At 69.5% G+C, this 57,671-nt stretch carries 53 protein-coding genes and 1 pseudogene (2 of these 54 running past the window's edge); 34 read left to right on the forward strand and 20 right to left on the reverse strand.

Translation table 11 applies throughout. From position 1 onward, the window contains the following. The 5 genes in view from AU194_RS01055 to AU194_RS01075 are tightly spaced (at most 31 nt apart) and all read left to right on the forward strand, a layout consistent with a single transcriptional unit that may run on beyond the window. A protein-coding gene (locus tag AU194_RS01055; protein ID WP_059087510.1) for an RND family transporter crosses the window boundary here: on the forward strand, window positions 1-2,412 show its 3' portion. 765 nt of this gene lie to the left of the window's left edge; the window shows 2,412 of its 3,177 coding nt (coding positions 766-3,177); its start codon lies off the left edge, out of view; its stop codon occupies window positions 2,410-2,412. 31 nt (window positions 2,413-2,443) lie between these two features. Next, window positions 2,444-3,511: a nitroreductase family protein gene (locus AU194_RS01060; RefSeq protein WP_059087357.1), complete on the forward strand. Its 1,068-nt coding sequence runs from the start codon at window positions 2,444-2,446 to the stop codon at window positions 3,509-3,511. Beyond that, on the forward strand, window positions 3,508-4,611 hold the full coding sequence (locus tag AU194_RS01065) for a polysaccharide pyruvyl transferase family protein (RefSeq protein ID WP_059087358.1): 1,104 nt from the start codon (window positions 3,508-3,510) through the stop codon (window positions 4,609-4,611). Before AU194_RS01060 ends, AU194_RS01065 begins: the two co-directional genes overlap by 4 nt. Then, window positions 4,608-5,936: a UDP-glucose/GDP-mannose dehydrogenase family protein gene (locus AU194_RS01070; RefSeq protein WP_059087359.1), complete on the forward strand. Its 1,329-nt coding sequence runs from the start codon at window positions 4,608-4,610 to the stop codon at window positions 5,934-5,936. Before AU194_RS01065 ends, AU194_RS01070 begins: the two co-directional genes overlap by 4 nt. Window positions 5,937-5,948: 12 nt before the next feature. Further along, window positions 5,949-6,842 (forward strand): glycosyltransferase family 2 protein, encoded by an 894-nt coding sequence (locus AU194_RS01075; protein ID WP_059087360.1) that lies wholly within the window; start codon window positions 5,949-5,951, stop codon window positions 6,840-6,842. Between the two features lie 4 nt (window positions 6,843-6,846). On the opposite strand, the gene AU194_RS32095 is transcribed toward AU194_RS01075, so the two are convergent. The 3 genes from AU194_RS32095 to AU194_RS01090 are packed head-to-tail and all read right to left on the reverse strand — an operon-like array spanning window position 6,847 to window position 9,295. After that, window positions 6,847-7,626, reverse strand: coding sequence for an ABC transporter permease (locus AU194_RS32095; RefSeq protein WP_059087361.1), 780 nt, complete (start codon window positions 7,624-7,626; stop codon window positions 6,847-6,849). Beyond that, entirely contained in the window at window positions 7,623-8,366 is a 744-nt protein-coding gene (locus AU194_RS32100) for an ABC transporter permease (RefSeq protein ID WP_059087362.1), read from the reverse strand. The genes AU194_RS32095 and AU194_RS32100 overlap by 4 nt, the downstream gene beginning before the upstream one ends. Beyond that, a complete protein-coding gene (locus AU194_RS01090) occupies window positions 8,363-9,295 on the reverse strand; it encodes a daunorubicin/doxorubicin resistance ABC transporter ATP-binding protein DrrA (RefSeq protein ID WP_059087363.1) in 933 nt (310 codons plus the stop codon). Before AU194_RS01090 ends, AU194_RS32100 begins: the two co-directional genes overlap by 4 nt. Window positions 9,296-9,593: 298 nt before the next feature. Here AU194_RS01090 and AU194_RS01095 point away from each other — a divergent pair, with 298 nt between their 5' ends. Further along, on the forward strand, window positions 9,594-10,430 hold the full coding sequence (locus tag AU194_RS01095) for a glycosyltransferase family 2 protein (RefSeq protein ID WP_231743102.1): 837 nt from the start codon (window positions 9,594-9,596) through the stop codon (window positions 10,428-10,430). A 3-nt stretch (window positions 10,431-10,433) separates the two neighbouring features. Here AU194_RS01095 and AU194_RS01100 read toward each other — a convergent pair whose 3' ends face one another. The 3 genes from AU194_RS01100 to AU194_RS01110 form a co-directional block, all read right to left on the reverse strand. Continuing rightward, window positions 10,434-12,167 (reverse strand): AMP-binding protein, encoded by a 1,734-nt coding sequence (locus AU194_RS01100; RefSeq protein WP_059087364.1) that lies wholly within the window; start codon window positions 12,165-12,167, stop codon window positions 10,434-10,436. Between the two features lie 177 nt (window positions 12,168-12,344). Further along, window positions 12,345-13,079 carry a hypothetical protein gene (locus tag AU194_RS01105; RefSeq protein WP_059087365.1) on the reverse strand — a complete coding sequence of 245 codons (735 nt, stop codon included), beginning with the start codon at window positions 13,077-13,079 and terminating at the stop codon, window positions 12,345-12,347. 45 nt (window positions 13,080-13,124) lie between these two features. After that, on the reverse strand, window positions 13,125-13,493 hold the full coding sequence (locus AU194_RS01110) for a hypothetical protein (RefSeq protein ID WP_059087366.1): 369 nt from the start codon (window positions 13,491-13,493) through the stop codon (window positions 13,125-13,127). A 135-nt stretch (window positions 13,494-13,628) separates the two neighbouring features. On the opposite strand from AU194_RS01110, the gene AU194_RS32390 reads away from it, so the two are divergent. The 3 genes from AU194_RS32390 (at window position 13,629) to ileS (ending at window position 17,645) form a co-directional block, all read left to right on the forward strand. Continuing rightward, window positions 13,629-13,778, forward strand: coding sequence for a hypothetical protein (locus tag AU194_RS32390; RefSeq protein WP_231743103.1), 150 nt, complete (start codon window positions 13,629-13,631; stop codon window positions 13,776-13,778). Further along, the gene (locus tag AU194_RS01115; protein WP_231743104.1) at window positions 13,772-14,275 is read left to right on the forward strand and encodes a hypothetical protein; all 504 of its coding nucleotides are present in this window, start codon (window positions 13,772-13,774) and stop codon (window positions 14,273-14,275) included. Before AU194_RS32390 ends, AU194_RS01115 begins: the two co-directional genes overlap by 7 nt. 235 nt (window positions 14,276-14,510) lie before the next feature. Then, window positions 14,511-17,645, forward strand: a complete 3,135-nt coding sequence (gene ileS, locus AU194_RS01120; RefSeq protein ID WP_059087367.1) for an isoleucine--tRNA ligase — start codon at window positions 14,511-14,513, stop codon at window positions 17,643-17,645. On the opposite strand, the pseudogene AU194_RS01125 reads toward ileS, so the two are convergent. After that, window positions 17,646-18,862: pseudogene (locus AU194_RS01125) on the reverse strand (acetyl-CoA acetyltransferase). A gap of 53 nt (window positions 18,863-18,915) precedes the next feature. Between AU194_RS01125 and AU194_RS01130 the strand changes: the two are divergent. Together AU194_RS01130 and AU194_RS01135 are read left to right on the forward strand one after the other, a co-directional pair. After that, window positions 18,916-20,406, forward strand: a complete 1,491-nt coding sequence (locus AU194_RS01130; RefSeq protein ID WP_059087368.1) for a carotenoid oxygenase family protein — start codon at window positions 18,916-18,918, stop codon at window positions 20,404-20,406. A 32-nt stretch (window positions 20,407-20,438) separates the two neighbouring features. Further along, window positions 20,439-21,338 carry a winged helix-turn-helix transcriptional regulator gene (locus AU194_RS01135; RefSeq protein ID WP_059087512.1) on the forward strand — a complete coding sequence of 300 codons (900 nt, stop codon included), beginning with the start codon at window positions 20,439-20,441 and terminating at the stop codon, window positions 21,336-21,338. Here AU194_RS01135 and AU194_RS01140 read toward each other — a convergent pair. Beyond that, window positions 21,325-21,543 (reverse strand): RNA-binding S4 domain-containing protein, encoded by a 219-nt coding sequence (locus AU194_RS01140; RefSeq protein ID WP_059087369.1) that lies wholly within the window; start codon window positions 21,541-21,543, stop codon window positions 21,325-21,327. The genes AU194_RS01135 and AU194_RS01140 overlap by 14 nt on opposite strands. A gap of 63 nt (window positions 21,544-21,606) precedes the next feature. Between AU194_RS01140 and AU194_RS01145 the strand changes: the two genes are divergently transcribed. Then, window positions 21,607-22,944 (forward strand): DNA polymerase IV, encoded by a 1,338-nt coding sequence (locus tag AU194_RS01145; protein ID WP_231743117.1) that lies wholly within the window; start codon window positions 21,607-21,609, stop codon window positions 22,942-22,944. 7 nt (window positions 22,945-22,951) lie between these two features. On the opposite strand, the gene AU194_RS01150 is transcribed toward AU194_RS01145, so the two are convergent. Further along, entirely contained in the window at window positions 22,952-23,878 is a 927-nt protein-coding gene (locus AU194_RS01150; RefSeq protein WP_059087370.1) for an asparaginase, read from the reverse strand. Between the two features lie 42 nt (window positions 23,879-23,920). Here AU194_RS01150 and lspA point away from each other — a divergent pair, with 42 nt between their 5' ends. From lspA to AU194_RS01180, 6 genes are all read left to right on the forward strand, one after another. Beyond that, window positions 23,921-24,502 carry a signal peptidase II gene (lspA, locus tag AU194_RS01155; RefSeq protein WP_059087514.1) on the forward strand — a complete coding sequence of 194 codons (582 nt, stop codon included), beginning with the start codon at window positions 23,921-23,923 and terminating at the stop codon, window positions 24,500-24,502. After that, window positions 24,502-25,431 (forward strand): RluA family pseudouridine synthase, encoded by a 930-nt coding sequence (locus AU194_RS01160; RefSeq protein WP_059087371.1) that lies wholly within the window; start codon window positions 24,502-24,504, stop codon window positions 25,429-25,431. The genes lspA and AU194_RS01160 overlap by 1 nt, the downstream gene beginning before the upstream one ends. Before the next feature lie 17 nt (window positions 25,432-25,448). Continuing rightward, window positions 25,449-26,348, forward strand: coding sequence for an EamA family transporter RarD (rarD, locus tag AU194_RS01165; RefSeq protein WP_059087515.1), 900 nt, complete (start codon window positions 25,449-25,451; stop codon window positions 26,346-26,348). A 171-nt stretch (window positions 26,349-26,519) separates the two neighbouring features. Then, on the forward strand, window positions 26,520-27,164 hold the full coding sequence (locus tag AU194_RS01170; protein ID WP_231743105.1) for a TetR/AcrR family transcriptional regulator: 645 nt from the start codon (window positions 26,520-26,522) through the stop codon (window positions 27,162-27,164). Window positions 27,165-27,176: 12 nt separating this feature from the next. Further along, window positions 27,177-30,737: a DNA polymerase III subunit alpha gene (gene dnaE / locus AU194_RS01175; RefSeq protein WP_059087373.1), complete on the forward strand. Its 3,561-nt coding sequence runs from the start codon at window positions 27,177-27,179 to the stop codon at window positions 30,735-30,737. A 63-nt stretch (window positions 30,738-30,800) separates the two neighbouring features. Beyond that, the gene (locus AU194_RS01180; protein ID WP_059087374.1) at window positions 30,801-31,553 is read left to right on the forward strand and encodes a hypothetical protein; all 753 of its coding nucleotides are present in this window, start codon (window positions 30,801-30,803) and stop codon (window positions 31,551-31,553) included. Here AU194_RS01180 and AU194_RS01185 read toward each other — a convergent pair. Next, entirely contained in the window at window positions 31,550-31,987 is a 438-nt protein-coding gene (locus AU194_RS01185) for a PPOX class F420-dependent oxidoreductase (protein WP_059087375.1), read from the reverse strand. The genes AU194_RS01180 and AU194_RS01185 overlap by 4 nt on opposite strands. 57 nt (window positions 31,988-32,044) lie before the next feature. On the opposite strand from AU194_RS01185, the gene AU194_RS01190 reads away from it, so the two are divergent. Together AU194_RS01190 and AU194_RS01195 are read left to right on the forward strand one after the other, a co-directional pair. Beyond that, window positions 32,045-32,446, forward strand: coding sequence for a MerR family transcriptional regulator (locus tag AU194_RS01190; protein WP_059087376.1), 402 nt, complete (start codon window positions 32,045-32,047; stop codon window positions 32,444-32,446). Beyond that, complete coding sequence (locus AU194_RS01195; protein WP_059087516.1) at window positions 32,446-32,859, forward strand: SRPBCC family protein; 414 nt, start codon at window positions 32,446-32,448, stop codon at window positions 32,857-32,859. The genes AU194_RS01190 and AU194_RS01195 overlap by 1 nt, the downstream gene beginning before the upstream one ends. Here AU194_RS01195 and AU194_RS01200 read toward each other — a convergent pair. Next, window positions 32,856-33,086, reverse strand: coding sequence for a hypothetical protein (locus AU194_RS01200; protein WP_059087377.1), 231 nt, complete (start codon window positions 33,084-33,086; stop codon window positions 32,856-32,858). The genes AU194_RS01195 and AU194_RS01200 overlap by 4 nt on opposite strands. Window positions 33,087-33,173: 87 nt before the next feature. On the opposite strand from AU194_RS01200, the gene AU194_RS01205 reads away from it, so the two are divergent. Next, window positions 33,174-33,611: a nitroreductase family deazaflavin-dependent oxidoreductase gene (locus tag AU194_RS01205; RefSeq protein ID WP_059087378.1), complete on the forward strand. Its 438-nt coding sequence runs from the start codon at window positions 33,174-33,176 to the stop codon at window positions 33,609-33,611. A 40-nt stretch (window positions 33,612-33,651) separates the two neighbouring features. Next, complete coding sequence (ilvA, locus tag AU194_RS01210) at window positions 33,652-34,932, forward strand: threonine ammonia-lyase IlvA (RefSeq protein ID WP_059087379.1); 1,281 nt, start codon at window positions 33,652-33,654, stop codon at window positions 34,930-34,932. Here ilvA and treZ read toward each other — a convergent pair. Genes treZ through AU194_RS01230 form a run of 4 tightly spaced genes read right to left on the reverse strand, consistent with a single transcriptional unit; the run spans window position 34,929 to window position 43,238 of the window. After that, entirely contained in the window at window positions 34,929-36,668 is a 1,740-nt protein-coding gene (gene treZ, locus AU194_RS01215; protein WP_059087517.1) for a malto-oligosyltrehalose trehalohydrolase, read from the reverse strand. The genes ilvA and treZ overlap by 4 nt on opposite strands. Further along, complete coding sequence (gene treY / locus AU194_RS01220) at window positions 36,661-38,952, reverse strand: malto-oligosyltrehalose synthase (RefSeq protein ID WP_059087380.1); 2,292 nt, start codon at window positions 38,950-38,952, stop codon at window positions 36,661-36,663. The genes treZ and treY overlap by 8 nt, the downstream gene beginning before the upstream one ends. Next, window positions 38,952-41,084, reverse strand: coding sequence for a glycogen debranching protein GlgX (gene glgX, locus AU194_RS01225; RefSeq protein WP_059087381.1), 2,133 nt, complete (start codon window positions 41,082-41,084; stop codon window positions 38,952-38,954). The genes treY and glgX overlap by 1 nt, the downstream gene beginning before the upstream one ends. 3 nt (window positions 41,085-41,087) lie before the next feature. Beyond that, a complete protein-coding gene (locus tag AU194_RS01230) occupies window positions 41,088-43,238 on the reverse strand; it encodes an acyltransferase family protein (RefSeq protein WP_059087382.1) in 2,151 nt (716 codons plus the stop codon). A gap of 92 nt (window positions 43,239-43,330) precedes the next feature. Between AU194_RS01230 and AU194_RS01235 the strand changes: the two genes are divergently transcribed. The 5 genes from AU194_RS01235 to AU194_RS01255 are packed head-to-tail and all read left to right on the forward strand — an operon-like array spanning window position 43,331 to window position 47,826. Beyond that, complete coding sequence (locus AU194_RS01235) at window positions 43,331-44,629, forward strand: adenosylmethionine--8-amino-7-oxononanoate transaminase (RefSeq protein ID WP_157575843.1); 1,299 nt, start codon at window positions 43,331-43,333, stop codon at window positions 44,627-44,629. 53 nt (window positions 44,630-44,682) lie between these two features. Beyond that, window positions 44,683-45,831: an 8-amino-7-oxononanoate synthase gene (locus tag AU194_RS01240; protein ID WP_059087384.1), complete on the forward strand. Its 1,149-nt coding sequence runs from the start codon at window positions 44,683-44,685 to the stop codon at window positions 45,829-45,831. Beyond that, a complete protein-coding gene (gene bioD, locus AU194_RS01245; protein ID WP_059087385.1) occupies window positions 45,828-46,505 on the forward strand; it encodes a dethiobiotin synthase in 678 nt (225 codons plus the stop codon). Before AU194_RS01240 ends, bioD begins: the two co-directional genes overlap by 4 nt. Continuing rightward, entirely contained in the window at window positions 46,506-47,027 is a 522-nt protein-coding gene (locus AU194_RS01250) for a 2'-5' RNA ligase family protein (RefSeq protein WP_059087386.1), read from the forward strand. A 34-nt stretch (window positions 47,028-47,061) separates the two neighbouring features. Further along, the gene (locus tag AU194_RS01255) at window positions 47,062-47,826 is read left to right on the forward strand and encodes a hypothetical protein (protein WP_059087387.1); all 765 of its coding nucleotides are present in this window, start codon (window positions 47,062-47,064) and stop codon (window positions 47,824-47,826) included. Here AU194_RS01255 and AU194_RS01260 read toward each other — a convergent pair. After that, on the reverse strand, window positions 47,811-48,398 hold the full coding sequence (locus AU194_RS01260) for a TetR/AcrR family transcriptional regulator (RefSeq protein ID WP_059087388.1): 588 nt from the start codon (window positions 48,396-48,398) through the stop codon (window positions 47,811-47,813). The two genes, AU194_RS01255 and AU194_RS01260, sit on opposite strands and share 16 nt — an antisense overlap. A gap of 89 nt (window positions 48,399-48,487) precedes the next feature. Here AU194_RS01260 and bioB point away from each other — a divergent pair, with 89 nt between their 5' ends. Genes bioB through AU194_RS01275 form a run of 3 tightly spaced genes read left to right on the forward strand, consistent with a single transcriptional unit; the run spans window position 48,488 to window position 50,330 of the window. Further along, window positions 48,488-49,483, forward strand: a complete 996-nt coding sequence (gene bioB, locus AU194_RS01265) for a biotin synthase BioB (RefSeq protein ID WP_059087518.1) — start codon at window positions 48,488-48,490, stop codon at window positions 49,481-49,483. Then, window positions 49,483-49,683, forward strand: a complete 201-nt coding sequence (locus tag AU194_RS01270; RefSeq protein ID WP_059087519.1) for a hypothetical protein — start codon at window positions 49,483-49,485, stop codon at window positions 49,681-49,683. The genes bioB and AU194_RS01270 overlap by 1 nt, the downstream gene beginning before the upstream one ends. Continuing rightward, on the forward strand, window positions 49,680-50,330 hold the full coding sequence (locus AU194_RS01275) for a DUF2567 domain-containing protein (RefSeq protein WP_059087389.1): 651 nt from the start codon (window positions 49,680-49,682) through the stop codon (window positions 50,328-50,330). The genes AU194_RS01270 and AU194_RS01275 overlap by 4 nt, the downstream gene beginning before the upstream one ends. Here the strand turns inward: AU194_RS01275 and AU194_RS01280 are convergent. Further along, on the reverse strand, window positions 50,266-51,618 hold the full coding sequence (locus tag AU194_RS01280) for a lipase family protein (protein ID WP_059087390.1): 1,353 nt from the start codon (window positions 51,616-51,618) through the stop codon (window positions 50,266-50,268). The genes AU194_RS01275 and AU194_RS01280 overlap by 65 nt on opposite strands. A 43-nt stretch (window positions 51,619-51,661) precedes the next feature. Next, window positions 51,662-52,360: an NUDIX domain-containing protein gene (locus tag AU194_RS01285; protein WP_059087391.1), complete on the reverse strand. Its 699-nt coding sequence runs from the start codon at window positions 52,358-52,360 to the stop codon at window positions 51,662-51,664. Window positions 52,361-52,413: 53 nt separating this feature from the next. On the opposite strand from AU194_RS01285, the gene nadA reads away from it, so the two are divergent. The 3 genes from nadA to nadC are packed head-to-tail and all read left to right on the forward strand — an operon-like array spanning window position 52,414 to window position 55,867. Then, complete coding sequence (gene nadA, locus AU194_RS01290; protein ID WP_059087520.1) at window positions 52,414-53,421, forward strand: quinolinate synthase NadA; 1,008 nt, start codon at window positions 52,414-52,416, stop codon at window positions 53,419-53,421. Further along, window positions 53,418-55,007, forward strand: coding sequence for an L-aspartate oxidase (locus AU194_RS01295; protein ID WP_059087392.1), 1,590 nt, complete (start codon window positions 53,418-53,420; stop codon window positions 55,005-55,007). Before nadA ends, AU194_RS01295 begins: the two co-directional genes overlap by 4 nt. Next, complete coding sequence (gene nadC / locus AU194_RS01300; RefSeq protein WP_059087393.1) at window positions 55,001-55,867, forward strand: carboxylating nicotinate-nucleotide diphosphorylase; 867 nt, start codon at window positions 55,001-55,003, stop codon at window positions 55,865-55,867. The genes AU194_RS01295 and nadC overlap by 7 nt, the downstream gene beginning before the upstream one ends. On the opposite strand, the gene AU194_RS01305 is transcribed toward nadC, so the two are convergent. Continuing rightward, complete coding sequence (locus AU194_RS01305) at window positions 55,864-56,502, reverse strand: LysE family transporter (RefSeq protein WP_059087394.1); 639 nt, start codon at window positions 56,500-56,502, stop codon at window positions 55,864-55,866. The genes nadC and AU194_RS01305 overlap by 4 nt on opposite strands. 12 nt (window positions 56,503-56,514) lie before the next feature. Further along, on the reverse strand, window positions 56,515-56,898 hold the full coding sequence (locus AU194_RS01310) for a nitroreductase family deazaflavin-dependent oxidoreductase (RefSeq protein WP_059087395.1): 384 nt from the start codon (window positions 56,896-56,898) through the stop codon (window positions 56,515-56,517). A gap of 65 nt (window positions 56,899-56,963) precedes the next feature. Between AU194_RS01310 and hisD the strand changes: the two genes are divergently transcribed. Continuing rightward, window positions 56,964-57,671, forward strand: partial view of a histidinol dehydrogenase gene (gene hisD / locus AU194_RS01315; protein ID WP_197417484.1) — the 5' portion only. The gene runs 615 nt beyond the window's last position; the window shows 708 of its 1,323 coding nt (coding positions 1-708); the start codon lies at window positions 56,964-56,966; its stop codon lies off the right edge, out of view.

Raw genomic sequence — 57,671 nt, forward strand, 5'->3', positions numbered from 1 at the left:
GGCCCGCAGACCATCGTGTTGATGACCGGCATGCTGATGGGCGCGGGCACCGACTTCTCCATCTTCTTCTTCAGCCGATATCACGAACTGGTGCGCGAAGGCCTGGAGTCCGACGACGCGATGATCGGTGCGCTGGTCACGATCGGCAAGGTGGTCGCGGGGTCCGCGGCGACGACGGCGATCGCGTTCCTCGGCCTGGCGTTCACCACCCTTGGTGTGTTCGCCACCGTGGGGCCCGCGCTGTCGGTGACCATCGCGATCGGCTTCCTGGCGTCGATCACGCTGCTGCCCTCGCTGATCGTGCTCGCCGGGCGGCGCGGCTGGGTCAACCCCCGCAAGGACCTCACCGGGCGGTTCTGGCGTCGCTCGGGTATCCACATCGTCCGCAGGCCGGTCGTCCACCTCGTCGGCAGCCTCGCCGTGCTCATCGCGCTGGCCGGCTGCGCGGCGTTCATCCAGTTCAACTACGACGATCGCAAGGCGCTGCCCGCGGACTCGGAGAGCAACCGCGGCTACGAGGCGATGGACGACCACTTCCCGATCAGCACGACGATGCAGCAGTTCGTCGTGATCCACGCGCCCGATCAGGACCTGCGGTCCCCCCGCTCGTTGGCCGACATGGAGGAGATGGCGCAGCGGATCGCCGCGCTGCCCGACATCGACATGGTGCGCGGCATCACCCGGCCGACGGGGGAGATGCTCGAACAGGCCAAGGCGACCTACCAGGCCGGTGAGGTGGGCGGAAAGCTCGACGAGGCGTCCACCCTCATCGCCGACAACGACACCAACCTCAACACCCTCAGCGGCGGCGCCCACCAGCTCGCCGACGTCCTCGACCAGATCCGCGACGGTGTGATGGGCGCGGTCGGCAGCGTGCGCGGGCTGGCCGGGGCGCTCGACGAGATGTCGAACAAGTACGGCGGCGCCAAGACCCTCGACGAGATCGACCGCACGGCGCGGCTCGTCACCAACATGCGCGACCTGGGCAACGCGATCGGCGTCGACGTCAACCGGATGACCGACGTCTATGCCTGGGCCGACCCGGTGCTGCGGTCCCTGGACACCAGCCCCACCTGTGACGCGGACCCCGAGTGTGTGCAGTCCCGCGAGGACATGCGCCGGATCGTCAGCACCCGCGAGAGCCCGTACCTCAACGCGATCTCCGACCTGGGCAGCCAGCTGCAGGACACCGAGGGTTACCAGACCCTCGACGAGACGATCCAGGGGCTGAGCAAGAACCTCAAGATCGCGACCTCCGCGGCGCGCGAACTCGGTCTCGATGAGCCGAACGGCGTGCAGAACAAGATCAAAGAGGTCACCCAGGGCGCCAACACGCTGGCCGATTCCAGCAGGCAGCTCGCCGAGGGCGTGCAGCTGCTGGTCGACCAGACCAAGAACATCGGCGGCGGCCTCGATCAGGCGTCGGACTTCCTGTTGGCGATGAAGCGCGACGCCGCCGACCCCAACCAGTCGGGTTTCTACATCCCGCCGCAGATCCTCACCCAGCCGGAGTTCAAGAAGGCCGCGAACCTGTTCGTCGCCAAGGACGGGCACACCGCGCGTTACCTGGTGCAGACCGCGCTGGACCCGTTCGGCACCGAGGCGATGGACCAGGTCGCCGACATCATCGCCGCCGCCGAGAGCGCTCGGCCGAACACCACGCTGGCCAACGCCGAGGTCACAATGGTGGGCTTCTCACCGGTGCAGGACAACCTGCGGGAGTACTACAACGGCGACATCCGGTTCATCATCATCGTCACCCTGCTGGTGGTGTTCGTGGTGCTGGTGATATTGCTGCGGGCGATCGTGGCGCCGATCTACCTGGTGGCCTCGGTGGTCCTGTCGTACGTGTCCGCGATCGGCATCGGCGTGCTGTTCTTCCAATTCATCCTCGGCCAGGAGTTGGCCTGGACGGTGCCCGGCATGGCTTTCCTGGTGCTGGTGGCCGTCGGCGCCGACTACAACCTGCTGCTGATCGCGCGAATACGCGAGGAGTCCCGCGACGGGATCCGCACCGGCATCATCCGTACCGTGGGAGCCACCGGCGGCGTGATCACCTCTGCCGGACTGATCTTCGCGGCGTCGATGCTGTCGCTGACGGTCAGCAGCATCGGCACGGTCATCCAACTCGGGTTCGTCATCGGCGTCGGCCTGCTACTCGACACGTTCATCGTCCGCACCGTCACCGTGCCTGCGGCCGCGGTGCTGATCGGCAAGGCGAACTGGTGGCCGTCGAAACCGAAGTTCGAGGAACGTCCACCGCGGGCCGAGGTGGGCGAAGACGAAGGCGACACCGAACCGCTGGCGGTCCCGCTGCGCGGTCGGGCGCGCGTGCGGCAGAGTCTGCTGGAGGCCACGGCCTCGCACCGGCGCTCCCGCAGTGGTGGGCGAGTACTCAGTGGCGGACAATAGTCCGGCGTCACCGTGGGGGGAAGGGGAAGCTGTGACCGTCGATAACGACTCCGAGGTCGCGCGGGCGGGGGTGCCTGCGCCGCCGGAGCCGAGGATGACCGCCGCCGAGGTGAAGACATTGGCGGTCGCGGAGATCCACCGCTGGTGGCACAAGCTCTCGGGCACCGCGCTCGGTCGTGAGCGCCGCTACGTCAAACGGGGGATCCGGGAGTACAGGCGCAGCACCGGGGCCGGCACCGCCGTGCACCTGCTACGGCGCAACGTGCACCGCGTCGAGAAGGGGCTGACGATGCGGCCGGCGCGAACCCAGTTCGCGACCGACTACATCGGCGAGACCGTCACCGCGTTCCGCGCGGCACTCGACTCCGGAGCCCTGCGGCCGCAGCTCCCGGAATTCACCTGGATGTACTCGGTGCTCGAACGCTATTTCGAGGTCACCGCACCCTCGACGCACAAGTCGATCGTCAACGCGCGCAAGGTGTTCGCTGACACCGTCGGCGCCATCGAACCCGTCGCCGTCGAGGCGGGCCCGCATCTGGCCGTCCCGCTGGTGCCGACGGTGAAGATCGATGATCTGGAGGCGCTGGCCGAGGGACGGCGCTCGGTGCGTTGGTTCACTCCCGAGCCGGTCTCGCGCGATCTCGTCGACCGAGCCGTCGCGATCGCGGCCGAGTCGCCCACGGCGTGCAACCGGCAGCCGTACCGCTTCGAGATCTTCGACGATCCCATCAGCACCGCCAAGGTCGCCGCCGTCCCCATGGGCACCGACGGCTACGAACACCAGATCCCCGGCCTGATCGTGATCGTCGGCAATCTCGGCGCGTTCTTCGACCGGCGCGACCGCCACCTGATCTACATCGACAGCTGCCTGGCGGCCATGGGCCTGATCTACGGACTCGAGGCCCAGGGCGTCAACAGCTGCTGCATCAACTGGCCCGATATCCCGGAGCGCGAGGCGCAGATCCGCAAACTGCTCGACCTTGCGCCCTACGAGCGGGTCGTGATGCTGATCGCCTACGGATACGCCGATCCTGAAGCGTTGGTGCCGTTCTCGGCGAAACGTCCTGTCGAGGACGTCCGGAGGTACCGGAGCCTATGATCGTCGAGATCCGGGGCACCAACACCGTCAACAAGGGTGCCCAGCTGATGCTGCAGGCAATCTGCGCGCGGCTCGACGGACGCTACGAACTGAGTGTGCCGCCCCTGATGACCGACTACGCGGTGCGGTCGCATCTCGGGCTGCGCCAGACCCTGGCCGATCCGATGGTGCCCCGGATGACGGCGGCGCTCGGCAACGCGGTGCCGCGCCCGGTCAAGAAGGGGCTCGGACTGACCGGCGACCGCGAGATCGGCGGGGTGCTCGATGCGTCCGGGTTCCACTTCTCCGACCAGTTCCCGGTGGCCTTCGCGAGGCGCAGTGCCATGGCCGGCCGGTCGTGGGCGCGCAGGAGCGTCCCGAAGGTCGTTCTGCCCCAGGCCTTCGGGCCCTTCGAGAAGCGCGGGACGCGGCGCTGGACCCGCGAGGCACTCGACCAGGCCGATCTCGTGTTCGTCCGCGACGGGATCAGCGAAGGCCATGTGCGCGGGCTAGGGCTCGGCGTGCGGATCGTGCGCAGCCCCGACTTCACCATCGGGTTGCACCCCGCCGGCGTCGCACCGGTGTCGGATCGGCCGTTCCTGGCGATCGTGCCGAACACCAAGATGATCACCAGCGGCAGGCTCGGCCGCGCGGCCTACGTCGACGCACTCGCCGGATTCCACCGCGCCGCGGACGCCCACGGGTTGGAGTCGGTGATCGTCGTCCACGAGGCGACCGACCGTGACGTCGCCGACGAGCTCGCACGCCGCACCGGCGCCCGGGTCTTCGCCGACGAGGACCCGCTGGTACTCAAAGCCGTTCTCGGACAAGCGTCCGCCGCGGTCGCCAGCCGGTTCCACGCCGTCGTTGGTTGCGTGTCCCAGTCGGTTCCGACCCTCGCTTTCGGGTGGTCGCACAAATACCGTGAACTGCTCGACGACTTCGGGGTGGCCGACCGGCTCGTGACACCGGAGACCGACCCGGCCGCGGCGATCGACCGGCTGCTGACAGACACCGCCGGTGACGCCCGGCAGAAGGACCGGTTACCAGCGCTGCTCGAGAAAATCGAGCAGATGTGGGATCAGACCATCGAGACACTCGACGAAAGGACCGCGCCGTGAGGATCAGTGTCTTCGGAACCGGCTATCTGGGCGCGGTGCACGCGGCCTGTATGGCGAAGCTGGGCCACGACGTCGTCGCATTCGACACCGACGCCGCGAAGGTCGCCGGGCTGGCGCGCGGCGAATCCCCGTTCTACGAGCCGGGCCTCGACGAACTGCTGACCGAGGTGCTGGCCACGGGGCGGCTGACGTTCACCGATTCCGCCAGCGAGGCGGCAGCGGGGGCGTCGGTGCACTTCGTGTGCGTGGGCACGCCGCAGCTGCCGGATTCCGACGCCGCCGACATCCGCTACGTCGACAGCGCCGTGAAGATGATCGCGGCCAATGCCGACTGCGACGGCATCATCGTCGGCAAGTCGACGGTGCCCGTGGGCACCGCCAAACGGCTCAGCGACGAGGTCGCCGCACTGAACCCGGACCACCGGCTCGAGGTGGCCTGGAATCCGGAGTTCCTGCGCGAGGGCAAGGCCATCGAGGACACGCTGCGGCCCGACCGTCTCGTGTTCGGTGTCACCTCCGAACACGCCGAGAAGACGCTGCAGGAGGTGTACAGCGCGCTGCTCGGCGACGGTGTACCCCACCTGACCATGGACCTCGCGACCGCCGAGATGGTCAAGGTCGCGGCGAATTCCTTCCTGGCGACCAAGATCTCGTTCATCAACGCGATGGCCGAGATCTGCGAGGCGGTCGACGCCGACGTGGTCGCGCTCAGCGAGGCACTCGGCTACGACGACCGGATCGGGCGGCGCTTCCTCAACGCGGGCCTCGGCTTCGGCGGCGGGTGTCTGCCCAAGGACATCCGGGCGTTCAGCGCCAGGGCCGGTGAGCTCGGCGCCTCGGCGGCGCTGACCTTCCTGCACGAGGTCGACAAGATCAACTTCCGCCGCCGCGACAAGGCCGTCTCCGTCGCGGGCACGCTGGTGGGCGGGGAATTCCTCGGCCGCAACATCGCAGTGCTGGGTGCGGCGTTCAAACCCGACAGCGACGACGTCCGCGACTCACCGGCACTCAACGTGGCCGCGGCGATGCACCTCAAGGGTGCCAACGTCCGCGTCCACGACCCCAAGGCGATCGCCAACGCACGGGCCCGGTTCCCCACGCTGAACTACTGCGAGGACCTCGAAGACGCCTGCCGCAACGTCGATCTCATCGTGCTCGCCACCGAATGGGACCTCTACCGGGCCATGGATCCGGTGGCGTTCCGCTCGGTGGTGCGGGCACCGCGTCTGCTGGACACCCGCAACGCCGTCGACCACGACTACTGGGCCGGCGCCGGCTGGCAGGTGTACGCGCTGGGGCGCGGCACCCTCAACAGCATCCGATAGGAGACACATCCGATGGCGGGCACTTCGATCGAGGTCATCATCCCGGTCCGCAACATGGCGTCGCATCTGACCAAACTGCTGCCGCCGTTGATGGAGCAGCTCAGCGGTGGTGATGTGGTCACGGTCATCAACGACGCCTCGACCGACGACACCGAGAAGGTGGCGCGATCGGAGGGGGCGGACGTGGTGACGCTGGCCGGCAGCCGCGGCCCGTACTACGCCCGCCAGATCGTGGCCTCCCGGTCGACCGCCGACATCCTGCTGTTCGTCGACGGGCGGTGCCGTCCGCTGCCCGGTCTGCTCGACGCGCACCGGCAGCTGCAGGCGCAGCCCGGCGTGGCGCTGTCGTGCACAGACGTGCTCACGCTGTCCGGTCCGACGGTGGCCGCGCGGATCGCGGCGCTGGTGCAGCCGTTCCGGGTGCCCACCCGCGGTGCGGTGCCGGGCAAGCCGCCGTACTACCCGACGTCCAACCTCGGGGTGGACAAGGCGGCCTTCGACGCGGTCGGCGGGTTCCGGGCCATGCGCAGCGGTGGGGACTCCGACATCTGCTGGCGCATCCAGGAGCAGGGGCACGGCAGGCTGGCGGTGGATCCGCGGGTGTTGATGCACTGGGAACCGCGGCAGTCGCTGAGCGAGTTGGCCAGCCAGTGGAAGCGCTACGGCCGGGGCACCGCATACCTGCGGTGGGCCTACCGGATGGAGGACGGGCCGCGCCCGACGCTGCGGCAGCGCGCGGTCGCGGCGGCCAAACCGGATCTGACGGATCTGCGTGCACAGCTGGGCAAGTCGCCGGCGCAGCTGCTCGCGGGCGCCGCGGTGAACGTGATGTTCCAATACGGGTACCACGCGGAGAAGCGCAAGACCGCGGAGTTCACGATGCCCGTGACCTACGACCTGCCGTGAGCGATCAGGTCTCGCTGCCCGCAGCGCGGCGGTAGCCGCGCACCGCGAGCGGTCCGAACACCGCCGCGAAGACGACGAACCAGGCCAGCGCCCACAGCAGCGAAGAGCCCGCGGGTGCGCCCGTGGCCAGCGACCGCATCGCTTCGATCGTGGGCTTGAGCGGTTGGTACTGGATGAGCGGCCGCACGAACGGGGGCACCACCTCGGCGGGCGCCACCCCGGCGAACACCATGCCGATCGAGCCCGTGCTCAGCCACGTCAGCATGGCCCGGCTCTCCGCGCGCACCGCGATGGTGATGACGATCAGCGCGTAGACGATCACGACGAGCACTGGAATCGCCACGAACACCGCGAGATCGATTGGCCCACCGGCGAATTCGAAGCCCAGCGCGAACCCCACCACGGTGATCAGCACGGTGCCCGCCACGGTCCGCAGTGCCTCGGCGAGCAGCGTTCCGCTCAGTGGGCTGGCGCGGTGCACCGGCATCACGAAGAACCGGCTCAGCAGCCCGTTGTCGCGTTCATAGGGCACGGTGAACGCCGATCCCAGCGCTCCCGACATCGCCCCGGCCACCGCGCACAGCGCGATCAGCGCATCCATGCTGTCGGTGCCGGTCACCCGGGTCATCGACTTGCTGACCAACAGGCTGTAGATGATCAGCAGCACGGTCGGGAACAGCAGCGCCTGGATCGGCACGATGGGGTAGCGCCGCCAATGGGTGAACAGGCGGCCGGCGAAGACGGCGCTCTCGGCCGCGAACGAGGCGGGACTCGGCGCGCTCATCGTGTCCGCCTCTGCATCCGTACCGCGATAGCCCCGAACAGCACGAGCAGGCCCAGGCACCACGCCGTCGTGGCCGCGAGGTTGCCGTAGTCGATCTGCCCGCTGGTGAAGTCCCGCATCGTCTCGGTGATCTGGGAGATCGGCTGGTAGCGCACGAAGGGGTGCAGCCAGCTCGGGAACGATTCGACGGGCGCCATCCCGGTGGACAGCAGAACGAGCAGCAATTGCGGGACCAGGAGCAGCTGGCTGGCCACCTCGGTGCGTTTGGCGCGGGTCCCGGTGGCGTCGGCGCCCAGCGACAATGCCAGCGTCAGCACCAGCGCGATCGCGACGAAGCCGACGCCGTAGAGGAACCCGCCGGTCATCCGGAATCCGAGCGCGTACGCCGTCGCGACTGCGGCGGCCACCGCGAACACGCCGCGGATCAGGCAGTAGATCATCCGCGCGGCCAGCGGTGCGAGCGCCGAGATCGGCAGGGTGCGCAGCCGCGCGCCCAGACCGGTGCTCTGCTCGACGGCCGCACGGTCGGTGGTGGTCAGCGCGCCGAAGAGCATCGCCTGCACCACCACGGCGGGCAACACGTACTGCGTGTAGTCCATGCCTCCGGTGTCGATCACGTTCCGCAGGGCCAACGTGAACCCGATCAGCGTGGCGATCGGGGCGACGACGGCGAACAGCAGGTCGAGATCACGGGTGGCGCGGAAGACGACGCGTTCGGTCAGGGCGACGAGCGCGGTCATGTCGTGACGGTCGGCACGGTGAGGTGCATGAAGACCTCATCGAGCGACGGTTTGCGCAGGGAGATGTCGAGCAGTTCGACGCCCAGCGCATCGATGCGGCGGAACACCTCGGCGAACGTGGTGACGTGGTCGGGGGCGGGCACCGAGACGCTGTTGGCGTCCGTGTCGACCTCGACGCCGTCGAAGTCGGCCAGCGCGGCGGCGGTGCGTTCAAGGTCGGCGGGGTTCTCGGGGGTGACCTGGCAGTAGCTGAACCCGATCCGGCGTTTGAGGTCCTCGGCGGTGCCGCTGGCGACCACCCGGCCTGCGTTGAGGATGACGATCGAATCGCTCAGCACGTCGGCTTCCTCGAGGTACTGCGTGGTGAGCAGGACAGTGACGTCGTCGGCGGCCAACGCCGACACAAGATTCCACACGTCGCGACGGCTACGGGGATCGAGTCCGGTGGTCGGCTCGTCGAGGTAGAGCACCTTCGGCGCGACGACCAGCGCGACCGCGATGTCGATGCGGCGGCGCATCCCGCCCGAATATGTCTGCACCCGGCGGTCGCGGGCGTGCTGCATGTCGAACTGCTCGATGAGCTCGTCGGCGCGGCGGCGGGCCTCCTTGCGCCGCAGCCCGCGCAGGCGGCCGAACAGTACGAGGTTCTCCCAGCCGGTCAGCCGTTGATCGAGTGCGGCGTCCTGGCCGGTGACCCCGATGTTCTCGCGGACCTTCGCGGCGTCGCGCACGACGTCGTAGCCGGCGACGATCGCCTGCCCGCCGGTCGGCTGGATGAGCGTGGAGAGGATGTTGACCGTGGTCGTCTTGCCTGCGCCGTTGTGGCCGAGCAAAGCGCAGATCGACCCGGTCGGGACGGAGAAGCTGACATCCTGCAGTGCGGGAACCTGACCCGCGAACGTCTTCGCAAGATGGCTGACTTCGATCACGGATTACCACGATACCGTGGTGAATCGGCTCGGCTCACCACACCGGGGGCCGCGACGACCCCGCCGAAATGCATTGTGAGCTGCCACGTCTGGTGCACGACGGGCAGTGGGCGGTTGCTGGCGCGCACTCGAAATCTCGTTCTCGCAGATGGTCACGAGCGCTCGGCATCCGGCGAAGTCGCTGGAACATGCAAGGACGTCACCGGCGCAGGCGGGCGCCGCGGCGGGTGCGCGCCACCCGGCCCGGCAAAATCTCACCGAGATAGGGTGATCGCACTGCCGATCGATCGAGGACCGCGTGACCAACAACCCCGAACGCCTGCCGATCGTGGCGGCGATCCCGAACTACAACATGGGCTCACACCTGCGCCGCCTGCTCCCGCAGGTGCTGGAGCAGGGGTACGACCACGTCTACGTCCTCGACGACGCCTCCACCGACGAGAGCGTCGAGGTGGTGTCGGGGTTCGGCGATGCGGTCACCATGGTGCGCAGCGGCGCCAACCAGGGCGCGGGCGCCAACCGCAACCAGATCATCGGCCAGGTGGACGACGCCACGGTCATCCACTTCATCGACGCCGACATGGACATCGCCACACCGCGGTCGGCCGACGTCGCCCGCGAACTGTTCGCCCGGTACGCCCCCGACGGGGTGGGCGCGATCGGCGGCCTGGTCCGCCGCGCCGACGGCAGCCAGGAGCCGTTCAACTACGGGCCGGTGTTCGCGTTGCGCACCAACGTCACCTCGGTGCCGTGGATGGTCGACCGGATCCGGCACCATCCGCGACTGGTCGCGGTGTTCCGCCGCACCGGGATGCCGGGCACCAGGCAGTGGCCCAACATCCTCGACACCCCGAAACCGACCGAGACGTACTGGCTGCACGAGGGCAACATGCTCATCCACGCGGGCGCGTTCCGCCGGATCGGCGGCTACGACCGGCGGCTGCGCTCCCACGAGGCCCAGGATCTCGCGATCCGGCTGGACGGGATCGGGGTGAAACGCCGGTTCGACCCCGGCCTCGAGGTCGTGCACCACTACATCGACGTCCGCGGCAAGAACCGCAGCCGGTACGAACGCGACGCCGTGCGCTACCTGATCCGCAAACACGGTGTGGTGCGGTTCCTCACCGACCACTGACCCTCACGCGTCGAGGCGGGTGAACGCGCCCTCCCGGTAGAGCTCGGCGCACGAGGCGCGCCGCACCTTGCCGCTGGTGGTGATCGGGATCGACCCGCGCGGCACGAGCACCAGATCGGCGGCGCTGATGCCGTGCGCGGTGGAGATGGCGCTGGTTATGCGGTTCTTCAGATCGTCGAAGTAGGCGGCCACATCCGCGTCGGTGTCGCCGCGCCTCTTCGCCTCCACGATCGCGACCAGCTGTTCGGTGCGGTCCTGTTCGACCGAGATCGCCGCGACCCGGCCGCCGGAGATCTCCTGGATCGTGCCCTCGATGTCGTCGGGGTAGTGGTTGCGGCCGCGCACGATCAGCAGATCCTTCAGGCGGCCCATGATGAACAGCTCGTCGTCGGACATGAACCCGAGGTCGCCGGTGCGCAGCCACGGCCCGGTGTCGGTACCGGCGGACGGCGATTCGAGGTAGGCGTTGAACACCTCTTCGGTCTGCTCGGGTTTGCCCCAGTAACCCAGGCACACGTTCTCGCCGCGCACCCAGATCTCGCCGATCGCGCCGGCGGACAGTTCCCGGCGGGTCTGCGGGTCCACGATCCGCACCGTGGGGGAGTCGGGCGTGCCGTAACCGACCAGCGCGGTGCCGTTCGCGGTGCGTTTGGCGTGCCCGGCCGAGAGCTTCTCGGGTTCGAAATGCACGATCGTCGGCGGCTTCTCGGGCCGGTCGGTCGCGACGTAGAGCGTCGCCTCGGCCAGCCCGTACGCGGGGCGCAGCACGTCTTCGGAGAGATTGAACTTGCGGAACCGCTGCGCGAACCGCTTGAGCGTGGCGTCGTGCACCCGCTCGCTGCCGCTGATGATGATGCAGGTGTTGCCGAGGTCGTAGTCGGCCATGTCCTCGTCCGAGGTCTTACCCGCGGCGAGTTCGAACGCGAAGTTGGGGCCCGCGGTGATCGCGTGCGGGTGGCTGGCCACCAGCTGCATCCAGCGCGCCGGGCGGGCGAGGAACGACAGTGGGGTGGTGAACACCGTCGTCCAGCCGCCGAGGATGGGGGCGAAGACGCCGAGCAGCAACCCCATGTCGTGGTAGAAGGGCAGCCACGTCACCGCGGTGGTCCCGGGCGGCGCGATACCGCCGTGGTGGGCCAGGAACGCCGCCATGATCTGTTCGAAGTTCGCCGACAGGTTGCGGTAGGAGACCATCACACCGGCCGGGGTGCGGGTCGAACCCGACGTGTACTGCAGGTAGGCGGTCTCGGGCCGGTCCACCCGCCGCGAGGTGCCCTTGCGTCGGGTGTCCAGGTCCAGCGTGTCGACCTCGATCAGCCGGGCGCCGGCTTCGCCGTCCTGCGGTTCGGTGTACTCGGCGACCATCGCCCCGATCGAGGAGGTGGTCAGCACAACGGTGGGGGCGGCGTCGCGCAGCACCGCGCTGGTCCGCTCGTCGTGCACCCCGGGCATCGGCGTGGACAGCGGCACCGCGATCAGCCCCGCCTGCAGGCAGCCGAGGAACGCGACGAGGTAATCCAGCGACTGCGGCGCGACGATGACGACCCGGTCACCGGGCTGGGCGAGTTCGCTGAGCTCATGGGCGAGGTTGACGGTGCGGCGGTACAGTTGCCCCCACGTCAGGGACTCTGGGACGCCCTCGGTCGCCTTGTCGTAGTCCATGAACGTGAACGCCGTGTCGTTGGGCTGCAGACTCGCACGTTCCCGCAGCACGGTGGGAAGTGATGACGCAGTCATAGCGGGCCCTTCGTCCTTGCCTTAGCGAACAATGGTTCCGAGCATAGGCCAACCGTTGCCCAAACCCCGCATTCGCCGGCGGCGCCGAAAAGCGGTGTGAGCGTTGCGGATGGACCGGCCGGCCCCGGCCGTCCTACCTTCCGAAATGTCCGGAAACGGTTGCTGTCGTCGCGCTGTTCAGCGGCGTGCGGAGGTGAACCACTTGGTCTTGATGCGCCACGAGTGTGCGGACGCGAGAGCAAAGCCGGCGCCGCAGAAACACGCGAACACCCAGACGAGCGTGCCGCCCTCGATGGCCTGCAGCCACGGCACGAAGGCGGTGGCGATGCGGATCGCGCAGGCAATGATGCCGCTCGCGGAGGCGACCAGGTAGATGTTGGCGATGCGCCGCGAGCGGGGGTCCTTGCGCAGCACCAGCAGGGCCCGACCGCCGTAGCCGAGTAGATAGATCAACATGGCGCACAGCATCAGCCAGTAGGCGCTGAGCCAGAAGTCGGTGGGGGTCTTGAAGAAGTCGGCCGAGTACACCTTGGCCCCATTGCCCGCCGAGAACGCCGCCAGCAGCAGCGGGATGCACAGGGTGGCGGGCAGTTCGACGTAGCGTTTGAAGGACGTCTGCATGGCGTGGTCGTCCTGCAGGCGGCCCAGGGTGTTGTAGACGACCGCGGACGCCGCCACGATGTACATGTCGTGGGCGATGTAGTCCTCGAGATTCCACTTCCCGGTCAGGTCGTGGAGCAGATGCCCCAGCGTGCGGGACGCCAGCGGGGACATCAGGATCACCGCGCCCAGCTGCAGCGCGATGTTGAGGGTGGCGGCAACCTCCCAGCGACAACTCCAGGTCACCCGGCGTATCCACAGACTCCACGCCATGCACGCAATCGTGATGGCAATGAGTACCGCGAGTGTCATCGGAAGCCGCTCTCGTGCTGAAAGACTTTCAGCAAATTGTACGGCCTACAGCGGCGGTGCGTCGGGGCGCGGAGCCAATTCGGAGAGTTTGGGCAGGCGGCGCGTCGTGGGCGCCGCCTCAGCAATCGGGGTGACCGTGCCGACCGCCATCCGGGCGGACTCCACGTAGTGCCACACCTCCTGCCGGCTCATCAGGCCGAAGCGGATCTGGAGGTCCGGATAGCTCAGATCGAACCGGTCCGCGACGTGCCGGAGCTCTTCGGCGTCGGGGTAGTCGGGTTCTTTGATCCGGCGGTAATAGGTGCTGCTCGAGATGCCGAGCGCATCGTAGATCGCCTTGGCTTCCACGTCGCCGTCGAGCAGATAGTCGAGCAACGCTTTCAGCTGCCTGCCGTTCTCGTCAGTCCGAGGCATCCGTCCACGATAGACGGTTTCCCGCCAATGGGCACTGGCAACCTCTATTCGGACATCCACACCCTTATTGACACGGCCGTCACAGTTTTGGCAGTGGTCTCCCATTTCTGGGACACAGCGCGTAGCGTGTCCGGCATGGTCGCTCCCCATCTGGCTAAACCGCACGACTTCGCGACGGACGTCGTCGCCCCCGCAGCACGTATGCGGGTCACCGATCGGGACGCGCCCCACGGCGTCGATCTCGGCGAGCGGACCCGGCTCAGCGCCCCCTCGACGAGGTGCTGACGCTCGAACTCGACGGCGCCGCGTTCGCGCTCGGCGTCGCCGCCGACGAACTGCTGCTCGCGGCACTCGGCCGCACCGTCGCACGCACCATGGGTGAAGGCGTCGTCGCGCTCGACGTCGTGCGCGACGGTCGCGCCGTCCCGGCGATGCTCGACCTGAACTGCGTCGGGGAGGGGCATCTGGACGCGACCGGGATGGTGCTCATGGCCCACCACGCGCTCGCCGACCTGCCCACTGCCCGGCTCGGTGGATTCTTCGGCGGCGGCGAACCCGTCGCGGAGGTGTTCTTCACCTATGGCGGCGCGGCGGCGCCGAACACCGACGCGCCGGTGCTGGGGCACGCACTGGAGATCCGCGCCTACCGCGAGGGCGGCAGCATGCAGGTCGACTGGTGGTACGACGGCCAACGTTTCGACCACGCGACCATCCAGGAACTCGCCGAGCAGTTCCCGTTCGCGCTCATCGAGCTGACCTCGGAAGCGATGCCCGCGGCGTAGCCGCTAGAATCGCTGTTCAGCGGCACTGATCCGGCCATCACCGGGGAGCCTCCGGAAGAACGGGCTTCAGCTCTGTCGAGAAGAGAAGCCCCAGTAGAACCGGACGGGTAGGCCCGTCACAGCCTCAATCAAGCGGCGCACCCCTGCGGTGCGCAAGCGGGGTGGTACCGCGGCGCTCACGCAACGGCGTGACGTCGTCCCCGTGCCGGAACATGTGGCACAGGAGACAACGCGAGTGACCGCCTACCCCAAACCGGCCAGTGGTGCGCCGAACTTCCCCGAGCTGGAAGCCGACGTCCTGGGTTACTGGGACAGCGACGACACCTTCCGCGCCAGCATCGCCCGCCGGGACGGCGCCCCCGAGTACGTGTTCTACGACGGCCCGCCGTTCGCCAACGGGCTCCCGCACTACGGCCACCTGCTGACCGGCTACGTCAAGGACATCGTCCCGCGCTACCGCACGATGCGCGGATACAAGGTGGAACGCCGCTTCGGCTGGGACACCCACGGCCTACCCGCTGAACTCGAGGTGCAGCGTCAGCTCGGCATCACCGACAAGGCCGACATCGACGCGATGGGCATCGAGAAGTTCAACGACGCGTGCCGTGCCTCGGTGCTCAAGTACACCGACGAATGGCGCAGCTACGTCACCCGTCAGGCCCGGTGGGTCGACTTCGACAACGACTACAAGACGCTCGACCTGAGCTTCATGGAGTCGGTGATCTGGGCGTTCAAACAGCTGTGGGACAAGGGGCTGGCCTACCAGGGCGTGCGGGTGCTGCCGTACTGCTGGAACGACGAGACCCCGCTGTCCAGCCACGAACTGCGCATGGACGACGACGTCTACCAGAGCAGGCAGGACCCGGCGATCACCGTCGGCTTCCGGGCGGTCGACGGTCCGCTGGCCGGATCGCATCTGCTGGTGTGGACGACCACGCCGTGGACGCTGCCGTCGAACCAGGCGGTGGCGGTGCACCCGGACGTCACCTACGTCCAGGTCGCCGTCGGGGGGAAGAAGTACGTGCTGGCCGAGGCGCGGCTGGCCGCCTATGCGCGCGAACTCGGCGAGGAACCCGAGGTGTTGGGCACGGTCACCGGCAGCGAGCTGCTCGGCACCCGGTACCTGCCGCCGTTCCCGTACTTCTCCGATAAACCTGAGGCGCACAACGCTTTTCAGATGCTGCGCGGCGACTTCGTCACCACCGAGGACGGCACCGGCATCGTGCACATGGCGCCCGCCTACGGTGAGGACGACAAGGCGACCACCGACACCGTCGGTATCACCCCGGTCACCCCGGTCGACTCCAAGGGGCGGTTCGACGCGACCGTGCCGGACTACCAGGGTCAGCACGTGTTCGACGCCAACCCGCAGATCATCCGGGATCTCAAGAACGGCACCGGATCCGCGGCCGCGAACGGTGCGGTGCTGGTGCGGCACGAGACCTACGAGCACTCCTATCCCCACTGCTGGCGCTGCCGCAACCCGCTGATCTACCGGGCGGTGTCGTCCTGGTTCATCAAGGTCACCGAATTCCGGGACCGCATGGTCGAACTCAACCAGGAGATCACCTGGTATCCCGAACACGTCAAGGACGGTCAGTTCGGCAAGTGGCTGGCCGGCGCCCGGGACTGGTCGATCTCGCGAAACCGCTACTGGGGCACGCCGATCCCGGTGTGGCTGTCCGACGACCCGCAGTACCCGCGGATCGACGTATACGGCAGCCTCGACGAACTCGAACGCGACTTCGGGGTGCGCCCGACCAACCTGCACCGGCCGTTCATCGACGAGCTGACCCGGCCCAACCCGGACGACCCGACGGGGCGTTCCACCATGCGCCGCATCGAGGACGTGCTCGACGTGTGGTTCGACTCCGGGTCCATGCCGTACGCGCAGGTGCACTATCCGTTCGAGAACGCCGACTGGTTCGACGGTCGTAACGGTCAGGAACCGCACTTCCCCGGCGACTTCATCGTCGAGTACATCGGCCAGACCCGCGGCTGGTTCTACACCCTGCACGTGCTGGCGGCGGCGCTGTTCGACCGGCCCGCGTTCAAAACCTGTGTGTCCCATGGCATCGTGCTCGGCAACGACGGTCAGAAGATGAGCAAGTCGCTGCGCAACTACCCGGACGTCACCGAGGTGTTCGACCGCGACGGCTCCGATGCGATGCGCTGGTTCCTGATGGCCTCGCCGATCCTGCGCGGCGGCAACCTGGTCGTCACCGAACAGGGCATCCGCGAGGGGGTGCGGCAGGTGCTGCTGCCGCTGTGGAACGCCTACACCTTCCTGGCGCTCTACGCCCCGAAGAAGGGCACCTGGCGCACCGACTCCACCCACGTGCTCGACCGCTACATCCTGGCCAAGCTGGCCCAGCTGCGCGACGACCTCACCGAGTCGCTGGACACCTGTGACATCTCCGGGGCGTGCGACCAGCTGCGGCAGTTCACCGAGGCGCTGACGAACTGGTATGTGCGGCGGTCGCGTTCGCGGTTCTGGGAGGAGGATCCCGACGCGATCGACACCCTGCACACGGTGCTGGAGGTGACGGGCCGGCTGGCGGCGCCGCTGCTGCCGTTGACCACCGAGGTGATCTGGCGCGGCGTCACCGGGGAGCGGTCGGTGCACCTGACCGACTGGCCGTCGGCCGACGAGCTGCCCAAGGATCCGGCGCTGGTCGCGGCGATGGACCAGGTCCGCGCGGTGTGCTCGACCGCCTCCTCGCTGCGCAAGGCCAAGAAGCTGCGGGTGCGGCTGCCGCTGCCCAAATTGACTGTGGCGGTTGATGATCCGGTGCAGCTGCAACCGTTCTCGGATCTGATCGCCGATGAGCTCAACGTCAAGGCCGTCGAGCTGACCGACGACATCGCCACCTACGGCCGCTTCGAGCTCACCGTCAACGCCCGCGTCGCGGGCCCGCGGCTGGGCAAGGACGTGCAGGCGGCGATCAAGGCGGTCAAGGCCGGCGAGGGGGTGGTGAACCCCGACGGCACGCTGAGCGCCGGACCGGCGGTGCTGCAGCCCGAGGAGTACTCGTCGAAGCTCGTCGCCGCCGACCCGGAGTTCACCGCCGCGCTGCCCGACGGGGCGGGGCTGGTGGTGCTCGACGGCACCGTCACCCCGGAACTCGAGGCCGAGGGCTGGGCCAAGGACCGCATCCGGGAACTGCAGGAGCTGCGCAAGTCCAGCGGCCTCGATGTCTCCGACCGGATCGCGGTGGTGATGGCGGTGCCGCAGAGCCACGAGCAGTGGGCCCGCACCCACCGCGATCTGATCGCGGGGGAGATCCTGGCCACCAGCTTCGAGTTCGGGGAGCCGGCCGACGGCGCCGAGATCGGCGACGGTGTGCGGGTGGCCATCGCCAAGGCGTGATCAGCCGCGCGGCGCCGCCCCCACGACGAAGCTGACCGTGGTGGCGGTGCTGCCGCCGATGTTGAGCGTGCCCAACCGGGTCGCGCCGTCGACCTGGTAGTCGCCCGCGGTGCCGCTGACCTGCTTCGCCGCGTCGACCAGCATGCGGACGCCGGTGGCGCCCACAGGGTGGCCACCGCCGATCAGCCCGCCACTGGGGTTGATCGGCAGCCGCCCGCCGAGCGCGATGTCGCCGCTCTCGACGGCCTGCCAGGACTCGCCGGGCGCGGTCAGCCCGATATGGTCGATCGCCAGGTACTCGCTGGGCGTGAAGCAGTCGTGCACCTCGAAGCCGTCCACCGCCTGCAGGTCGATCCCGGCGCGGCGGAACGCGTCGTGGACCGCGTCGCGGACGTGGGGTAGCACGTACGGCGAGTCCCGGTCGCGTCCGAGCTTCTGCGCCAGTCCGAGCCCGACGGTGCGGTGCCCCCAGCCCTCGATGCGCGCCAGCGGCCTGGCGTCCGGGTGGGCGCGCAGGTAGTCGTCGGTCACCAGCACCAGTCCCGCGCCGCCGTCGGTGAGCTGACTGCAGTCGTAGCGCCGCAGCCGGCCCTCCACCACCGGGTTGCGCTCGTCGTCGGCCTCGGCGAGGTCGGGCACCGACCAGCCGCGGGTCTGGGCGTCGGGGTTGCGGCGGGCGTTGCCGTAGTTCAGTTCGGCGATCGCCCGCAGATGCGCCTCGTCGAGGCCGTAGCGCCGGTCGTACTCGTCGGCGACCTCCGAAAAGGCCTGCGCCCAAATATTTCCGTGTCCGCGCCCTCATAACCGGCCCACGCCGCAGCGGCCAGATGCGCCGCGCCGACCGGACCCGGAACGGTCTTCTCCAGTTCCACACCGGCGACCAGTGCCACGTCGTAGGCGCGTGAGCGCAGGTCGGCGATCGCGGCGAGGGTCGCGACACTGCCGGAGGCACACGCCGCCTCGTGGCGGGTGGCGGGCACGCCCCACAGCGCGGGTTCGACGGTCGCGGGCATCGCCCCGAGATGGCCCTGGCCGGCGAACAGTTCGCCGAACGCGTTGCCGACGTGGACGACCTCGACGGCGTCGGCGGCGACCCGCGCTGAGGTCAGCGTGCACTCGACGACCTCGGCGGTCAGCGCGGCGAAATCGCCGCCCTCCCGGGTGAGGTTGCGGGCGAAGTCGCTCTGGTAGGCGCCGAGGATCCAGATGTCCTGCATGACGCTCATAGTTCAATTGACAGAGTGACTCTGTCAACTGTAGTTTCCGGCCCATGCGAGTGGAACGCCTGCACACGTTCGAATCCACGCTGCCCGCCGACGACGATCATCCGTACCGCACCGGCCCGTGGCGTCCGCAGGTCACCGAATGGCGCGCCGACGACCTCGACGTGGTGGCCGGTGAGGTGCCCGCCGACCTCGACGGGATGTACCTGCGCAACACCGAGAACCCACTGCACCCTGCGGCGACCTCGTACCACCCGTTCGACGGCGACGGCATGATCCACATCGTCGAGTTCGGCGGCGGGAGAGCCTCTTACCGCAACCGGTTCGTCCGCACCGACGGTTTCCTCGCCGAGAACGAGGCGCGCGGTCCGCTGTGGGCCGGGTTCATCGAGATGCCGTCGGCGGCCAAACGCACCGACGGGTGGGGTGCGCGCACCCGGATGAAGGACGCGTCGAGCACCGACGTCGTCGTACACCGCGGCACCGCGCTGACGAGCTTCTACATGTGCGGCGACCTCTACCAGGTCGACCCGTACACCGCCGAGACCCTCGGCAAGGAGACCTGGCACGGCGAGTTCCCGGCCTGGGGCGTGTCCGCACACCCCAAGGTCGACCCGGTCACCGGGGAACTGCTGTTCTTCAGCTACAGCAAGGAGGCGCCGTACCTGCGTTACGGCGTCGTCGACAAGGACGCCAACCTCGTGCACCAGACCGACGTGCCGCTGCCGGGTCCGCGGATGCCGCACGACATGGCGTTCACCGAGAACTATGTGATCCTCAACGACTTCCCACTGTTCTGGGAGCCGTCGCTGCTCAAACAGGACATCCACGCCCCGGTCTTCCACCGCGACATGCCGTCCCGGTTCGCCGTACTGCCGCGCCGTGGCGACCAGTCGCAGGTGCGGTGGTTCGAGACCGCCGCGACCTACGCCCTGCACTTCGTCAACGCCTTCGAGGACGGCGACGAGATCGTGCTCGACGGGTTCTTCCAGGACAACCCGTCGCCGTCGACGAAGGGCGCGAAATCGTTGGAGGAGGCGGCCTTCCGCTACCTCGCCCTCGACGGCTTCGAATCGCACCTGCACCGCTGGCGGTTCAACCTCGTTACCGGGGCGGCCACCGAGGAGCGGTTGTCGGAGCGCCTCACCGAATTCGGCATGATGAACGGCGACTTCGCCACCCGGCAGTACCGCTACGTCTACGCCGCCACCGGCAAACCCGGCTGGTTCCTGTTCGACGGTCTGGTCAAACACGATCTGCGCGACGGGGGTGAGGAGCGGATCTCGTTCGGGGACGGCGTCTTCGGCAGCGAGACCGCGATGGCGCCGCGCATCGACGGCGGCGCCGAGGACGACGGCTACCTGGTCACCCTGACCACCGACATGAACGACGACGCCTCCTACTGCCTGGTGTTCGACGCCGCGGACATCACCGCCGGTCCCGTGTGCAAACTGCGCCTACCCGAACGGATCTGCAGCGGTACGCACTCCACCTGGGTGTCCGGCCCGGAGCTGCGGCGGTGGCACGCCCCGCGGTGACCGACGACGGTGAGGTCAACGCGATAGGGCGCATGCTCGGACTGCTCGGCGACGAGTGGACCCTGCTGATCGTGCGCGAATCCCTCATGGGCGCATGGCGATTCACCGATTTCGCGGCGATGAATGTGTCGCGGCCGATCTCGAACGCGGTGCTCACCAACCGGTTGCGGGTGCTGGTGGGGGACGGCATGCTCGACCGGCAGGTGTACCAGGAGCAGCCGCTGCGCGCCGGCTACGTGCCCACCGAACGGTGCCGTGCGCTGTGGCCGCTGCTGGTGTCGATCTGGCACTGGGAGCGGACCTGGGTGCCCGACCACGCCGAGCCCCTGCCCGCCATGCGCCATCGCGGATGCGGGCGGGAATTCTCCCCGGCGCTGCGCTGCGCCCACTGCCGCCGCCAGGTGGCGGCGACCGATCTCGACGCGCGGTGGGGCCCCAGCGGCGGCTGGGCGCGGTCCGTGCCGCGCGGCACCACCCGCAGACGCGCCAGGGACGCCACCGCGCAGGCCGGGCTGTTCCCGGAGACGATGGCGATCTTCGGCAACCGCTGGGCCGCCGCGATCATCGGCGCGGCGTTCCTCGGCACCCGCCGGTTCAGCGACTTCCAGGGCAGGCTCGGCGCACCGGCGGCCCTGGTCGCCGAACACCTTCGGGTGTTCTGCGATATCGGGGTGCTGCAGGCCGCCGCCCACCCGCGGCGCGCGGACTGGTCCGAATACCACCTCACCCCCAAGGGGCAGGCCTTCTTCCCGGTCGTCGCGTCGGCGATCGGGTGGGCCGACCAGTGGTTCGGCGCCCCCGAGGGGCCCGCGCTGACCCTCACCCACACCGCGTGCGGTCGGGGCTTCGTACCGCAGCTCGGCTGCGATCAGTGCGCCGACGCGCTGGCCGGCGACACCGTCGAGATCGTCGACGTGCTCAGCCGCGGGTGACCCGTGCGGAGGTGTCCCCGTAGGTCACCGTGTCCCCGGGCCGCAACTGGCGGCCCCGGCGCACCTCGACCTCACCGTTGACGCTGACCAGACCGTCGGCGATCACCGCCTTGGCGTCGGCGCCGCTGTCGATCAGCGAGGCGAGCTTGAGGAACTGACCAAGCCGGATGATGTCGTCCGCGATCGGAACCTCGAGCGCCGCCATGCCCGTCAGGCTAACGCCCTAGCATCTGCAGGTGTGGACGTGCGCTGGGTCCTGCACCTGGACATGGACGCGTTCTTCGCGTCGGTCGAGCAGTTGACCCGGCCCACCCTGCGGGGGCGGCCGGTGCTCGTCGGCGGTCTTGGCGGGCGCGGTGTGGTGGCGGGCGCCAGCTACGAGGCCCGCGTCCACGGTGCGCGCTCGGCGATGCCGATGCACCAGGCCCGCAGGATGGTCGGCGCGCCCGCGGTGGTGCTGCCGCCGCGCGGCGTCGTCTACGGCCTGGCCAGCCGCCGCGTCTTCGACACCGTCCGCACCCTGGTCCCGGTGCTCGAGCAGCTGTCGTTCGACGAGGCGTTCGGCGAACCGGCCGAGCTGGCGGGCGCCACCGCCGCCGAGGTCGAGGAGTTCTGCGAACGGCTGCGGGCACGGGTGCTCGAGGAGACCGGTCTGGTGGCCTCGGTGGGCGCCGGTTCGGGTAAGCAGATCGCCAAGATCGCCTCCGGGCTGGCCAAACCCGACGGCATCCGGGTGGTGCCCCGCGACGCCGAGCGCACCATGCTCCACGGGTTGCCGGTCCGCAAGCTGTGGGGGATCGGACCCGTCGCCGAGGACAAACTGCACCGCCTCGGCATCGAGACCATCGGTCAACTCGCCGCGCTGTCGGAGGCCGAAGTCGCCGACGTCCTCGGCTCCGCGGTGGGTCTCGCGCTGCACCGCCTCGCCCGCGGCATCGACGACCGGCCCGTCGCCGAACGTGCCGAAGCCAAACAGATCAGCGCCGAGTCGACGTTCCCGGCCGACCTCATCACCCTCGACCAGGTCCGCGAGGCGATCGGCCCGATCGCCGAACACGCGCACCGCCGGCTGACCAAGGACGGCCGCGGCGCCCGCACCGTCACGGTCAAGCTGAAGAAGTCCGATATGAGCACGCTGACCCGGTCGGCCACGCTGCCGTCGGCCACCACCGACATCGGCACGCTGAGCGCGACCGCCCGCAGGCTGCTGATCGACCCCGTCGAGATCGGCCCGATCCGCCTTGTCGGCGTTGGGTTCTCGGGTCTGACGGAGGTACGCCAGGAATCGCTGTTCCCCGACCTCGAACTCGTCGAGGACGAGTCGGCACTCCGGGCCGCGCTACCGCCGACGGTCAGCGAGGCCGCCGCGGTGCCACCGGCCTGGCGGGTCGGTGATGACGTCGCCCACCCCGAACTCGGTCACGGCTGGATCCAGGGCGCGGGCCACGGCGTCATGACCATCCGGTTCGAAACCCGCAGCACCGGACCGGGTCCGGCGCGCACCTTCGCCCACGACCTGCCCGAGATCGTGCGCGCCAACCCCGTCGACAGCCTCGACTGGCCGGACTACGTCCGCGGTCTGGAGGACTACCAGAGCACCCCGTAGGTGGCCGTCAACCCCACTCGGCGAGTGCGTCGGCGGCGGGTACCCGCGCGGCGAGAGCGCCCATCAGCAGCACCCGGGCCTGTGAGGGACGCAGCGTGGGCACCACCAACGCACCGGCGTCGACGAGGTCGCGCCCCGGCCCGTACGCCGGCCGCACCCGTCCGCCGGGTACCCGCGTCGACACCGCGACGACCACACCGTCGGCGCACAGCCGCCGCACCCCGTCGATCACCGGTGCGGGAGCGTTACCCGCCCCCAGCGCCTCCAGGACGACCGCACGGGCGCCCGCCGCGGCGCAGGCGTGCAGCGCCGTGGCGTCGCCACCGGGGTAGGTGGCGACGATGTCGACCCGCGGCGCGTCTGCCGCCGACAGTTCGCCGAGATACGGCCGCCGCTTGGGCCCGGCGAGGGCGAACCGGCCCTCGGCGACCGCGCCGACCACGAGCCCGTCGAATCCGTCGAGGCTCTCGGTCGCGACCTTGTGCAGGCCCAGTGGCGCGCGGACCCGGCCTGCGAACCCGACGAGCACCCCGAGTCCGCGGGCGTCGGCGGCCGCGGCGACGGTCAGCGCATCCCGCAGGTTGCCCGGACCGTCGGCGTCGGGCGCGTCCGCGCCGCGCTGCGCGCCGGTCACCACCACCGGCGTCGCGCCGGCGTAGGTGAGCTCCAGCCACAGCGCGGTCTCCTCCATGGTGTCGGTGCCGTGGGTGATCACCACACCGCCCGCGCCGTCGGCGTCGGCCGCCCGCACCGCAGCGCCGATGCGGTCCCAGTCGGCGGGGACCAGTTGGGAGCTGTCCTTGCCGAGCAGATCGACCACCGCCACGTCCAGGCCCGCCGTCAGGTCCGCGCCGGTGCGGGTGGGGCGACGCACACCGTCGGCGTCGGTGCTGGTGGCGATGGTGCCGCCGGTGGTGATCACGACGAGGCTCACGTGCGGAATTGTTCCCTATGCGCGGTTTGGGATGATGGTGTGGTGACTGACGAAACATCGGGTGACGCCGAGCCCACCACCCCGGTCGAGCCGGCGCCCCGCCCGCGACGGCGGTTGGGCCTGCTGTTGTCGGTCGCGGCCGTCGTCCTGGTGCTCGACATCGTGACCAAAGTGCTCGCCGTGCGGTTGCTGACTCCTGGTCAGCCGGTATCGATCATCGGCGACACGGTGACCTGGACGCTGGTGCGCAACTCCGGTGCGGCGTTCTCGATGGCGACCGGCTACACGTGGGTGCTCACGCTGGTGGCGACCGGTGTGGTGATCGGCATCGTGTGGATGGGCAGGCGGCTGGTGTCGCCCTGGTGGGCGCTCGGGCTGGGGCTGATCCTCGGCGGTGCGATGGGCAACCTCATCGACCGCTTCTTCCGCTCGCCGGGACCGCTGCGCGGCCACGTCGTGGACTTCCTGTCCATCGGCTGGTGGCCGGTGTTCAACGTGGCCGACCCGTCGGTGGTCGGCGGGGCGATCCTGCTGGTGGTGCTGTCCTTGTTCGGCTTCGACTTCGACACCGTGGGTCGGAGGCAGCCCCAGCCGTCTGTTCAAGCCGAGGCCGACCGGTCATAGTGTCCACACGGTCGATGCCCGTGCCGGAGGGGCTGGGCGGAATGCGGGTCGACGCCGGACTGGCGCGGCTGCTGGGACTCTCGCGCACCGCCGCGGCGGCGCTGGCCGAGGACGGCGGGGTGGACCTCGACGGCGTGCCCGCGGGCAAGTCCGACCGGCTCACCGCGGGTGCCTGGCTGGAGGTGCGGCTGCCCGCGGCGCCCCCGCCGGTCGAGAACACCCCGGTCGAGATCGAGGGCATGTCGATCCTGTACTCCGACGACGACATCGTCGCCGTCGACAAGCCGCCGGGGGTGGCCGCCCACGCGACCGTCGGCTGGCACGGTCCCACGGTGCTTGGCGGGCTGGCCGCGGCCGGGTTCCGGATCAGCACCTCGGGGATCCACGAACGGCAGGGCATCGTGCACCGGCTCGACGTCGGCACCTCGGGGGTGATGGTGGTGGCGTTGTCGGAACGCGCGTACACCGTGCTCAAGCGGGCGTTCAAGCAGCGCACCGTCGACAAGCAGTACCACGCACTGGTGCAGGGGCACCCCGATCCGAGCAGCGGCACCATCGACGCGCCGATCGGCAGGCACCGCGGCAACGACTGGAAGTTCGCGGTCACCGAGGGCGGCAGGCACAGCGTCACCCATTACGACACGCTCGAGGCGTTCCAGGCCGCCAGCCTGCTCGACGTCGAGCTGGAGACCGGCCGCACCCACCAGATCCGGGTGCACTTCGCCGCCCTGCACCATCCGTGCTGCGGTGACCTGACCTACGGCGCGGATCCGACGCTGGCCAAACGCCTCGGTCTGGAACGGCAGTGGCTGCACGCCCGGTCGCTGGCGTTCGCGCATCCGGCCGACGGCCGCCGGGTCGAGATCACCAGCCCGTATCCCGCCGACCTGCAGCACGCTCTCGACGTGCTGCGTCAGCACGCGCGGTGACCCGGCGCAACGGCGGCCTGCTCTACGGTCTCGGAGCGTACGTCTGGTGGGGCCTGTGTCCGGGCTTCTTCCTGCTGTTGCTGCCCAGCGGTTCGCTGGAGATCCTGGCCCACCGCATCGTGTGGAGCGTGGTGTTCCTCATGCTGCTGCTCGCGGTCACCCGCCACCTGGGCGACCTGCGCCGGCTGGGGTGGCGCACCTGGCTGCTGCTGGTCGTCGCATCGGCGCTGATATCGATGAACTGGGGGGTCTACATCTGGGCGGCCACCCACTCCCACGTGGTCGACGCCGCCCTCGGCTACTTCATCAACCCGCTGATCAGCGTGGCGATCGGGGTGCTGGTGTTCCGCGAGCGGATCAACCGCTGGCAGCAGGGAGCGCTGGCGCTCGCCGTCGGCGCGGTCGTGCTGCTGACCGTCGAGGTCGGCGAACCGCCCTACATCGCGTTCGCGCTGGCGCTGTCGTTCGCGTTCTACGGTCTGGTGAAGAAGGTGGTCACCGCGGACCCGCGGGTCAGCGTCGCGGTGGAGACGCTGGTCGCGCTGCCGTTCGCCGGTGGTTACATCATCGCGCTCGAGGCCACCGGTGCCGGTCACTTCCTCAGCGAGGGCGCCGGGCACGCCGGTCTGCTGCTGCTCGCGGGCCCGGTCACCGCGATCCCGCTGCTGCTGTTCGGGGCGGCCGCGCAGCGGTTGCCATTGGTGACGATGGGGCTGTTGTTCTACGTCAACCCCGGTCTGCAGATGGCCTGGGGGGTGTTCATCGGTCACGAGCCGATGCCAGTGGGCCGCTGGATCGGCTTCGCGCTCATCTGGGTCGCGCTCACGCTGCTCGCCGTCGACGCGGTGCGGCGCAGGCCGGTGCGCGACACCCAGACCGAGCCGAGCGAGGGGCAAATACCGGCCCGGGAGGGCTAGCGCCCCTCATCAGGTAACACGGAACCGGCGTTCCGTTATGGCAACCATTGTTGTCGACACGACATTACGTTTGCCGGACAGACAGTTGCCTAGCGTAACAGTGTGTCTTACCGTTTGCTGGTGCAGCGGAGGGGTCGGACGAGGGCGGTGACGCGTGCACGCGGTCGCCCGGTGGGGGCCGATTCCGCCGAAACCCGCCGCCAGATCGTGCGCGCCGGCCGGATCGTCCTGATCGAACGCGGCTACTCCGGGATGACGTTCCAGGCCATCGCCGAGCGGACCGGGCTGAGCAGGCCCACCCTGCACTACTACTTCGCCACCCGCGAAGAGGTCTTCGAGGCGATCATCACCGAGATCGGCGACATCGTGCGCGACAGCGCCGCGCAGGCCTTGCGGCACGAGCGATTACTGGACCGGCTGGCGGCCTTCGTGGAAGACATGCGCCGGGTGGACGCCAGGGACACCTCGATCGTGCCGTTCCTCATCAGCGCGCGGCTCGAACCCCAGCGCAACCCCGAACTGCAGGTGTTCAGCGAATCGCCGGTCCGCGCCTTCCTGGTCCGGCTGGTCGACGACGCGGTCCGGCGCGGGGAGCTCGACGAGGACACCGACGTCGACGGTGTGGCGGACCTGATCCACGTCGTGCTCTACGGGATGGCCTTCTACGCGGGCTTCACCGACGGCCCCGCCAGCCTGGGTGTGATCGCCGATCAGCTGTTCGGGATGTTCGCCCGCGGGCTCGTGCCGGCGCCCCGCGAGGACGTGGCCGAAGACACGCATCACGACACGCCGAAGGGTGTCGGACGGCGGTCCTAGACTGACGACCCTATGAGTGGTTCAGACGGTCGGTCCTCGGGGTCTTTTGTTCACCTGCACAACCACACCGAGTATTCGATGCTGGACGGTGCCGCCAAGGTCAAACCGATGCTGGCGGAGGCACAACGCCTCGAGATGCCCGCGATCGGCATGACCGACCACGGAAACATGTTCGGCGCCAGCGAGTTCTACAACGCGGCCACCGACGCGGGCATCAAACCGATCATCGGGATCGAGGCCTACATCGCACCCGCGTCGCGCTTCGACACCAAGCGCGTCCTGTGGGGCGATCCGAGCCAGAAGTCCGACGACGTGTCGGGCAGCGGTTCCTACACCCACATGACGATGGTCGCCGAGAACGCGACGGGTCTGCGCAACCTGTTCAAGCTGTCGTCGCTGGCCTCGTTCGAGGGGCAGCTCGGCAAGTGGTCCCGCATGGACGCCGAGATCATCGCCGAACACGCCGAGGGCATCATCGCCACCACGGGCTGCCCCTCGGGCGAGGTGCAGACCCGGCTGCGCCTCGGCCACGACCGCGAGGCGCTGGAGGCCGCCGCGAAGTGGCGGGAGATCTTCGGCCCCGACAACTTCTTCCTCGAACTCATGGACCACGGCCTCGACATCGAGCGCCGCGTCCGCGAGGGACTGCTCGAGGTCGGCAAGAAGCTCGGGATCCCGCCGCTGGCCACCAACGACTGCCACTACGTCACCCGCGACGCCTCGCAGAACCACGAGGCGCTGCTGTGCATCCAGACCGGTAAGACCCTCTCGGACCCCACCCGCTTCAAATTCGACGGGGACGGCTACTACCTGAAGTCCGCGGCCGAGATGCGCGCGCTGTGGGACGGTCAGGTCCCCGGCGCCTGCGATTCGACGCTGCTGATCGCCGAGCGCGTGCAGTCCTACGCCGACGTGTGGACCCCGCGCGACCGGATGCCGATCTTCCCCGTCCCCGAGGGGCACGATCAGGCGACGTGGCTGCACCACGAGGTGATGGCGGGGCTGGAACGCCGCTTCAAGCACGCGGGCGGGGCGGTGCCGGGCGAGTACGTCGAACGCGCCGACTACGAGATCAAGGTCATCTGCGACAAGGGTTTCCCGTCGTACTTCCTCATCGTCGCCGACCTGATCAACTACGCGAAGTCCGTCGACATCCGCGTCGGTCCCGGCCGCGGGTCGGCGGCCGGTTCGCTGGTGGCTTACGCCCTCGGCATCACCAACATCGATCCGATCCCGCACGGGCTGCTGTTCGAGCGGTTCCTCAACCCCGAACGCCCGTCCGCCCCCGATATCGACATCGACTTCGACGACCGTCGCCGCGGCGAGATGCTGCGCTACGCCGCCAACAAGTGGGGCAGTGACCGGGTCGCCCAGGTCATCACCTTCGGCACCATCAAGACCAAAGCGGCGCTGAAGGATTCGGCGCGCGTGCACTACGGCCAGCCCGGTTTCGCGATCGCCGACCGGATCACCAAGGCGCTGCCGCCGCCGATCATGGCCAAGGACATCCCGGTGTCGGGCATCACCGACCCCACCCACGAGCGGTACAAGGAGGCTGCCGAGGTCCGCGCGCTGATCGACACCGACCCCGACGTGCGCACCATCTACGAGACCGCCCGCGGGCTCGAAGGCCTCGTGCGCAACGCCGGCGTGCACGCCTGCGCGGTGATCATGAGCTCCGAACCGCTCATCGACGCGATCCCGCTGTGGCGCCGCCCGCAGGACGGTGCGGTGATCACCGGGTGGGACTACCCGTCGTGTGAGGCCATCGGCCTGCTGAAAATGGACTTCCTCGGGCTGCGGAACCTGACGATCATCGGGGACTGCATCGAGAACATCAAGGCCAACCGCGGCATCGACCTGGATCTGGAATCGCTGGCCCTCGATGATCCGAAGGCCTACGAACTGCTCGGCCGCGGCGACACCCTCGGGGTGTTCCAGCTCGACGGCGGCCCGATGCGGGATCTGCTGCGCCGCATGCAGCCCACCGAGTTCAACGACATCGTCGCGGTGCTGGCGCTGTACCGCCCCGGTCCGATGGGCATGAACGCCCACAACGACTACGCCGACCGCAAGAACGGCCGCCAGCCGATCAAACCGATCCACCCCGAACTCGAGGAACCGCTCAAGGAGATCCTCTCCGAGACCTACGGCCTGATCGTCTACCAAGAGCAGATCATGTTCATCGCCCAGAAGGTCGCCTCGTACACGATGGGCAAGGCCGACGCGCTGCGTAAGGCCATGGGCAAGAAGAAGCTCGAGGTGCTCGAGGCCGAGTACAAGGGCTTCCGGGAGGGTATGACCGCCAACGGGTTCTCCGAAGGTGCGGTGAAAGCCCTGTGGGACACCATCCTTCCGTTCGCCGGGTACGCGTTCAACAAATCGCACGCCGCGGGCTACGGGCTGGTGTCGTACTGGACGGCGTACCTGAAGGCCAACTTCCCGGCCGAGTACATGGCGGGTCTGCTCACCTCCGTCGGCGACGACAAGGACAAGGCCGCGGTGTACCTGGCCGACTGCCGCCGCCTCGGCATCACGGTGCTGCCGCCCGACGTCAACGAGTCGGTGCAGAACTTCGCCTCCGTCGGCAACGACATCCGGTTCGGCCTCGGCGCGGTCCGCAATGTCGGCGCCAATGTCGTTGCCTCGCTGGTGAACACGCGCACCGAGAAGGGTAAGTACACCGACTTCTCCGACTACCTCAACAAGATCGACATCGCCGCCTGCAACAAGAAGGTGACGGAGTCGCTGATCAAGGCCGGCGCGTTCGACTCCCTCGGGCACCCCCGCAAGGGGCTCTTCCTGATCCACACCGATGCGGTGGATTCGGTGCTCGGGACCAAGAAAGCCGAGGCGATGGGTCAGTTCGACCTGTTCGGCGGCGCGGACACGGCCACAGATTCGGTGTTCAGCATCAAGGTGCCCGACGAGGAGTGGGAGGACAAGCACAAACTCGCCCTCGAACGGGAAATGCTGGGCCTCTATGTGTCCGGGCATCCGCTCAACGGGGTCGCGCACCTGCTCGCCAACCAGGTCGACACGCAGATCCCGGCGATCCTCGACGGTGACGTCGCCAACGATGCGCAGGTGCTCGTCGGCGGCATCCTCGCGTCGGTGAACCGCCGGGTGAACAAGAACGGATTGCCCTGGGCCTCAGCGCAATTGGAGGACCTCACCGGCGGTATCGAGGTGCTGTTCTTCCCGCAGACGTACTCGGTGTTCGGCGCGGAGATCGCCGACGACGTGGTGGTGCTGGTGAAGGCCAAGGTCGCCGCCCGCGACGACCGCATCGCGCTGATCGCCCACGAACTCGTGGTCCCCGACTTCTCCAGCGCCCAGGCCGACCGGCCGCTGGCGGTCAGCCTGCCGACCCGGCAGTGCACGGTCGACAAGGTGACCGCGCTCAAACAGGTGCTGGCCAACCATCCAGGGACGTCAAAGGTGCACCTCCGGCTGATCAATGGTGAGCGGATCACCACCCTGGAGCTGGACCAGTCGCTGCAGGTGACACCGTCGTCGGCGCTCATGGGTGACCTCAAGGCCCTGCTGGGCCCGGGCTGCCTCGGCGGCTGAATTGGAGGCGGGTTCTGTTGATCCGCCCCCTTCGCCCGCACCGGGACTCACAATCGGCGGTAGGTGACCTACTGCGATCACGACGGTGAGGGGGACCCGATGGCCGGTGAGCTGGTAGTCGAGAGCGATGTCCGAACGGTCACCGGCGGCCACCTGGTGACCGAGGACTACGACCGGCACCCGAGACCGTGTCGCCACGGGATCTGGATCGGATGGCAGCAGACCTTCACTCAGACGGTCACGTTGTCATTCCAGCATTCGGGCCATCCCTATGTCGGATGGTCGGTCGACGGGCAGATGCTCGTCGACCCGGGCGGCGGATCGGTGACGCAACCACCCGGTGATCCGCTGCCCGGCATACAGGGCGTGGTCTACAGCTGTCCGCTCGGCGGGTACTGGCACCGCATCTCGTTCACCTCGACATCCGCTGTGCCACAGACGTGTTTCCAGGTGCAGGTGCTGTTCCGGGAACACGGCGAACACGGTCACCCACTGCACGACGGCCCCGCCATGCGGCTGTGCTTGGCCGGGTCGGACGTCGAGTGGCCGGCGTTCCAGCTGCTCGAGGAGAGGGCGTGCCTGCGGCGATGGTGGGATGTCCTCCAGCGATACGCCGAAGTCGCCGACGTCGGCCCACTCGATCCGGTCGCCTTCCTGACGGCGCTCCCGGGCCGAGACCTCACGATGTTGCAGGCGGCCGCGCGGACGCTGGACGAGCTCGACGCGGACGCGCAGCCGGTGCTGGCAGATGCGTTGCGAGACCGAATCGTCGGCATCCTGCGCTCTCGGCCGGCGACCGGTCCGGTGCGTACCTAGAACTCGACGCGCACGATCGCGCTGTCCTCCCACACGCCGCGGTCACGGGCCTTGCGCAGTTTCTCCCGCAGCGGCAACCCGCTGTGCACGTTACGGACGCCGGGGATCCTCAGTAGCGGCACGATGTTGTACTGCCAGCCGTAGCGCCGGTGCAGCGCGCGGTTCGCGGACTGCGCGTCCGCTCCGCGCAGGATCGTCGCACGGCCGGCCAACGCCGGGGCGTCGTCACTGACCCGACCGCGGTGGTCACAGACGCGGACCTCGACGCCGGGATTGCGGCTGATCCGCGTGGTCTTCGGACCGATCTTGGTGCGGAAGACCAGCGTCGCACCGTCGAGGTGGAACCAGATCGGGGTGTCGACCGGGGTGCCGTCGCGGCGGTAGGACCGCAGCAGTGCATAGCGGGACCGGCGTAGTGCGGCGAGGGCGTCCATGGTTGCCAGTCAACGACTTAGAGTCGACTCGAAGTCAACCCCGGGAAGGAGCCGACGGTGGCGGATCTGACGATCGGTGAGGTGGCGCGCCGCACGGGTGTCGCGGCGACGACGCTGCGGTACTACGAGCAGGTCGGGTTGCTGTCCGCGGCCCGGCGCTTCGGGGGGCAGCGCCGCTACGACGCATCGGCGCTGACCCGGATCGAGGTGATCCGGTTGTGCAAGGTGGCGGGCTTCCGGCTGGACGAGATCGCGGTGCTGTTCGCCGACACTGGTCCCGGCCGGTTGGCCAGCCGCGAACTGGGCGCGGCCAAGCTGATCGAGATCGACGCTCAGATCGACGCGCTGAGACGAGCGCGCGAGGTCGTCGAGTGGGGGATGCGGTGCACGTGTCCCTCGCTCGACGACTGCACCTGCGGCATCCACGCGCCCGTCGACCAATGCGAGACGATGGCGTGATGCACAACGACACCGAGTCCCGGCACATCGCGGTCTGGATCCAGGCGGCTGCCGAAACGGTCTACGACTTCACGGCCGATCCGCAGACGTGGCCGCGGTGGGCGGCCGGTCTGGCGTCGGGCGATCTGCGGCAGGGCCCGCAGGGCTGGGTGGCCGACTCGCCGATGGGCGAGGTCGTCGTCGAGTTCTCCCCGCCCAACGCGTTCGGTGTACTCGACCATCTGGTCCGGCTGCCCGACGGTGAGGCGGTGTACAACCCGCTGCGCGTGGTGCCCGCCGGACCGGGGGAGCCGCGCTGCGAAGTGGTGTTCAGCCTGCGGCGGCGGGCCGGGATGTCCGACGAGGAGTTCGAGGCGGATGCGGCCGCGGTGCTCGCCGACCTGGAGACGCTGCGCGACCTGGTCGAGGATTAACGGCGGCTGGCGCAGACCAGGCCGAAACCGACCCAGCTGACCGTGGCGATACCCGCTGCGGACAGCACAGCGGGTGCGGCGCTCATCGTGAAGGCGCCGACCACGAGGAAGGTGGCCAAACCGGCGAGCAGCGCGATCACCTTGTAGGCCGGCCACGGAACCCCGGCGACGCTCACGTCGCACGCCGCGCGAGCGACGGTCGAGCGGAAGTTGCCTGCCGTGGTCATAGTGTCAACGATACCTCTCAACAAAGTTTTCGGCTAACCGAAACTCAGGTTCAGGACGACTGACTTGTACCCGCCTAAGCTGGTTTCATGCCACTCATCGGAGAATATGAACCCAGCACATCGGATTGGGCCCGGGAACAGGCCGAGAAGTACATGGAGTCGGGTGGGACAGAGGCCACCGAACTCAACGGCAGACCGATCATCCTGCTCACCACCGTCGGCGCGAAGAGCGGCAAGCTCCGCAAGACGCCGCTGATGCGGGTCGAGCACCAGGGCGAGTACGCGGTCGTCGCGTCGCTGGGCGGCGCGCCCAAGCACCCGGTCTGGTACTTCAACATCAAGCAGAACCCGCGGGTGGAACTCCAGGACAAAACCGTCACCAAGGAGTACGACGCACGCGAGGTGTTCGGGGAGGAGAAGGCGCAGTGGTGGGAGCGGGCCGTCGAGGCCTATCCCGACTACGCCGACTATCAGAAGAAGACCGACCGGGAGATTCCCGTGTTCGTGCTCACCCCGGTGGAGTGAGAATTTCCCTCTCGAAACGGGGCAGTGGCACCATTGACCGGTGTCCGCCGAACTGAGCCAAGCCCCCCGTACGTCGCCGATCACCGCGGCCGGCATCGACGAGGCCGCTCAGCGAATTCTCGACGTGGTCATCCGCACGCCGCTGCAGTTCTCCGAGCGGCTCTCCGAGATCACCGGCGCGCAGGTCTACCTCAAGCGCGAGGACCTGCAGGCCGTGCGCTCCTACAAACTGCGCGGCGCGTTCAACCTGCTCTCGCAGCTCACCGACGCCGAGATCGCCGCGGGTGTGGTCTGCTCGTCGGCGGGCAACCACGCCCAGGGTTTCGCGCTGGCGTGCCGGACGATGGGCATCAAGGGCCGGGTGTACGTCCCGGCGAAGACCCCCAAGCAGAAGCGTGACCGGATCCGCTACCACGGCCGCGATTTCATCGAACTGATCGCCGTCGGCGCCACCTACGACCTGGCCGCCGCGGCCGCGATCGACGACGTCGCCCGCACCGGCGCCACGCTGGTGCCGCCCTACGACGACATCCGCACGATGGCCGGTCAGGGCACGATCGCCCCGGAGATCCTCGACGACCTCGACGCCGAACCGGATCTGGTGATCGTCCCGGTGGGCGGCGGCGGCTGCATCGCAGGCATCACCACCTACCTCGCCGAGCGCACGTCGAACACCGCGGTGCTCGGCGTGGAACCGGCGGGCGCGGCATCGATGATCGCGGCGCTGACGGCGGGGGAGCCGGTCACCCTCGACCACGTCGACCAGTTCGTCGACGGCGCCGCGGTCAACCGCGCGGGCCGGCTGCCGTTCGCCGCCCTACAGGCCGCGGGTGACATGGTGTCGCTGACCACGGTGGACGAGGGTGCGGTGTGCACCGCCATGCTCGACCTGTACCAGAACGAAGGCATCATCGCCGAGCCGGCGGGCGCGCTGTCGGTGGCCGGACTGCTCGAGGCCAACGTCGAACCGGGTTCGACCGTGGTCTGCCTGATCTCCGGCGGCAACAACGACGTCTCCCGCTACGGCGAGATCCTCGAGCGGTCGCTGGTGCATCTCGGCCTCAAGCACTACTTCCTGGTCGACTTCCCGCAGGAGCCGGGCGCGCTGCGCCGGTTCCTCGACGAGGTGCTCGGGCCGAACGACGACATCACGCTGTTCGAGTACGTCAAGCGCAACAACCGGGAGACCGGCGAGGCGCTGGTCGGCATCGAGCTGGGCTCGGCCGCCGACTTCGACGGGCTGCTGACCCGCATGCGCAGCTCGGACATGCACGTCGAGGCGCTGGAACCCGATTCGCCGGCCTACCGCTACCTGCTCTAGCCGGCGCGCCGCACCACCGCGAACGAGTGGCCGTCCAGTCGCGTGCCCTCACCCTCGGCGGTCGGGTCGCCCCACGCCAGCACCACCTCACCGCTGACGGGAACCGTCGCCGCGTCGGTGCCGAGGTTGCACGCGATCGACAGCGCACCCCGGTGCATGACGATCCACTTCGCCGCTTCGTCGTAGTCGACGCGCAGATTGTCCAGCCACGGATCGGCGAGGTCGGATTCGTTGTGCCGCAATGTAATCAGCTCGCGGTAGAGCTGCCGTAGCCGGCCGTGGTCGCCCTCGTCGATCTCGTCCCACTTGAGCTTGGACCGCAGGAAGGTCTGCGGATCCTGCGGATCGGGGATCTCGTCGGCGTCCCACCCGTGTTCGGCGAACTCCTTCTTGCGGCCTTCGGCGGTCGCCCGTGCCAGCTCCGGTTCCGGATGGGAACTGAAGAACTGGAACGGTGACGACGAACCCCACTCCTCACCCATGAACAGCATCGCGGTGTAGGGCGAGCCGAGCGCCAGCGCCGCTTTGACCGCGAGCTGACCGGTGTCGAGGTTCTGCGACGGCCGGTCGCCGACGGCCCGGTTGCCGACCTGGTCGTGGGTCAGCGTGTAGGCGAGCAGGCGGGTGGCCGGGATGGCGGTCGTGTCCAGCGGGCGGCCGTGGCGGCGGTGGCGGAACGACGAGTACGTGCCCGCGTGGAAGTACCCGCCGCGCAGCGTCTGCGCCAGCGCCTCGATGGTGCCCCAGTCGCCGTAGTAGCCCTGCGTCTCACCCGAGACCGCGGCGTGGATCGCGTGGTGGATGTCGTCGTCCCACTGCGCGGTCATGCCGAGGCCGCCCTGCTCGCGCGGGGTGATCAGTCGCGGGTCGTTCATGTCGCTCTCGGCGATCAGCGACAGCGGCCTGCCGAGTTCTGTTGCCAGCGCGTCGGTTTCGGCGGACAGTTCCTCGAGGATGTGGATGGCGGTGGTGTCGACCAGTGCGTGCACCGCGTCGAGGCGCAGCCCGTCGGCGTGGAAGTCGCGCATCCACCGCAGCGCGCAGTCGAGGATGTAGCGGCGGACCTCGTCGGCCTCGGCGTCGGCGATGTTGATCGACTCACCCCACGGGTTGCTGCCCGACGACAGGTAGGGCCCGAACTTCGGCAGGTAGTTGCCCGACGGTCCGAGGTGGTTGAACACGGCGTCGATGAGCACGCCGAGCCCCTTGCCGTGGCAGGCGTCGACGAACCGGATCAGCGCGTCCGGGCCGCCGTAGGGTTCGTGCACGGCGTACCAGAGCACCCCGTCGTAGCCCCAGCCGTGGGTGCCGCCGAACGCGTTCACCGGCATCAGTTCGACGAAGTCGACGCCGAGGTCGACCAGGTAGTCGAGCTTGCCGATCGCGGCGTCGAGCGTGCCCTCCGGGGTGAACGTCCCCGTGTGCAGTTCGTAGATCACCTGGCCCTTGTCGGCGCCCTCGATCGCGCGGCCGGCCCAGGCGTCGTCGGTCCACGCGTCGGCCGCGGGCTGCCACAGCTGGGAACGTTCGTGCACCCCGTCGGGCTGGCGGGCCGAGCGCGGATCCGGCAAGATCTTCGGATCGTCGTCGAGGACGAAGCCGTAGCGGGCGTCGGGGGCGGCGTCCACCTCAGCACGCCACCAGTCGTCCTCACCTCGTGTCATCGGGTGCAGCGTCCCGTCGACGTCGAGTTGCACCCGGTCGGGCCGTGGCGCCCACACCGCGAATTCAGGCATGGTCACGCTCCAGCAGGACGGTGGGCAGTTCGGCGAACAGATCGGCGGCGGCGACGGTGCCGCTGAACGCCTTTCCGGTGATGCGGTCGGTCCACGTACCCGCGGGCAGTGCGACTTCGGTGTCGCCCCAACCGGTTTCGTGCAGCCGTACGGTGTGGCGGGTGACGGCGGTGAGCACGTCGTCACCGCGCAGGAACGCCACCACGTGGTCGGCGGCCGCGCCGCGCGCCAGGACCGGGGTGTATCCGCCGTCGAGGAACGTCTGCGGCCGGTCGCGGCGCGCGTGCAGTGCGGCGCGCACCACCCGCAACTTGGGATGCTGCAGCGTCTTCAGTTCGGTGCGGCGCTGCGCGTAGTCGACCGGACGGCGGTTGTCCGGGTCGACCAGGCTGTCCTCCCACAGCTCGGTGCCCTGGTACACGTCGGGCACCCCCGGCCCGGTCAGAGCCAGCAGCTTCTGGCCGAGGCTGTCCGTGCGGGCGTGCGGGTCGAGTTGTTCGACCAGTCGGGTGAGTTCGGTGCCCACCGGACCGTCGATGATGCTGTCGATCCAGGTGTGCACACCGGATTCGAACTCGCTGTCCTGGTCGTTCCACGTGGTGTGGACGGCCGCTTCGCGGATCGCCTTCTCGGCGTAGGCGTGCAACCGCTGCCGCAGCTCGTCGGTGACCGCACCGCTGGTGGGCCACACCCCGAACATGTTCTGCAGCAGGAATAGTCCCGTCGCGGCGTCGGGCGGCGGGGTGCGCTGCGTCCACGCCTCGACGTACTGCGCCCACAGCGACGGCACCTGTGAGAGCACCCCGACGCGGGCGCGCACGTCCTCACCGCGTTTGGTGTCGTGGGTCGTCAGCGTGGTCATCGCCTGCGGCCACAGCGCGGCGCGGGCGGCGGCACGCTGGTGGAACTCGGCAGGCGACACCCCGAACCACTCCGGTTCGCCGCCGACCTCGTTGAGCGACACCAGACGGGCGTCGCGGTAGAACAGGCAGTCCTCCATGGCCTTGGCGGTGGCCGCCCCGCACAGCTGCTGGAACCGCACCGCGGTCTCCCGGCTGCCCGCGACCGCGGTGGCGAAGATCTCCAGCGCCGGTGCGAAACTCGGCTGCTCCGAGAGCGTTTCGGCGATCGCCATCGGCAGGACCATCGACAGAGCCGGATAGTCCGACCGGTACACCCCGAGGTTGCTGATCACCGCGGCGATCGCGGTCGGCAGGTCGGGGTGGTCCTGACCGGTGGCGGCGACAACCGTCCGGCACAGGCGTGCCAGCTCGCTGCCCAGCGTGGTGGTGACCGCTTCGACCTTCAGCGCGCGGGCGGCCTTCGGCATCGCGGCGTAGTCGGCGCCGGTGGTCTCGTAGAGCGTGGTGAGCGCCTCGGCGCCGGCCGGGTCGATGAAGACCCCACCGGTCTCGCGCAGCGCGTCGTAGCCGGTGGTGCCCGCGACCGGCAGGGTCGGGTCCAGCGGCTCGTCGACGGCAAGGATCTTCTCGATGACGATCCAGGCCTGCGGGCCGACGAGGTCACGCAGCCACCTCAGGTAGCCGGGCGGATCGGACAGACCGTCGGGGTGGTCGATGCGGATGCCGTCGACGATGTCGTCGGTGAACCACCGCTTGACCTCGGAGTGGGTGGCCTGGAAGACCGCGGGGTCCTCCTGGCGCAGCCCGGCCAGCGAGGTGATCGAGAAGAACCGGCGGTATCCGCAGATGCCGTTTCGCCAGCCGATCAGCCGGTAGTGCTGGCGGTCGTGCACCTCGGGGCCTGCACCCTCACCGGTGCCGGGTGCGACCGGGAACACCAGGTCACCGAGGCGCAGGGTGTCCCCGTCGACGGTCAGATCGGCGACGTCGGAATCCGACCCCAGGACGGGCAGCAGGATGCGCCCGTCCGGATCGGCGGTCCAGTCCACGTCGAAGTAGTCCGCGTACTGCGATTCGCGGCCGTGGGTGAGGAGATCCCACCACCACCGGTTCTGCTGCGGATCGTCCACACCGACGTGGTTGGGCACGATGTCCACGACCAGCCCGAGCCCGCGGGCCTTGGCCGCCGCCGACAGCGACGCGAGCGCGTCGGCGCCGCCGAGTGCGGCCGACACCGTCGTCGGATCGGTGACGTCGTAGCCGTGGGTGGAGCCCTCGACCGCGGTGAGGATGGGGGACAGGTACAGGTGGGAGACGCCGAGGTCGTCGAGATAGTCGACCAGCTCCTCGGCGTCGGCGAGGGTGAACGCGTCACCGCGCATCTGCAGCCGGTAGGTCGACAGCACGGGCCGGGGCGCCATCACGCCGTCTTCCGCAGAACGAGCAGCGAGCGCGGCTGCAGCGTGATCTTCTCGCCGGCCGGGACCACGACGTCGGTCTCGCCGGCCGGGTCGGCGGTGTCCAGGTCGCCGGTCCACATCTGGGCGTAGTCACCGTCGGGGGTGACGAAGTCCTGGACGTGGTCGTGGGAGTTGAAGCACAGCAGGAACGAATCGTCGACGACGCGCTCGCCGCGGGAGTCGGGTGTCGGGATGGCCTCCCCGTTGAGGAACACCGCCACGCAGCTGCCCAGCCCCGCACCCCAGTCCTCGGGGGTCATCTCCGAGCCCGCGGGTGTCAGCCACGCGATGTCGCGGACCTGGTCGCCGCTGCGGATCGGTTTGCCCTCGAAGAACCGGCGGCGCCGGAACACCGGGTGGCGTTTGCGGAACGCGACCACCTTACGGGTGAATTCCAGCAGGTCGGCGCTGGTCTCACACAGCGACCAGTCCATCCACGACAGCTCGGAGTCCTGGCAGTAGACGTTGTTGTTGCCCTGCTGGGTGCGGCCGATCTCGTCGCCGTGGGCGATCATCGGCGTGCCCTGGCTGACCATCAGCGTGGCGAGCATGTTGCGCATCTGCTTGTCGCGCAGCGCGTTGATCTCCGGATCGTCGGTGGGGCCCTCCACCCCGCAATTCCACGACCGGTTGTGGCTCTCGCCGTCGCGGTTGTCCTCGCCGTTGGCGAAGTTGTGTTTTTCGTTGTAGGACACCAGGTCTCGCATCGTGAACCCGTCGTGACAGGTCACGAAGTTGATCGATGCGCTGGGTCGCCGTCCGGTGGCCTCGTACAGGTCCGATGACCCCGTGAGCCGGGAGGCGAATTCGCCGAGGGTTGCGGGCTCGCCCCGCCAGTAATCACGCACAGTGTCGCGATATTGCCCGTTCCACTCGGTCCACAAACCTGGGAAATTGCCGACCTGGTAACCGCCCTCGCCGATGTCCCACGGTTCGGCGATCAGTTTGACCTGACTGACCACCGGATCCTGCTGGACGAGGTCGAAGAACGCGCTGAGCCGGTCGACGTCGTGCAGTTCGCGCGCCAGCGTGGAAGCCAGGTCGAACCGGAACCCGTCGACGTGCATCTCCAGCACCCAGTACCGCAGCGAGTCCATGATGAGCTGCAGCGTGTGCGGATGGCGGGCGTTGAGGCTGTTGCCGGTTCCGGTGAAGTCCTTGTAGTACCGCTTGTCGTCGTCGAGCAGCCGGTAGTAGGCGGCGTTGTCGATGCCGCGGAAGTTCACGGTGGGCCCGAGGTGGTTGCCCTCGGCGGTGTGGTTGTAGACGACGTCGAGGATGACCTCGATACCGGCGGCGTGGAATGTCCGGACCATGGCCTTGAACTCGGCGACCGCACCGCCGGCGTACTTGGTCGCGGCGTACTCGTTGTGCGGGGCGAAGAAGCCGAAGGTGTTGTAACCCCAGTAGTTACGCAGTCCGAGGTCGAGCAGCCGGTGGTCGTGCATGAACTGGTGCACCGGCATGAGCTCGATCGCGGTGACGTTCAGTGACTTCAGGTGGTCGATGATGGCCGGGTGGCAGAGCCCGGCGTAGGTGCCGCGCAGTTCCTCGGGGATCGCGGGATGGCGCTGGGTCATCCCCTTGACGTGCGCCTCGTAGATCACCGTGTCGTGGTAGGGGGTACGCGGCGCGTGGTCCGAACCCCACTGGAAGAACGGGTTGATCACGACGCTGGTCATGGTGTGGCCCAGCGAGTCGATGCCCGGGGGAGTGCCGCCGGAGGCGAGGTCCTCGGCGGCCATGTCGTAGGAGTAGAGCGCCTGCCCGAATTCGAAGGCGCCGTGGAAGGCCTTGCCGTAGGGGTCGAGCAGCAGCTTGCTCGGATCGCAGCGGTGTCCGGCCGCCGGATCCCACGGCCCGTGCACGCGGAACCCGTACCGCTGCCCGGGCGCGACCGTCGGCAGATAAGCGTGCCAGACGTAGCCGTCGACCTCCTCGAGGCCGATGCGTTCCTCGGTGCCGTCCTTGGCGATCAGGCACAGCTCGACGCGTTCGGCGACTTCGGAGAACAACGAGAAGTTGGTGCCCGCGCCGTCGTAGGTGGCGCCGAGCGGGTAGGCCTCACCGGGCCAGACGGAGTGCGGGGCCATGCGTCACCACCAGCCGGTGGCGGCGGCGATCTGACGACCCAGTTCCGCGGTCATCGTGCGCATGTAGGTGGCCGAGATGTGGTGCGCATCGTGGTAGATCAACACGTTCCCCTCCACCACGCGGCAGTAATTCTCGCGGCACACCGCGTTGCTCATGTCCAGCGGTTTGAGCATCGGGAACTTCTTGACGTAGTCGAGTGTCGGGTTCCGGTCGGACAGTACCTTGGACCGTTCGACGCCGCAGGACACCGAGTCGCCGCCGTCGGCCAGGCAGTCCGCGGGGATGTACGGTTCGCCGTCGCGCACCAGCCACGGGGTGTCCCGCATGGCGAGAATCGGGATCTTCTTGCGCGACAACGCTTCCCAGATGCCGAGGTAGTTGCTCGGCATGACGTCGCCGTCCTTGATGTTCCACGGCCGCGTCGAGGTGGTGAACACGTAGTCGGGTTTGTCGGCGAGCAGTTTGGGCATCACCCGCGAGTTCCACTCATGGCACTTGGGGTACGGGCGGTTGTCGCCCATGACCAGCGGCATCTCCTCGGTGGTCAGCGGGCAGCCCATCTTGAGATAGGTGACGACCTTGAAGCCGTGCATGCGGCCGAGCAGGTCCAGGGCGGTCACCCAGTGTTCGGCGTGCGAACCGCCTGCCAGCGCGATGGTGCGCGGTGCGGTCTTGTCGCCGTAGGTGCAGTTGATGACCCCGACGTTGTCGAAGTCGCTGATGCAGCCGTCGATGGTGCTGGCGGGCAGATCCTTCTTGGCCTCGAGCACCGACGGCCGCATCGGCAGCTTCGGCACGCGCACCTTCTCGACCAGCGCCCTGGCGCCCGGATAGTCGCGCGGGTTCAGCCCGGCCAGTTCCGCACCGCTGGCCCGCTGGACGGTCACGTGCTCACGCCAGGTGAACGACGTCGCGGTCAGCGCCACCCCGAGCAGCGCGACCACCGAGCCCAGCACGATCGTCGGCCTGCGCATGCGGGTGCGCAGGGGGACCGCGGTGACCGCGGGCGCCGACGCGCGGTAGCGCAGCGGTTCCTCGATGTAGCGCATGGTCAGCCAGGCGAGCACCGCGGAGACGGCCAGCACGCCCGCGCCCTGCCAGAAGTCCACCCGGTTGTGCCCGCTGTAGGACAACCAGAAGATCAGCAGCGGCCAGTGCCACAGGTACAGCGAGTACGCCATCGACCCGAGGGTGACGAAGGGTTTGGTGGCCAGCAGCCGGTTGGGCAGCGGCAGGCGCTCGGAGCGGCCGCGGTTGGCCGCCGACAGGATGAACGCGATGGCCGCGCCGACCGGGACCAGCGCCCACGGTCCGGGAAACTCCTTGACGCCGTCGATCAGCCAGCCGCACGCCAGGATCGCGCCCAGCGCGACGGTCCCGACGACGGTGCGCAGCCACGTCGGCCATTTGACGTAGGGCACCAGCGCCCCCGCCAGCGCGCCGAGGAGCAGTTCCCACGCCCGGGCGAAGCTGTTGTAGTAGGCGGTGGCCTGATCGGTGTTGTGGGCGATCACCGCGTAGACGAACGAGGCGACGGTCAGCGCGGTGAGCAGCACGATCAGCACGGCCCGCAGGTGCCGCCGGATCACCCGGCGCAGCGGCAGCGCGACGGCGAAGATCAGCAGCAGGAAGGCGAGATAGAACTGACCCTGCACCGACATCGACCAGATGTGCTGCAGCGGGCTGACCGTCTCACCGGCCCGCAGGTAGTCCGATGCGGTGATCGCCAGTTCCCAGTTCTGGAAGTACCCGAGGCTGGCCAGGCTCTGGTCGGCGAAGGTCTCCCAGCGGGTTTCCGGCTGGATCAGGATGGTCAGCACCGCCGAGGCGGCCAGCACCACGACCAGGGCGGGCAGCAGCCTGCGGATGAGCCGGGTGACCTCGGGGACGGGGCGCAGCGGACCGCCCCGGGTGAGGACCATGCGCAGCAGCCGGCCGCCGAAGAAGAAGCCGGACAGGGCGAGGAAGACGTCGACGCCGCCGGACACCCTGCCGAACCAGATGTGGAAGACCGCGACGAGCGCGATCGCCACCCCGCGCAGACCGTCCAGATCGTGGCGGTAGAAACCTGAGGACCGGGTCCCCGTCGCGGTGTTCCGGACGGTACCCGGGTCGGTGCCAGCCGCCGGCCGGTGGGGGGCGAGGGTGTTCATGGTCGGCGGCTAATTTACCCGCTAACGGCGCACACCTCATGCCGCGCACAGTCCGGGGGCCTCCGCGGGGGGACGCATTAGTGTCGAATTCCGTGCCCGCATTGACCCCCGAACAGATCAGTGCGCTGGACGCCGCGCACGTCTGGCATCCCTACAGCACCATCGGCGCAGGCGCGTTACCGCCGGTCGTGGCGCTGGCCGCCAAGGGTGCGTGGATCACGATCGCCGACCCCGACGGAGGTGAGCCCGTCGACGTCATCGACGCGATGAGCTCGTGGTGGACGGCCATCCACGGGCACGGCCACCCCGTGCTCGACGCGGCGATCAGCGCGCAGTTGGCCACGATGAACCACGTCATGTTCGGCGGCCTCACCCACGAACCGGCCGCCCGGCTGGCGCAGCTGCTCGTGGAGATCACGCCCGCCGGTCTGGACACCGTGTTCTTCTCCGATTCGGGGTCGGTGTCGGTCGAGGTGGCGGTGAAGATGGCGCTGCAGTACTGGCGTGCGGCCGGGCGGCCCGCCAAGACGCGGCTGATGACGTGGCGCGGTGGCTACCACGGCGACACCTTCACCCCGATGAGCGTGTGCGACCCCGAGGGCGGCATGCACGACATGTGGACCGACGTGCTGACCCGTCAGGTGTTCGCGCCCCCGGTGCCACGGGACCACGACCCGGAGTACGTGGCGGCGTTCGAACGCCTGCTCGCCGAGCACGCCGACGAGGTGGCCGCGGTGATCGTCGAACCGGTGGTCCAGGGTGCGGGCGGGATGCGCTTCCACGATCCGCGCTACCTCACCGACCTGCGGGAGCTGTGCGACCGGCACGGCGTGCTCCTGATCTTCGACGAGATCGCCACCGGTTTCGGCCGCACCGGTGAGCTCTTCGCGGCCGACCACGTCGGCGTGCGGCCCGACATCATGTGTGTCGGCAAGGGGCTGACCGGCGGTTATCTGACGCTGGCCGCGACGCTGTGCACCGCGGAGATCGCCCACACCATCAGCACCGGCGACGCGGGTGCGCTGATGCACGGCCCGACGTTCATGGCCAACGCGTTGGCCTGCGCGGTCGGGGTCGCCGCCGTCGAGCTGCTGCTGGCGGGGGACTGGCGCACCACGATCGCGGCCATCGAACGCGGGCTCGCCGACGGGCTGGCCCCGGCCCGCGAGGTGCCCGGTGTCGCCGACGTGCGGGTGCTCGGCGCGGTCGGGGTCGTGCAGATGGACCGGCCGGTGGACGTGGCGACGGCGACCGCCGCGGCGCTGCGCCACCGCGTGTGGCTGCGGCCGTTCCGCAACCTCGTCTACGTGATGCCGCCGTACATCTGCACCGGTGAGGAGGTCGCGCAGATCACCTCGGCGGTGGTCGGAGTGGCGCGTGCTCTAACCTGAACGGTGTTCAATTGTCGGCTCGCCGACGTGTTCAATTCTCAAGGGAGGCGCCCGTGACCCGTGCTGGTCTGTCCCCGCTGGCCTGGCTCGACGAGGTCGCCGACCAACGGCGCGCCGCCGGGCTGCGCCGGACGCTGCGCCCCCGCCCACCGCAGGCCGCGACGGTCGACCTGGCCTCCAACGACTACCTCGGGCTGGCCACCGACCCGCGGGTGATCGAGGGCGCCGTGCGCGCCGTGCGCGAATGGGGTGCCGGCTCGACCGGTTCGCGCCTGGTCACCGGCAACACCGAACTGCACGAGGGCTTCGAGTCCGCGCTGGCGGCGTTCACCGGCGCCGAATCGGCGCTGGTCTTCTCCGCCGGCTACACCGCCAACCTCGGTGCGGTGGTCGCGCTGTCCGGCCCCGGATCGCTGCTGATCTCCGACGCGCTCACCCATGCCTCCCTCGTCGACGCCTGCCGGCTGTCCCGGGCGCGTGTGGTGGTCACCCCGCACCGCGACGTCGCCGCGGTCGATGCCGCGCTGGCCGCCCGCGACGAACAGCGCGCGGTCGTGGTGACCGATTCGGTGTTCTCGGCCGACGGGGTGCTCGCCCCGCTGCCCGAACTGCACGAGGTCTGCCGCCGTCACGGCGCCCTGCTGATCGTCGACGAGGCCCACGGCCTCGGCGTGCGCGGCGACGGCGGTCGCGGCCTGCTCGAGGAGACGGGTCTGGCCGGCGCGCCCGACGTGGTCATGACCACCACACTGTCGAAGGCGCTGGGCAGCCAGGGCGGTGTGGTGCTCGGCCCGGCCGCCGTGCGGGCGCACCTCATCGACGCCGCGCGCCCGTTCATCTTCGACACCGGTCTGGCACCCGCGGCCGTCGGCGCGGCGTGGGCGGCGCTGGACGTGCTCATCGCGGAACCGTGGCGCGCGCGGGCGGTGCTGGACAATGCCGCCGCGCTGGCCGAGGCGTGCGACGTCCCCGGTCGACCCGACTCCGCCGTCGTATCGGTGATCCTCGGCGAACCCGAGGTGGCGTTCGCGGCCGCGGCGGCATGTATGGAGCGCGGTCTGCGCGTCGGGTGCTTCCGGCCGCCGACCGTCCCCGCGGGCACCTCCCGGCTGCGGCTCACCGCGCGGGCGTCGCTGAGTCCCGACGACCTCGACACCGCCCGGCGGGTGCTGGCCGACGTGCTGAGGGCGGCCCGCGCGTGAGCGTGCTCGTGGTCACCGGAACCGGCACCGGCGTCGGCAAGACGGTGGCCACCGCCGCGCTCGCGTGTGCGGCCCGGCTGGCCGGCATCGACGTCGCGGTGTGCAAACCCGTCCAGACCGGCACCCAGGACGGTGACGACGACCTCGCCGAGGTAGGGCGGCTCTCGGGCGTCGAGGACCTGCACCCCGGCTGGCGGTACCCGGAACCGCTGGCGCCCGTCGCCGCCGCCCCCCCCCCCGGCGCCGCCCTGCCGACCCGGGCCGAGCTGATCGACCTCATCCGCGCCGCCGACGGCCCCGACCGGCTGACCCTGGTGGAGGGCGCCGGTGGGCTGCTGGTCGAACTCGGCCGCGACGGCGTCACGCTGCGCGATCTCGCCGGTGAACTCGCCGCACCCGTGCTGGTGGTCGTCGCACCGGGGCTGGGCACGCTCAACCACACCGCCCTTACCCTGGAAGCGCTTGCCGCCCAAGGTATTCCGTGTGCCGGTCTGGTGATCGGGGCGTGGCCCGCGCAACCCGGGGCGGCCGAGATCGACAACCGCGACGCGCTGGCGCGGCTGGCGACCGTACGCGCGGCGCTGCCCGCGGGTGTCGGCTCGGTCGGCGCCAACGACTTCGAACGGATCAGCGCGACGGCCTTCGACCGGACCTGGCTCACGGGTCTGCGGTAGATGGTCCACTCGGTCGAGCTGCTCTTCGATCCCGACACCGATGCGGCCGTCCGCCGGATCTGGGCCGACCTCAGCCGCGCCGGGATCCGCAGCCAGGCCGCCAACCGGTCGCCGAGCAACCGGCCCCACGTCACGCTCACCGTCGCCGACGAGATGACCGGCGGCGTCGACGACGCCCTGCGGCCGCTGCTGGAACTGCTGCCGTTCGACGGCGTGATCGGGGCGCCGATGCTGTTCGGCAGCCGGTCGCTGATCCTCGTGCGGCTGCTCGTCCCGTCGGCGCCGCTGCTGGAGTTGCACCGCGAGGTCGACCGGGTGTGCCGACCCCACCTCCCGGGCGGCCCGCTGTCGCACACGGCGCCCGGTCAGTGGACGCCGCACGTCACGCTGGCCCGCAGGCTCCCGCCCGACCAGCTGCCCGACGCGCTCGCCGTACCGGGGCTCGGCAGCGACATCGGCTGCCGGATCGTCGGGCTGCGCCACTGGGACGGCAACAACCGGATCGAGTATCCGATCAGCTGATCGCCCGCGCCCCGCGGGAGTAATTTACGCGGCAGTGGCCAAACGATCCGACGAGCAGTCCTACTGGAGTCCGGGGCGACTGCACTGGTGGACGACAACGGCGATCGCCGTCGTCGGCGCGATCGTGGGTGGCACGTCGCTGATCATGAACTTCTTCTATCACCCCGGGGCGCCGCCGACCACGATCGAGTCCGGCCACTCGGAGTTCATGAAGCTGAGCTATTCGGACCGGATCGACCGTTGCGTTCCATACATCTCGGAGCACCTCGACTCGTGGCGCGATCGGTGGCGTAGCGCGCTGACCGAGACCGGCGGCTCACACCAGAAGCCGCCGGTACCGTTCGCGGCGCTCGGCGATGCGGGCGCCTCGGGACAGGCGATCGTCAACACCTACCTCGCGGTGGTCGACTACGCCGAGAAGCTGGCGCCCACCGACGAGGGCGAGAACCTGCTCTCGTGTGTCTATTCGCCCGCTTTGAGGACGGGGCCGAGCAACGCCTATCCGGACGTCGAGGCGCTCGTCGGCAGCGGTAACGACACCCCCAAGGCCGACAACCTGGTGATCGCGGAAAGCCCCGTCTACCTGCAGGGCGAATTCGCGGGTGTCACCGCCGAGGGACGTGCGAACAAGATCGTCGAGGTGGTCATCCGCCCGGGACCGAGCGAGACCCGTCGCCAACTCGGCTTCGCGGTGGTGTCCGGTCACGACCAAGGGGTTCAGATGTGGGCGCTGACCGCATCGGTGGACGCCGGTGACCCGCGGTGGATGACCGACGTCGCCGACTACCGCGGCTTCTGATCGAGTCGGGTCTGGGCGTGCATACCGTCCACGAGCAGGTCCAGCCCGAACGTGAACCGGACCGTCGGGTCGTCGGTGAGCGGCGATTGCTCGTCGGGGAGTTCGGCGCCCGCGGCGTCCCACTGGAGACGCGACTGTTCGTCGACGGTGAAGCCGAGCACGTAGTAGACGACGGTGCGGGCCGCCAGGTCGGCGTGTTCTCGCGCGACGCCGGCGTCGGTCGCGGCGGCGGCCAACCAGCCAAGGATCCGGGTCATCGCCACCGACTTGCCCGCGGCGAAGCTCGCCGACACCAGTTCGGCGCCGTCGGTGTGGGACAGCAGCGCATCGCGCAGCGCAGTACACAGCGCCGTGACGCGGTCGGGGCGATCATCGGCCACCTCGTCGACGGAATCCAGGATGCGGTCGGCGACCGCGCCGAGGAGCTCCTGTTTGTTGGCGAAATGCCAGTACAGCGCGCCGGGGGAGACGTTGAGTTCGCGAGCCAGCCTGCGCATGGTGAGGTCGGCGATCCCGTAGTCGTCGAGGATCGCCGTCGCGGCATCGACCACGTCGTGTTTGTGCAGTTGCACGCCCCTAGCTTAACCTGAACGCCGTTCAGCTTGAACGGTGTTTAATTGTCGGCTCGGCCGACGTGTTCAATGGTCAAGAGGAGACGCAGGTGACCGACATTCTGGCCGTGGCGCGCGAGCAGGTGCTCGAACGCGGCGAGGGCCTCGATCAGGACCAGACCCTGCAGGTGCTGCAGCTGCCGGACGATCGGCTCGACGATCTTCTCGCGCTCGCGCACGAGGTCCGGATGGCGCACTGCGGCCCCGACGTCGAGGTCGAGGGCATCATCAGCCTCAAGACCGGCGGCTGCCCCGAGGACTGCCACTTCTGCTCCCAGTCCGGGCTGTTCGCCTCGCCCGTGCGCAGCGCCTGGCTCGACATCCCCAGCCTGGTCGAGGCGGCCAAGCAAACCGCCAAGACCGGTGCGACGGAGTTCTGCATCGTCGCCGCTGTCCGCGGCCCCGACGAACGCCTGCTCGCGCAGGTCGCCGCGGGGATCGAGGCCATCCGCAACGAGGTCGACATCCAGATCGCGTGCTCGCTGGGCATGCTCACCGCCGACCAGGTCGACCGCCTCGCGGAGATGGGCGTGCACCGCTACAACCACAACCTCGAGACGGCGCGGTCGTTCTTCACCAACGTGGTCACCACCCACACCTGGGAGGAGCGCTGGGACACGCTGCAGATGGTCCGCGACGCCGGCATGGAGGTCTGTTGCGGCGGCATTCTCGGCATGGGCGAGACCCTGGAGCAGCGCGCCGAGTTCGCGGCGAACCTCGCCGCCCTCGATCCGCACGAGGTGCCGCTGAACTTCCTCAACCCGCGTCCGGGCACCCCGTTCGGCGATCTCGAGGTGCTGCCCGCCGCCGAGGCGCTCAAGGCCGTCGCCGCGTTCCGGCTCGCGCTGCCGCGCACGATGCTGCGCTTCGCGGGCGGCCGCGAGATCACGCTCGGCGATCTCGGCGCCAAGAAGGGCATCCTCGGCGGCATCAACGCCGTCATCGTCGGCAACTACCTGACCACCCTGGGCCGCCCCGCCGAGGCCGATCTGGAACTCCTCGACGATCTGCAGATGCCGATCAAGGCGCTCAACGCCACCCTGTGATGGTGCCGAAGTTCAACGTCTACACTGGCGAACCCGCAGGCGGTAGCGTCCCGTCCGCCGCCCAACTGGGCCTGGAACCCCCGCGGTTCTGCGCCGAGTGCGGCCGCCGCATGGTGGTGCAGGTGCGCCCGGACGGGTGGTGGGCGAAGTGCTCGAGGCACGGCGTCTCAGATTCCACGGACTTGGAGACTCAACGGTGAATGACGGTGCGGCCCCTCGGTTTTCGCGACGACGGGCCGCACTGACCACGGTGGCCGGGCTGACGGTCGCCGGGGCGGCCACCGGGGCGCTGTGGGCGCTGCTCGCCCCGCCGGTGCGGGGTGTGGTCGCGTTGACCCGTTCCGGTGAGCGGGTGCGGGCCCACATCGGCAGCGAGGCCGACAACTTCTTCACCGCGGCGTTCCTGTTCGTCGGCATGCTCTCGGTGGTCATGGTCGTGGCGGCGGTGCTGCTGTGGCAGTGGCGGGCGCACCGCGGGCCGGTCCTGATCACCGCGCTGACCGCCGGCGGCGTGATCGGCGCGGCGGCAGCAGCAGGCGTCGGTGCGCTGCTGGCGCGATTGCGGTACGGGACCATCGACGTCGCAGGCGCCCCCGTCACCCCCGAGCACCGGGTCCACTACGTCACCGAGGCGCCCGCGGTGTTCTTCGGGCACACCCCGCTGCAGATCGCGTGCTCGCTGATCTTCGCGGCCGGGCTCGGCGCCCTGGTCTACGGGATGTGTGCGGTCGCGGCGGCGCGCGACGACCTCGGGGGCTGGCCGCCGCAGGAATCCGTACCGGTCAGCTGTCCAGGTGTGACAGCGGTCGACGCTCAACCCGTCGGCCCGCAATCACCTTCGCACTGATCATCGCCAGCCGCACCATGCCGCGGTAGGTCGACGGGTTGAACAGCGTCGGCCACTTGGTGCGCACGACGTCCTTGCTCAACGGCCGGCCCGAGAAGCGGTCCCGCAGCCAGCGCAGCGTCATCGGCGCCGACATCGGATGCAGCAGGATGTGCTCGCTGAACAGGTCGCGGTGGTAGGTGACGTGGGCGCCGCCGTTGCTGTAGGTGTCGGTCAGCGCGTCGATGTCGTCGACGGAGACGATCTTGTCGTGCACGGCCTGCACGATCAGCACGGGCGGGGTCGGCGTCGTGGTGCCGAGTTTGATGTCGTCGAAGACGTGCTGGACCTCGGGGGTCTGCAGGATCTCCTCGAGCGGCTGGTCGACCAGCTTGTCCATGTCCATGCCGACCCACCGCAGCACCGCGTGCGCTGTCGTCATCTTCTGGATGCGCAGCAGCATCGCCTTACCGGTGTCGGTGGCGTGCTCCTGGATGACCCGGTCGAGGTCGGGGTAGGTCTGCGAGAGCGCCGCGACGACCATCGCGGGCAGGCCGGAGAACAGGCTGCCGTTGAGCCGGCGGAATGCACTGCCCAGGTCGGCGACCGGCGAGCCGAGCACCGCGCCGACGATGTTGAGTTCGGGCGCGTACTCGGCGTACGCCTCCGCGGCCCATGCGCTGGCCAGGCCGCCGCCGCTGTAGCCCCACAGCCCCACCGGGGCCTGCTCGGACAGTCCGAGGCGGTCGCAGTTCAGTGCGGCGCGCAGCCCGTCGAGCACGTGGTAGCCGGGTTCGTGCGGGGCGCCCCAGATGCCGTTGCGGCCCTCATGGTCGGGCACTGAGACGGCCCAGCCCTCCGCGAGTGCGGCGGCGATCAGCAGGAACTCCGCCTGCGCCAGGGCGCCGACGGCCTTGGCGCCGCGCCGTAGCGCGTAGGAGGGGAAGCACCGGCCGGTGACGGCGTCGATCGCGCACTGGTAGGACACGATCGGGCACGGCTGCTTCGGATCGCGTTCGGTCGGGGCGACGACGGTGGTGACCGCGGCCTGCGCGTCCCCGCGGAAATCGGTGGTCCGGTAGAGCAGCTGGGTGGCGGTGAACTGCTGCGGGATCAACCCCATGAACGCCAGCTCCACGTCACGGGAGCGCAGGATGGTGCCGGGCCTGGCGTGTTCGAAGCCCGACGGCGGTTCGTAGAAGGGGTCCTCGGACGGCAGCGACGGGCGGGCACCGCGGACGATCTGCTCGTGGTGCGGCTGGCCGATCCACTCGGCGCCGGTCTCCCGCGCCACGCTGCCAAAGTCCATCCGGCCAAGGTTACTTAAGAGGTCTATAAGATTCCAACTCGACTCACCCGGGCGGACGCAGCGCGGCGAACTCGTCGGTCACGCGGTAACGGGACTCGGTGAAGCGGTACAGCGCGGGCGGACGGCCACCGGCCCGCCCCGAGCGGGCGGTGGATCCGGTGCGGGTGATGACGTTGCGGCGTTCGAGGACGCGTTGGAGGTTGGTGGCGTCCACCTGGTAGCCCAGCGCGGCGCCGTAGATGTCGCGCAGCGTCGAGATCGCGAATTCCGTTGGGGTAAGAGCGAATCCGATGTTCGTGTAGGACAGCTTCGCGGCCAGCCGGGTGTGGGCGTGCTCGACCATCGGGCGGTGGTCGAACGCCATGTCGGGCAGTTCGGCCACCGGGTGCCAGCGTGTGTCGGCGGGCAGCGCCGGCGTCGCGGGGGAGGGGACGAGTCCCAGGAATGTCGACGCGATGGTCCTGGCCCCCGGGACGCGCGAGGGGTCGGAGAACACCGCCAGCTGTTCGAGGTGGGCAACCTCACGCAGATCCACCTTTTCGGCCAACTGGCGCCGAACCGAGGTGGTCAGGTCCTCGTCGTGGCCCAACCGGCCGCCCGGCAGCGACCACCGGCCGCGTTCGGGGTCGAGCGCGCGCTGCCACAGCAGGACGTGCAGCGCAGGCTGACCCTGACCGGGTTCGAGACCGCGTATCTGGAACACGACGGCGAGCACTTCGTGTGCGGTGCTAGTATGTGGCATGTTTTCGATTATAAGTCGAAAACCGGATCGACACCGAGGAGCCCACCGTGACGCTGCTTGACGAGACCCGCTCGGCGCAGCCCGGAGCCGACGTCGCGCCCACCGAGGAGTGGGCTGCCGAGGTCCGCAGGCTGGCCCGGCAGCGCGGCGCGACCCTGCTCGCGCACAACTACCAGCTGCCGGAGATCCAGGACGTCGCCGACCACGTGGGCGACTCGCTGGCGCTGTCGCGGATCGCGGCCGAGGCGCCGGAGGACACCATCGTGTTCTGCGGGGTGCACTTCATGGCCGAGACCGCCAAGATCCTCTCGCCGGACAAGACCGTGCTGATCCCGACCGCCGAGGCCGGCTGTTCGCTCGCCGACTCCATCACCGCCGACGAACTGCGCGAATGGAAGGCCGAACACCCCGGCGCGGTCGTCGTCTCCTACGTCAACACCACTGCCGCGGTGAAGGCCGAGACCGACATCTGCTGCACCTCGTCCAACGCCGTCGACGTGGTGGCCTCCATCCCCGCCGACCGCGAGGTGCTGTTCTGCCCCGACCAGTTCCTCGGCGCCCACGTCCGCCGCGTCACCGGCCGCACCAACATGCACGTCTGGGCCGGGGAGTGCCACGTGCACGCCGGAATCAACGGCGACGAACTCGCCGATCAGGCCCGCGCCCATCCCGATGCCGAACTGTTCGTGCACCCCGAGTGCGGCTGCGCCACCTCGGCGCTCTACCTCGCCGGTGAAGGCGCGTTCCCGGCAGACCGGGTCAAGATCCTGTCCACCGGCGGCATGCTCGACGCTGCCCGGGAGAGCAAGGCCAGCCAGGTGCTGGTCGCCACCGAGGTCGGGATGCTGCACCAGCTGCGCCGCGCGGCCCCGGAGATCGACTTCCAGGCCGTCAACGACCGCGCGTCGTGCCGGTACATGAAGATGATCACCCCGGCGACCCTGCTGCGCTGCTTGACCGACGGCACCGACGAAGTCCACGTCGACGCCGAGACCGCGCGACTGGCCCGGCGCAGCGTGCAGCGGATGATCGAGATCGGTCAGCCCGGCGGCGGGGAATGACGGTGCCAGGGGGCTGGAGCGGCTGCGGCGGTTCCCCGCACTGGCAGCAGCGCGCCGACGTCGTGGTGATCGGGACCGGCGTCGGCGGCCTGGCCGCCGCGCTCGCCGCGCATCGCCACGGCCGCAGGGTCGTCGTGCTCAGCAAGGCCGGGTCGACGGCGACCGGATACGCCCAGGGCGGTATCGCGGTCGTGCTGCCCGGCACTGACGACTCGGTCGACGCGCACACCGCCGACACCGTGGCCGCCGGTGGCGGGCTGTGCGATCCGGAGGCCGTGCGCTCGATCGTCGCCGACGGGCACCGCGCCGGGCGCGGCCTGGTCGGCGACGGCGCCCGCTTCGACGAGGCCACCCCGGGCAGGTGGGCGTTGACCCGCGAGGGTGGGCACACCCGGCGCCGCATCATCCACGCCGGCGGGGACGCCACCGGCGTCGAGGTCCAGCGGGCCCTCGACCGGGCCGCGGCCGTCCTCGACATCCGCCGCAACCACGTGGCGGTGCGGGTGCTCCGGGACGAGGACGCGGTCACCGGCGTGCTGGTGCTCGGCGAGGACGGTCTCGGCGTCGTGCACGCCCCCTCGGTCGTCCTCGCCACCGGCGGGCTGGGCCACCTGTACGCGGCCACGACGAACCCCGAGGCCTCCACCGGTGACGGCGTCGCGCTGGCGCTGTGGGCCGGGGTGCCGGTCAGCGACGTCGAGTTCGTGCAGTTCCACCCGACCATGTTGTTCGACGGACCCGCGGGCGGCAGGCGTCCGCTGATCACCGAGGCGCTGCGCGGGGAGGGCGCCCGATTGGTCGACACGCACGGCGATCCGGTGACCGCGGGTGTCCACCCGATGGGCGACCTGGCACCCCGCGACGTCGTCGCCGCCGCGATCGACGCCCGCATGAAGGCCACCGGCGATCCGTGCGTCTACCTCGACGCCCGCCACCTCGACCGCGTGGCCGAGCGCTTCCCGACCGTCACCGCCGCCTGCCTGCGCGCCGGAGTGGACCCCGCGCGCGACCCCATCCCGGTCGTCCCCGGCGCGCACTACAGCTGCGGCGGTGTCGCCACCGACGTCGACGGCCGCACCACGCTGCCCGGCCTGTTCGCCGCGGGTGAGGTCGCCCGCACCGGGATGCACGGCGCCAACCGGCTGGCCTCCAACAGCTTGCTCGAAGGCCTGGTCGTCGGCGGCCGGGCCGGACGCGCGGCGGCCGAACACGCCGTCGCCGCTGGACCCACTCGTGCCGTCGCCCCAAAGCGTCTGGTGGCCGACACGCTCGACCGGCGGCAGCTGCAGATCGCGATGAGCCGCGACGCCTCCGTCGTCCGCGACGCCGACGGGTTGACCGGGCTGAGCGCCCTGCTCGCGGCGACGCAACCGCGCCCGCTGCGCACCGCCGCCGACGTCGAGGACGCCGCGCTGACGCTGACCGCCAGGGCGGTGGCCGTGGCGGCGCTGCAGCGCGCGGAGTCGCGCGGCTGCCACCACCGGGGCGATCGCCCCGACAGCGATCCGGAGCAGTCGGTGAGCAACCCCGTCGAACTGGACGACAACGGACACCCGCGAGTGAAGGTGAGGGTCGGCGCATGCTGACGAAACAACTGTCCGAGTTGGAGATCGCCGAAGCGCGTGCGGTGGTCGCGCGCGCACTGGACGAGGACCTCCGATACGGCCCCGACGTGACCACATGGGCCACCGTGCCGGCCGACGCGACCACCACCGCGGCGATGCGCACCCGCGAACCCGGCGTCGCGGCCGGTGTGGACGTGGCGCTGCTGGTGCTCGACGAGGTGCTCGGACCCGACGGCTACCACGTCCTCGACCGCGTGGAAGACGGCGCGCTGCTGGCCCCCGGCGCGGCGCTGCTGACCCTTCAGGCGCCGACTCGAGGTCTGCTGACCGCCGAGCGCACCATGCTCAACCTCGTCTCGCACCTGTCGGGCATCGCGACCGCGACCGCGGTGTGGGTGGACGCGGTGGCGGGCACCAACGCCAAGATCCGCGACACCCGCAAGACGCTGCCCGGGCTGCGGGCGCTGCAGAAGTACGCGGTGCGGGTCGGCGGCGGGGAGAACCACCGCATGGGTCTGGGTGATGCGGCGCTGATCAAGGACAACCACGTGGCCGCTGCCGGCTCGGTGGTCGCCGCGCTGCGCGCGGTGCGGGCCGCCGCGCCAGGACTGACGTGTGAGGTGGAGGTCGACTCGCTCGAACAGCTCGACGAGGTGCTCGCCGAGGACGTCGAACTGGTGCTGCTCGACAACTTCCCGGTGTGGCAGACCCAGATCGCGGTGCAGCGCCGCGACTCCCGCTCACCGCGGACGAAACTCGAGTCCTCGGGCGGGCTGACGGTGGACACCGCGGCCGAGTACGCAGGCACCGGCGTCGACTACCTGGCCGTCGGGGCGCTCACGCACTCGGTGCGGGTGCTCGACATCGGTTTGGACGTCTAAGCCGACGCGGGGCCGCGCCGCACCAGTGACAGCACCACCGCCGCCACCGCGAACAGGCCCGAGAAGGCCCGGTTGAGCAACGTCTGCTGGCGCGGCGTGTGCAACCAGCGCACGAGCCGCACCGACATGGCGGTGTAGACGCCCATCACGACCAGGTCCACCACGGTCATGGTCACGCCGATCGTCAGGTACTGCGGCAGCAGCGGGGCCGTCGGCACCACGAAGTGCGGGATGACCGCCAGGAAGAACACCAGACCCTTGGGGTTGGTGGCGTTGACGAGGAAGCCGCGGACCAGGAGCGCGGTCCGCCCGCCGGCGGCCACCTGGCCGATCTGGTCGCGCAGGTCCACCGACGCGGTCCGCCACTGCCGGACCGCCAGGTAGAGCAGATATCCGACGCCGACCCACTTGATGACCTGGAACGCGAGCACGGAGTTCGTCACGACCGCGCCCAGTCCGACCGCGACGAGGGCGAGCTGCAGCATCAGACCGACTTCCAGGCCGGCGATGCTCCAGTAGCCGCGCGCCACCCCGTGGGACAGGCCCGTCGCCATCGACTGCACGGCACCGGCGCCCGGTGACACGCTGATCATGACTGCCGCGACGAGGAAGGTCAGCCACAGGTCCCACGCCATCGGACCAGTGTGTCAGCCGACGTCGGCGACGAACACCGCCAGATTGCGGGCCTGGCGGCGCGCGTAGGACGGCAGCGCCGCCACATCGCGTCCGTTCGGCACGATCCGCGGGTTGACGATGTGCACTTCGTCACGGAAGAGCTTGAGGTCGGCGCCGCCCGCGGCCTGGGCGTTGCGGGCCCAGTCGGTCATCCCGTGGCCCAGCACGATCGCCACCTCGCCGCCCTTGCGGTAGGCGGTCACCGGTGTCTCGAAGCGCCGTCCGGACTTCCTACCAGTGTGTTTGATGAGTGCCACCCCGGGTACGCGGCCGGCCAACGGCCTGACGACCGGGTTGAAGTACTTGATCTGGAGGCGGTCCAGCCATTCCGGGAACATCTTGGGCAGCTCGTTCACGACGGCTCCAATCCGATTTGGCCTGCTCTGGGAGAATGGACAGCGTGAATGTATCGCCGGTGACGATGGCCCGCATCGACTTGCGGGGCAGGACCTTGTCGGCCGCCCAGTTGCGGTCGGCGCTGCCGCGCGGCGGTGTCGACGTCGACGCCGTGGTGCCGAAGGTCCGCCCGATCGTCGACGCGGTCGCCGAACGTGGCGCCGAGGCGGCCCTCGAGTACGGCCAGTCGTTCGACGGTATCCGTCCCGACACCGTCCGGGTGCCCGCCGAACGGCTCGCCGCGGCGCTGGCCGACCTCGATCCCGACGTGCGCACCGCGCTCGGGGTGGCGATCGAACGGGCGCGCGCCGTGCACGCAGATCAGCGCCGCACCGACACCACGACCACGCTGGCGCCGGGCGCGACGGTCACCGAACGCTGGGTGCCGGTCGAACGGGTGGGGCTCTACGTGCCGGGCGGCAACGCCGTCTACCCGTCCAGTGTGGTGATGAACGTGGTGCCGGCCCAAACGGCGGGCGTCGACTCCCTGGTGATCACCAGCCCGCCGCAGGCCGAGTTCGGCGGCCTGCCACACCCGACGATCCTGGCCGCCGCGGCGCTGCTCGGCGTCGACGAGGTGTGGGCCGTCGGCGGCGCCCAGGCCGTCGCGCTGCTGGCCTATGGCGGCACGGACGTGGGGGCCGCAGCCGGGACCGAGCTCGCGCCCGTCGACATGATCACCGGCCCCGGCAACATCTTCGTCACCGCCGCCAAGCGGATCTGCCGGTCGGCG

The sequence above is a fragment of the Mycobacterium sp. GA-2829 genome (genome assembly GCF_001499965.1).
Lineage (GTDB): Bacteria > Actinomycetota > Actinomycetes > Mycobacteriales > Mycobacteriaceae > Mycobacterium.

What these genes read in the sequence shown, in the direction of transcription:
- nadC (WP_059087393.1), top strand. Translation starts at nt 55,001, where the DNA reads ATGCTGACGAAACAACTGTCCGAGTTGGAGATCGCCGAAGCGCGTGCG.
- treY (WP_059087380.1), bottom strand. Translation starts at nt 38,952, where the DNA reads ATGGCGCCCCGGCCCGTGCTGTCGACCTACCGGCTGCAGATGCGCGGT.
- AU194_RS01130 (WP_059087368.1), top strand. Translation starts at nt 18,916, where the DNA reads ATGCGAGTGGAACGCCTGCACACGTTCGAATCCACGCTGCCCGCCGAC.
- glgX (WP_059087381.1), bottom strand. Translation starts at nt 41,084, where the DNA reads ATGGCCCCGCACTCCGTCTGGCCCGGTGAGGCCTACCCGCTCGGCGCC.
- AU194_RS32100 (WP_059087362.1), bottom strand. Translation starts at nt 8,366, where the DNA reads ATGACCGCGCTCGTCGCCCTGACCGAACGCGTCGTCTTCCGCGCCACC.
- AU194_RS01110 (WP_059087366.1), bottom strand. Translation starts at nt 13,493, where the DNA reads ATGCCTCGGACTGACGAGAACGGCAGGCAGCTGAAAGCGTTGCTCGAC.
- AU194_RS01065 (WP_059087358.1), top strand. Translation starts at nt 3,508, where the DNA reads ATGATCGTCGAGATCCGGGGCACCAACACCGTCAACAAGGGTGCCCAG.
- AU194_RS01075 (WP_059087360.1), top strand. Translation starts at nt 5,949, where the DNA reads ATGGCGGGCACTTCGATCGAGGTCATCATCCCGGTCCGCAACATGGCG.
- AU194_RS01100 (WP_059087364.1), bottom strand. Translation starts at nt 12,167, where the DNA reads ATGACTGCGTCATCACTTCCCACCGTGCTGCGGGAACGTGCGAGTCTG.
- AU194_RS01185 (WP_059087375.1), bottom strand. Translation starts at nt 31,987, where the DNA reads ATGGACGCCCTCGCCGCACTACGCCGGTCCCGCTATGCACTGCTGCGG.
- AU194_RS01250 (WP_059087386.1), top strand. Translation starts at nt 46,506, where the DNA reads ATGGTCCACTCGGTCGAGCTGCTCTTCGATCCCGACACCGATGCGGCC.
- AU194_RS01305 (WP_059087394.1), bottom strand. Translation starts at nt 56,502, where the DNA reads ATGGCGTGGGACCTGTGGCTGACCTTCCTCGTCGCGGCAGTCATGATC.
- AU194_RS01140 (WP_059087369.1), bottom strand. Translation starts at nt 21,543, where the DNA reads ATGGCGGCGCTCGAGGTTCCGATCGCGGACGACATCATCCGGCTTGGT.
- AU194_RS01145 (WP_231743117.1), top strand. Translation starts at nt 21,607, where the DNA reads ATGGACGCGTTCTTCGCGTCGGTCGAGCAGTTGACCCGGCCCACCCTG.
- AU194_RS01270 (WP_059087519.1), top strand. Translation starts at nt 49,483, where the DNA reads ATGGTGCCGAAGTTCAACGTCTACACTGGCGAACCCGCAGGCGGTAGC.
- AU194_RS32390 (WP_231743103.1), top strand. Translation starts at nt 13,629, where the DNA reads ATGGTCGCTCCCCATCTGGCTAAACCGCACGACTTCGCGACGGACGTC.
- AU194_RS01230 (WP_059087382.1), bottom strand. Translation starts at nt 43,238, where the DNA reads ATGAACACCCTCGCCCCCCACCGGCCGGCGGCTGGCACCGACCCGGGT.
- AU194_RS01105 (WP_059087365.1), bottom strand. Translation starts at nt 13,079, where the DNA reads ATGACACTCGCGGTACTCATTGCCATCACGATTGCGTGCATGGCGTGG.
- AU194_RS01280 (WP_059087390.1), bottom strand. Translation starts at nt 51,618, where the DNA reads ATGGACTTTGGCAGCGTGGCGCGGGAGACCGGCGCCGAGTGGATCGGC.
- AU194_RS01205 (WP_059087378.1), top strand. Translation starts at nt 33,174, where the DNA reads ATGCCACTCATCGGAGAATATGAACCCAGCACATCGGATTGGGCCCGG.
- AU194_RS01135 (WP_059087512.1), top strand. Translation starts at nt 20,439, where the DNA reads ATGCTCGGACTGCTCGGCGACGAGTGGACCCTGCTGATCGTGCGCGAA.
- AU194_RS01195 (WP_059087516.1), top strand. Translation starts at nt 32,446, where the DNA reads ATGCACAACGACACCGAGTCCCGGCACATCGCGGTCTGGATCCAGGCG.
- dnaE (WP_059087373.1), top strand. Translation starts at nt 27,177, where the DNA reads ATGAGTGGTTCAGACGGTCGGTCCTCGGGGTCTTTTGTTCACCTGCAC.
- AU194_RS01285 (WP_059087391.1), bottom strand. Translation starts at nt 52,360, where the DNA reads ATGCCACATACTAGCACCGCACACGAAGTGCTCGCCGTCGTGTTCCAG.
- AU194_RS01200 (WP_059087377.1), bottom strand. Translation starts at nt 33,086, where the DNA reads ATGACCACGGCAGGCAACTTCCGCTCGACCGTCGCTCGCGCGGCGTGC.
- AU194_RS01295 (WP_059087392.1), top strand. Translation starts at nt 53,418, where the DNA reads ATGACGGTGCCAGGGGGCTGGAGCGGCTGCGGCGGTTCCCCGCACTGG.
- AU194_RS32095 (WP_059087361.1), bottom strand. Translation starts at nt 7,626, where the DNA reads ATGAGCGCGCCGAGTCCCGCCTCGTTCGCGGCCGAGAGCGCCGTCTTC.
- treZ (WP_059087517.1), bottom strand. Translation starts at nt 36,668, where the DNA reads ATGCCTGAATTCGCGGTGTGGGCGCCACGGCCCGACCGGGTGCAACTC.